Genomic DNA, 47,337 nt, shown 5'->3' with positions numbered 1-47,337 from the left:
CTTTGATCGATGTGGAGGTCTTGCAGGCCTCTTTGGCAACCTGCAGCTTGAAGCGCGCGTCATATCTGTTCATGTATCCCTCGGAGGTTGGATCTGGCGTCCAACTCCTGGGGGTCACTTCACCTTGGGGGCTTGGCCGCGCCTTGCTCGTGTGCGCCGTCCTGCGCACACGGCAAGACCGGGGTTGGGCGTCCTGCCCAACCCGCCCGCGGCATGCCTCGGGCCCATGCCGCTCACACCCCTGCCACCGGACCCACCCCGCCTTCGACAGTTTCCTGCGGTCTGTTGGAACGGCTCTTGGGGTCAGATCCGTTTTCCGCAGGAAAACGGATCTGACCCCGGATTCATTTCGATATCTGACAGAAAAATCGTGTCGACCAAGGTCGACACCTACCAACAGCCGCAGGAATCTGTCAGAGGTGGGGCGGTGTCGGATTGCGGGGTGTCAGCCGCATGGATGCGGCTGCCGAGCCCCCATGGACGGATTCACGGCGTCCCCGCAATCCGACACCGCCCCGCCCACTCACGGAATGCCCGCTTTTGACGTTGACGTTGCCCTGGCTTGAAGCAGGTGCAGGGCTGCAAACCCTGCCGAAACCCACCCAACCATGACTGCAGTCACTTGCCCGGTTGCGCCGCGCTGGCGAAAGTCAAGGAGTTGACGTGATCGGTCCGGCGCGTTGCCGACCGCACGCAAGCGAGAGAGAGAAACGCTGTGCAACGACGTGAGTTCCTGGCTTTTTCCGGCCTGGGCCTGGCCGGCCTGCTGCTGCCGCATTCCCGTGCCATCGCCGCCGAGCAGCTGCTGGCGCCGGTCGATACCGCCCAGCGCCGGCGCTTGGCCGAGGTCGCGCTGGCCACCGCACGCACGGCCAAGGCCAGCTACTGCGATGTGCGCATCGGCCGCTACCTCAACCAGTCGGTCATCACCCGCGAGCACCAGGTCGGCAATGTGACCAACCGAGAATCGTCCGGCGTGGGCGTGCGGGTGATCGTCAACGGTGCCTGGGGCTTTGCTGCAACCCATCAGCAGACCGAGGCCGCCGTGCGCGCAGCGGTCGAGCAGGCTGCGGCGATCGCCCGCGCCAACGCCAGCATCCAGACCCGCCCGGTGCAACTGGCACCCACGCCGCCCGTCGGTGAAGTGCGCTGGCAGACGCCCATCCGCAGGAACGCGATGGCGGTGCCGATCCAGGACAAGGTCGAGCTGCTGCTGGCCCTCAATGCCGCTGCGCTGGATGCGGGCGCCGACTACATCAACTCCACCCTGTTCCTGGTCAACGAGCAGAAGTACTTCGCCTCCAGCGACGGCTCGTTCATCGACCAGGACATCCACCGCATCTGGTTGCCGTTCACCGCCACCGCCATCGACAAGGCCAGCGGCAGGTTCCGCACCCGCGCCGGCCTGTCCTCGCCGATGGGCATGGGCTATGAGTTCCTCGATGGCGATGCGCGCGGCAAGGTGCAGCTGCCCGGTGGCATCACCGCCTACCGCGATTCCTACGACCCGGTCGAGGACGCCATTGCGGCCGCCCGCCACGCGCGCGAGAAACTGAAGGCGCCGTCGGTGAAGCCCGGCAAGTACGACCTGGTGCTGGACCCGTCCAACCTGTTCCTGACCATCCACGAGAACGTCGGCCACCCGCTGGAGCTGGACCGCGTGCTCGGCTACGAAGCCAACTACGCCGGAACCAGCTTCGCCACGCTGGACAAGCGCGATGCCGGTTTCCGCTGGGGCAGCGACATCGTCACCTTCTTCGCCGACAAGACCCAGCCGGGCAGCCTCGGTGCGGTCGGCTACGACGACGAGGGCGTCAAGACCCAGCGCTGGGACCTGGTGCGCGACGGCATCCTGGTCGACTACCAGGCCACCCGCGATGAAGCCCACATCCTCGGCCGCGATGCATCGCATGGCTGCAGCTATGCCGATTCCTGGTCCAGCGTGCAGTTCCAGCGCATGGCCAATGTCTCGCTGGCGCCGGGCAAGCAACCGCTCAGCGTCGCGGACATGATCAAGGACGTGGAGAACGGCATCTACATCCACGGCCGCGGTTCGTATTCGATCGACCAGCAGCGCTACAACGCGCAGTTCGGCGGCCAGCTGTACTACCAGATCAAGGACGGAAAGATCGCCGGCATGGTCGAGGATGCGGCCTACCAGATCCGCACGCCGGAATTCTGGAGTGCCTGCACCGCCATCTGCGATGAACGCGACTTCCGCCTGGGCGGCTCGTTCTTCGACGGCAAGGGCCAGCCGGGCCAGGTCTCGGCGGTCTCGCACGGTTCGTCCACCACCCGCTTCAACGGCATCAACATCATCAACACCGCGCGCAGTCTCGGCGCTTGAGCCACCCATCCTTCGACATGGAGAGCAGCCTTGCAAAGACGTGACTTCCTGGCCCTGACCGGGCTTACCGCGGGCGGGCTGATCGTGCCCTCCTTCTTCGGCAAGGTGATCGCCGCCGAGCAACTGCAGAGCACGCTGGACCTGGGGCTGAAGAAGCGCCTGGCCGATGCGGCGCTGGCCGCCGCCCGCCAGGCCGGTGCCACCTACTGCGACGTGCGCATCGGCCGCTACCTGCGGCAGTTCGTGATCACCCGCGAGGACAAGGTGCAGAACGTGGTGAACACCGAGTCCACCGGCGTCGGCATCCGCGTGATCGTCAACGGCGCCTGGGGCTTCGCCGCCACCAACGCACTGGGTACCGCCGACGTGGCCAGGGCCGCGCAGCAGGCGGCGGCGATCGCCAAGGCCAATGCCGGCGTGCAGACCGCACCGGTGCAGCTGGCCAAGGCACCGGGCGTGGGTGAGGTGAGCTGGCGCACGCCGATCCGCAAGAATGCGATGGAGGTGCCGATCAAGGACAAGGTCGGCCTGCTGCTGGACGTCAACGCCGCCGCAATGGGCGCCGGTGCCAGCTTCGTCAACTCGATGCTGTTCCTGGTCAACGAGCAGAAGTACTTCGCCTCCACCGATGGCTCCTACATCGACCAGGACGTGCACCGCATCTGGGCGCCGATGACGGTCACCGCCATCGACAAGAGCAGCGGCAAGTTCCGCACCCGATCGGGCCTGTCCTCGCCGATGGGCCTGGGTTACGAATACCTGGACGGCGCCGCCGCGGGCAAGGTGGTCAGCCCGAATGGCGTGGTCAACTACAGTTCTTCCTACGACATGAAGGAAGACGCCATCGCCGCCGCCCGGCAGGCGCAGGAAAAGCTGAAGGCACCGTCGGTGAAGCCGGGCAAGTACGACCTGGTGCTCGACCCGTCGCACACCTGGCTGACCATCCACGAGTCGATTGGCCACCCGCTGGAACTGGACCGCGTGCTCGGCTACGAAGCCAACTACGCCGGCACCAGCTTCGCCACCCTGGACAAGCGCGAACAGCGTTTCCAGTATGGCAGCGAGCTGGTCAACATCTTCGCCGACAAGACCCAGCCGGGCAGCCTCGGCGCAGTGGCATACGACGACGAAGGCGTGAAGTGCAAGCGCTGGGACCTGATCAGCAACGGCAAGCTGGTGGACTACCAGACCATCCGCGACCAGGCCCACATCCTCGGCAAGACCGAGTCCGACGGCTGCTGCTATGCCGACTCGTGGTCCAGCGTGCAGTTCCAGCGCATGGCCAACGTGTCGATGGCACCGGGCAAGAAGCCGCTGAGCGTGCAGGACCTGATCAAGGACGTGGAGAACGGCATCTACATCATCGGTGACGGTTCGTTCTCGATCGACCAGCAGCGCTACAACGCGCAGTTCGGCGGCCAGCTGTTCTACGAGATCAAGAACGGCCAGATCACCCGCATGCTGGAAGACGTGGCCTACCAGATCCGCACGCCGGAGTTCTGGAACGCCTGTACCGCCGTGGCCGACGAGCGTGACTACCGCCTGGGCGGTTCGTTCTTCGACGGCAAGGGCCAGCCGGGACAGGTCTCGGCGGTCTCGCACGGTTCGTCGACCGCGCGCTTCAACGGCATCAACGTCATCAACACCGCACGCAGCCTCGGCTGACCGGTCAGGAGCCCTTACACCATGAGTATCTTCACCGAAGCCCAGGCCAAGGCCATCCTCGACAAGGTCATCGCCCTGTCCAAGGCCGACGAGTGCACCGCCGTGCTGGCCGGCGCGATCAGCGGCAACATCCGTTTCGCGCTGAACAATGTCTCCACCAGTGGCATCGTCGACAACACCGAGCTGGCGGTCACCGTCGCCTTCGGCAAGCGCGTCGGCACTGCCTCGATCAACGAGTTCGACGACGCCGCGCTGGAACGCGTGGTACGCCGTGCCGAAGACCTGGCCCGCCTGGCCCCGGAGAACCCGGAGTTCATGCCGGCCATCGGCAAGCAGAGCTACCGCGCCAGCCCGACCTTCAGCGAATCCACCGCCGCGATCGATCCAGCCTTCCGTGCCAAGGTTGCTGCCGATTCGATCGCCCCGTGCCGCGGCCACGGCCTGGTCGCCGCCGGCTTCCTGGAGGACGGCCAGGGCTTCCAGGCCACCGCCAACAGCAACGGCAACTTCGCTTACCAGCGCACCACCAACTTCGATTACACCTGCACTGTGCGCACCGAAGATGGCCGCGGTTCGGGCTGGGTCGGCCGCAACCTGAAGGACGCGGCGGACTTCAAGGCTGACCAGGACATCCGCATCGCCATGCGCAAGGCCACCGAATCGGCCGAAGCCAAGGCACTGGAACCGGGCAAGTACACGGTCATCCTGGAGCCGGCCGCAGCGGCAGGCCTGATCAGCTTCATGATGAGTTTCTTCAGTGCACGCTCGGCCGATGAAGGCCGCAGCTTCCTGTCGAAGAAGGGCGGCGGCAACAAGCTGGGCGAGCAGGTCTACGATCCGCGCGTGACCATGATCGCCGACCCGTGGCATCCGGATGCACCGGTGCTGCCGTGGGACAACGAAGGGCTGCCGCGCGAACGCATGGCCATCATCGAGAACGGCAGGATCGCCAATCTGGACTACTCGCGCTTCTGGGCGCAGAAGCAGGGCAAGACCGCCAAGGCCTCGCCGGGCAACCTGCTGATGAGCGGTGGCGACAAGAGCACCGCCGAGCTGGTGCGCGGCACCCAGAAGGGCATCCTGGTCACGCGTACCTGGTACATCCGCATGGTCGATCCGCAGACCGTGCTGCTGACCGGCCTGACCCGCGACGGCACCTTCTACATCGAGAACGGCCAGATCAAGCATCCGGTGAAGAACTTCCGCTTCAACGAGTCGCCGGTGATCATGCTCAACAACATCGAAGAGCTGGGCAAGCCGGTGCGGGTGGCCGGTGATGAATCCAGCTACGTGATGATGATCCCGCCGATGAAGCTGCGCGATTTCACCTTCACCTCGCTGTCCGACGCGGTCTGATGGATCGCCGGGCCTGCCTGCGCTGGTTGGCCGCTGCCGCTTCGGCGGCGGCGCTGCCGGCCTGGGCACAGGCAGGCCCGCGCAGTTCGCGCTACGACTTCTGGTTCACCCGCCTGCAGTACGACTCCGGTGACTGGGACGTGGACGCGCGCATGCCATCCAACCTGATCACCTCGCTGATCGACTACACATCGCTGCGCGTGGACCCGCAGGAACACGTGGTGGCCCTGGCCGACCCGCGCATGCTGGAAGCGCCGTTCTGCTACCTGGCCGGGCACACGCTGGTGGAGTTCAACGCCGCCGAACGGCAGAACTTCGTGCGCTACGTGCGCAATGGCGGCTTCGTCTTTGTCGATGACTGCAACCATGACATCGACGGGCTGTTCGCCACCTCGTTCGAGGCACAGATGGGCCGCCTGTTCGGTCCGAAGGCATTGCAGAAACTGCCCAACAGCCACGCGCTGTACCGCAGTTTCTTTCGCTTCCCGGACGGTCCGCCTGCCACCAGCTTCGAACTCAACGGCTGGGGCGACGACCTGGTGCACGACTACCTGAAGGGCATCGAGGTCGATGGTCGGCTGGGCCTGCTCTACAGCAACAAGGACTATGGCTGCGAGTGGGACTACGACTGGCGCAACAAGCGCTTCCTGGCCGAAGACAACACCCGCTTTGGCGTCAACATCGTGATGTACGCGTTGAACAATTGACAGGACCTGCACGCCCATGAATTCCTCCGACCTCGATTCCCTGCTGCCGCGCCTGGATGAACTGCGCGTCGCGCTCGCACGCGCGGTAGTGGGCCAGCACACCGTGGTCGAGCAGCTGCTGATCGGCCTGCTGGCCGGCGGCCACTGCCTGCTGGAGGGTGCACCCGGGCTCGGCAAGACCCTGCTGGTACGCTCGCTCGGCCAGGCATTGGAACTGCAGTTCCGGCGCGTGCAGTTCACCCCCGACCTGATGCCCAGTGACATCCTCGGCACCGAGCTGCTGGAGGAAGACCATGGCACCGGCCATCGCCATTTCCGCTTCCAGCAGGGCCCGATCTTCACCCACCTGCTGCTGGCCGACGAACTCAACCGCACCCCGCCCAAGACCCAGGCCGCACTGCTGGAGGCAATGCAGGAACGCACCGTCAGCTACGCCGGAACCACCTACGCGCTGCCCGCGCCGTTCTTCGTGCTGGCCACGCAGAACCCGATCGAGCAGGCCGGCACGTACCCGCTGCCAGAAGCACAGCTGGACCGCTTCCTGCTGCACGTGCTGGTGGATTACCCCAGCGAAGACGAGGAGCGGCGGATCCTGGAACAGACCACCGGCGGTGCCACCGACGCGGTGCCGAAAGTGATGGATGCCGAGGCGGTGATCGCCCTGCAGGCGGCTGTGCGGCAGGTGCATGTCAGCCCCGACGTGCTGGCCTGGATCACCCGCCTGGTGCGCGCCAGCCGGCCAGGCGAAGGCGCCCCGGCGGCGATCAACCAATGGGTGAAGTGGGGCGCCGGTCCGCGCGCCGGCCAGTCGCTGGTGCTCGCGGCAAAAGCGCGCGCACTGCTGCAGGGCCGCTTCGCCGCCACCCGCGAGGACGTGCAGGCACTGGCCGCACCGGTGATGCGCCATCGCCTGCTGCTGTCGTTCGCCGCCGAGGCCGAGCAGAAGCGTGCCGACGACGTGGTCGCCGCCCTGCTGCAGGCCGTGCCGTTCCCGGGTTGAGCCACGCGTGAACGCCGGTACCCCGCTGACCTTGCCTCCGGAACTGCGTGCGCGCCTGCGCCTGCTGCGGCTGCGGCCGCGCCTGGCCAGCGGCGCCAGTGGCATCGGCCAGCACGCCAGCCGCAGCCGCGGTGCCGGCCTCGAGTTCGCCCAGTACCGGGCCTACGAACCGGGCGACGAGCTGCGCCAGATCGACTGGAAGCTGTACGCGCGTTCGGACCGCTTCTTCGTGCGCGAATCCGAACGCGAAAGCCCGATCACGGTCTGGCTGTTGCTCGATGCTACCGCCTCGGCCGGCCAGGCCGATCGCGCGGCACCGCAGCGCACGCGCCTGGATCACATGCGCGGCGTGGCCGCCTGCGTGGTGGAACTGGCGCTGCAGCAGGGCGACCGTTTCGGCCTGCTGGCGATCAATGGCGATGGACTGCAGTTGGTGCCCGCAGCGAACGGCGCACGCCAGCGTGACCGCGTGCATCTGCAACTGCATGCCCTGCATGCGCGCGGCGGCTGGCCCGTAGCCGATCGCCTGCGCCCGCTGTGGGAGCGTGTGCGTCCGGGCGACCTGCTGCTGGCGATGGGTGATGGCTTCGACGCGGCCTGCATCGTGCTGCTGGAGCAACTGGCCAGCGCACGCCGTGAAGTGGCACTGCTGCAGATCCTCACCGCCGACGAGCGCGATTTCCCGTTCGACGCCGGCCATCGCTTCCGCGATCCGGAAACGGGCGAGGAACTGCTGGGCGATGGCGCGGCGATCCGCGCCGATTACCTGCAGCGCTTCGCCGACGCACGCAACGCATTGCAGTCGCGCCTGCAGGCCAGCGGCATCGCCAGTGCCACTGGCTGGCTCGACCAGCCGCTGGATCATCCACTGCAGGTGCTGTTCGGTCGTGGGGGCGGTGCATGACCCTGCTGTTCCCGTTGGGCCTGGCCGCGCTCGCTGCGTGGTTGCTGCCGCTGCTGATCCATCTGGCCCGGCGCCATCCGTACACGCCGCTGGATTTCGCCGCGCTGCTCTGGCTGCGTGCACAGATCCGCCCGCGCCAGCGCATCCGTTTCGATGACTGGCCGTTGCTGCTGGTGCGCCTGTTGCTGCTGGCTGCATTGGCCATGCTGCTGGCGCGCCCTGCGTTGGTCGGCCCTGCCCCGGTCCCCACTGCCTGGACGGTAGTGGCTCCCGGACTGGACGCGACCGCACTGCGCGGCACCGCCGAAGCGGGCAACTGGCACTGGCTGGCGCCCGGCTTCCCCAGCATCGATCAGGCACCGCCGGCATCCAGCGCATCGCTGCCCAGCCTGTTGCGTGAGCTGGATGCACAGTTGCCCGCCGGCACCGCGTTGACCGTGCACGTTCCCGATCCCCTGCCCGGTCTGGATGGCGCCCGCCTGCAGCTGTCGCGCGAAGTGCAGTGGCGGCCGCGACCGATACCGGCCACTCCGCAACCGAGTGCCGCGACGATGCCGCGTCTGCGCGTGCACAGCGATGCGCCGGCCGCCGCCCAGCACTGGGTGAACGCACTGCAGCGCGCGTGGGGCATGCAGGCGCCGCCCGCTCCTCTGTCGGTTGATGCCCTGCCCGAACGCGGCGAGATCGGCGTATGGAGCCGCAGCGATGCACTGCCGGCGAGCTGGCAGGCGTGGCTGCGCGACGGCGGTCGTGCAGTGAGCGCCGGCAAGCCTGCTCGCGGCGCCGGCATCCTGCTGCGCAACGCCGACGGCACACCACTGCTGTGGCAGCAGCGCATCGGCCACGGCGTCCTGCTGTCACTACCCGGCGACTGGGATGCCTCAGGCAACGCTGCGCTGCGCGACCCGCAGTTGCCGCGTGCCCTGCTGCTGGCCCTGCAACCGCCAGCGTCACCGCGCCTCGGCGATGCACAGGACCAGGCACCACGCCGGGCCGCACTGCCCGCCATAGCGCCCCCAGCGCGTGAGCCAACCACGTGGTTGCTGCTGGTCATCGTGGTGCTGTTCGCGCTGGAGCGCTGGGTGGCCAGTAGTCGCCGGCGCAGGGGGGCCGCATGAACACCCTGCAGTACGCCTGGCAACGCGCACGCCGTCGCCGTGCACTCGTTACCCTGCTGCTGGGCCTGCCGTGGGCGCTGGCCGCGACGACGCTGGCGCTGCGCCTGGCGGGCTTCGATATCGCCTGCGTGGTCGGCACGGTCAGCGTGCTCGCCTGCGCAGCGCTCGCCACGGCACGTGCTCGCCAGCTGGACCCACAGTGGGTGCAGCGTCAGCTCGATGCCGACGGTGCCAGCGAGGACAGTGCCGACCTGCTGTTCGCCGATATGGCAACGCTCAATCCGCTGCAGCAGCGCCAGCGCGCGCATGTGCTGGCCACGCTGGAGCGCGCGACACCGGACCTGCGTCCGCGCTGGCCGCGCAGGGCGTTGGCCCTGAGCTGGGTCGCAGGCCTGGCGATCACTGCGCTGGCATTCGGCTGGCCACGTTCCGGCTCCGGCTCCGCGCCGGCCCGCACATCGGCGCCTGTCAGCACGGCTGCCGCCGGCCCGCTGCACCTTCAGTCCACCCGCCTGCGGATCGACGCACCGGCCTATACCGGCCAGGCCACGCGCACCCAGAACGCGTTGGATGCCAAGGTCGCCGCGGACAGCCGGCTGTCGTGGTCGTTGCGCTTCGATCGCGCGCCGGACAAGGCATGGCTGCAGTTCCACGACGGCCGCCGGCTGCCGCTGAGCGAGCAGGATGGGCAGTGGCTGGCGCAGGATGTGGCGCGCGTGCCTGTGCTGTACCGCGTGGTGAGCGAACCTGCACTGGCCCAAACCCACCTGCATCGCCTGGATGTGGTCGCTGATCGTGCGCCCAGCGTGCGCGTGCTGGAGCCCGCCGCGACCCTGGTGCTGGGCACGCCCGGGCAACGCCAGTGGTCGTTGCGCTTCGAAGCCAGCGATGACTACGCCGTGGCCACGCAGGCAACGCTGTCGATCACCATTACCCGGGGCAGCGGCGAGAACATCACCTTCGTTCGCCGCAGTGTCGGCCTCACCGGCAGCGGCAAAGCGACTGCACGGCGTTTCGCGTACACCCTCGACCTGGCTGCGCTGGGCGCGCAGCCCGGCAGCGATGTCATCGCCCAGCTGGAAGTACGCGACAACCACGCGCCAACACCGCAGGCCGGGCGCAGCAGCAGCGTGATCCTGCGCCTGCCCAGCGCCGAGGTTGCACTCGGTGCCGAACTGGAAGGCCGCATCAAGAAGACGCTGCCGGCCTACTTCCGCAGCCAGCGGCAGATCATCATCGATGCCGAAGCGCTGATCCGGCAGCGACGCAGCCTCGCTGCCGAGGACTTCGTGAAGCGCAGCGATGCGATCGGTGTCGACCAGCGCATCCTGCGCCTGCGCTACGGCCAGTTCCTGGGTGAGGAAAGCGAAGGCGCACCGAAGCCGCCGCCGACCAGCGACCTGCCCACCAGCGATGCGCCAGCTGCAGGCAGCCACGACGACGAGCACGAGCACGACCATGGCACCGAGGCCGGGGCACACGATGAGCATGGCCACGATCACGGCGGCAAGGTGTCCAATGCCGATTCGCCACCGGTGTTCGGCAGCGCCACCGATGTGCTCTCCGAATACGGCCACACCCATGACCATGCCGAGGCCGCGACCCTGCTCGACCCGCAGACCCGGGCCACGCTGAAGGCCGCGCTGGACCAGATGTGGTCGGCCGAAGGCGAGCTGCGCCAGGGCCGGCCAGAGCAGGCGTTGCCGTTTGCCTACAAGGCGCTGGGTTTCATCAAGCAGGTGCAGCAGGCCGAACGCATCTATCTGGCGCGGGTCGGGCCAGAGCTGCCACCGATCGATGAAGGCCGTCGCCTCGGCGGTGATCGCACCGGACTGGCCAGTCGTGAACTGCCGTTGGCCGCCCGAACCCCGCCCGACCGGGCCATCGTTGAAGCCTGGCAGCGCCTCGGTGATGACACCAGCGTGCCCGACCTCGATGCACTCGCTGCCTGGCAGCAGCGCAATGCCGCCTACCTGCCCGATGCGCTGGATCTGGCTGCCGCCATCGAGCAGCTGCGCATCGAGCCCGGTTGCCGCGACTGCCGCCAGCGCCTGCGCGCTCAGTTGTGGCGGGCGCTGCAGCGTCCACTGCCGCAGGCGATGCGGCGCGGCGCCGCCGATGCGATGGGCCAGCGCTACCTGGACGCGCTGGAGGCGCAGCCATGAACCCCTCCGGCCTGAACCTGTGGATCGCCCTGGCACTCGCTGTGATCGTGGCGATCGCCAGCGTTCGCCAGTCGCGCAACAACACCACGCACCGTGGCCGCCGCTGGGAGGTGATCGGGCTGCAGGTCATCGTCGCCACGCTGCTGTATTTCTGCCTGGTGCCGCCCACCCGCCAGCAACCCGCAGGCGGGCTGGTTGTGCTCGGAATCGATGCCAGCAGGGCCGGCGCGTTCCCGGCCAGCGAAGGTCCGCTGTGGCTGTTGCCAGAAGCTGCCGATGTGCCCGGCGCAAAGCGCGTACCCGACCTGGCCACCGCGCTGCGGCAGCATCCGGCCTCCACGCTGACGCTGGTTGGTGCCGGCCTGGTCGCGCGTGACCGCGACGCAGTACTGCCACGCGACGTACGTTGGCAGCCGACAGCGACGCCGCGCGGCTGGGTCGCCTTGCAGCCACCGGCCGACGCCGCGCCCGGCGCACGCTTCGAGGTACAGGCACAGGCGCGTGGCGTTGCCAGGGCAAAGGCGGAACTGCTCGACCCGGCCGGCAGCTTGGTCGATCGCGCGGATGTTGCCGAAGACGGCCACGTTCAGTTGAGTGGCATCACCCGCGCCGAAGGCCGCAGCGTATTCCAGCTGCGCCTGCTCGATGCCGACGGCCATGTGGTGGACAGCGCACCGGTGCCGCAGCAGACCCTGCCGGCGGCGCCGTTGCGCCTGCAGGTGCGTGCCAGCGCGCCGGGCCCCGAACTGAAGTACCTGCGCCGCTGGGCAGCCGATGCCGGCATCCGCGTGCAGGTGCAGGCCGATACCGGTGCCGGCCTGAGCGTTGGCGACGGGGCCTTGCCGCTGGACGCGGCGTCGCTGGCGCGCAGCGATCTGCTGCTGCTGGACGAGCGCAGCCTGGCGGCATTGAATGCCGCCCAGCTGGCCGCTGTGCGGCAGGCGCTGCGCGAAGGACTGGGCGTGCTGGTACGCAGTGCGGGCGCCCCTTCGGCCAGCGCGCGCCAACGCCTGCACGACCTGGGCCTGCCGCTGCGGGGTGATGGCAGCAGCCAGGTCCTCGAACTTCCCGGCGACGGCGAGAGCGCGGTCCTCGCCGCACGACGTGGCCCGCTCGCCGCGGGTACGCTGCCGACCGGCTACGGCGAAGAGGCAGACCGCAGTTCGCACGACGCCGCGCTGCCCACACTGGAAGCACTGGCGCTGCAGGTACCTGGCAGCACCGCGCTGCTGCACGATCGCACCGGCAAGGCTGTCGGTGGCTGGCGCGCTACCGGCAAAGGCCGCATCGGCCTGCTGCCCATCACCGACAGCTGGCGCTGGGTACTTGCCGGCCGCGATGACCGCCACGGCGAACTGTGGAGCGGCGTGGTTGCCACGCTGGCGCGGGCGCAGGGCAGCGCTGAGGCGTTGTGGTCGCCACAGCCGATCAGCTGGGCGGGCGAACGGCAGGCGCTATGCGGCGTGCAGGCGCCGCTGCAGGCCTTCAACGCACGCGGCGAAGGCACGCCGCTGATCGTCGATGGCGCGACGTCAGACCTGCACTGCGCGGGCTGGTGGCCGCGCGAGGCGGGCTGGCAGCGCCTGCAGCACGGCGACGCTGCCCTCTGGCGCTATGCATTCGACCCGAAGGACGCGCCCGCGCTGCATCAGCAGGCAATGATCGATGCAACCACGCAGGCGCTGGCGGGCAGCTCCCCGGCAACCGCGTCGCTGATGCAACCCGTGCCGGGATCGCGCTGGCCGTGGTGGCTGGCGTTCGTGCTGTGCGCATCGCTGCTGTGGTGGCTGGAGCGACGGCGCTGATCCTGGGGTCAGAACCCTTTCGCCAGCGAAAGGGTTCTGACCCCACCGATCGGATCGCGAACGGCATCCACGCATGGCGTGGATCTACCAGCCCCACCCTCATGCGTCCTTCAACGTTTCCCCGCGCGCCGATACACACCATTGAAGCGCACGTTCATGCCACCGCATTCGCTGTTGTCGGCCACGATCAGCACCTCACCCAGCGAGTGCACACGCACCCGGCACGTATCCTCGGCGAACTCGACATCGGCACCCTGCGGTGTGGCACGCGCTTCCACCTGGCCCAGGTTCGGCCCATACGGGCGCTGTTCCGGCGTGGGGTTGGCGGAGGGCCAGTAAGCGTCGCCATCCACGTGCAGTTGCCCACCCTGCACGGTGATGCGCAGGCCGTTGTCGCCATCTTTCCAGTGGCCCGTCCAGTCCTGCAGCGTGGGCACGGCCACCGGCAACGGCTGCAGCTTGCTGCGGTCGACCCAGCCGGCGCTGCCGCCCACCTTGTTGGGGAAGAACGCGCAGCGGTAACGGCCCAGGTCGCGACCGGTCACCACCGTATCGCCGTTGACCACATAGCTGCGCTGGCGGCAGGCCGGTTCGCCCTTGGCGGGGCAGCCCTCCATGTCGCCGAGCAGGTACAGACGCGGTGCATCGACCACCCGCGCCAGCGCGAACCGGCTCTGTTGGGAGGGGAACGCGCCATTGCGGCAGGCGCCGCCATCGGCGATATCGGACGCGAACACGGAGGCCGGCAGCAACGCGGCCAGCAGGCAGAATGAACGCAGAGACATGACAGCATTACCGGTGGGGGAGCCCGCAGGATATACCGGCCTACTTCACTGGCGCTGTGTCGCCGGCATCCTGCTCCTGTGAGAACCGCAGCGCGCGCTGCTGCTGTTCGGCACTGAGCTCTGGCGGTGGCCGCGCCACGGCCGCCTGGATCTGGTCGGGACCGCCGGTGAGTTTGTTGATGCCTTTGGCTGCCGCCAGCACACCCTTGACCACGCCCATCATGATGTAGCCACCGCCCATGCTGACCTGCTCCGGCGATGGCGGTTCGCTCCAGTCGCGGCTGAAACGGTTATCGCCGAACTTCACCGGGTTCTTGAAGCGGTACAGGTCCAGCGGCTCGTCATCGGGCTTGAGCGCACGCACTTCGCCGAGGGTGGTGACGTTGTCCTGCGGCAAGGTGGTGGAGATCGGTGCGGTGGGGGCAGGCGGCGCATCTTCAGGGGGAACGGGTGCAGGATCGGGCACCGCCACCGGCGCAGCCTGTTGCGCCTGTACGATGCCGGTCAGCAGCATGCCGGCCAGGAGTGCTCCCTGCGTTCCACGTCGTGCCACAGCCATCCACCCTTTGGTTGCGTCCAGCGCCCAAGCATACGGATGCCGGCTTCAGATTTCGTTGGCATCGGCGGGGGCATTCAGGCTGTGTCGCGCATCATCGTTGCGCGGCCCGGACACTGAAGTTTGCAATGAGCTTCATTCCCCCCGTGGGATGGGGACGGCATCCTGCGGGTTTCCCGTCAAGACCCACGCTGATGACAGCTCCCTCCACACGCCTGCCGCGCCGGCAGGTCGCCTGCTGATGTCGCGCGCAGCAGTACTGGTTGGTCTGGCGGTCGTGTGCCTGATGGTCATCGCGGGCGCAGTCGAATGGACGTCACGTGTCCGCGCCGGCATCGCCTCGCTGCGCCGGGGCAGCACGCTGCGGACGCTGGACGCGGACGAACACAGGGCACTGGCACCAGTGCGCGCGTTGACCGGCTGCGACCACGACGACCAGGTGAAGCGGCTGCATGGCGCCTTCGCCGGTGGGACGTGGCGGAACAGCTTCCCGATCGGTGACGGCTTTCTGGGTGGCATTCCCGTGCTGGTGCCAAGACAGGCATGGCCCTACGTCTCGGAAGACAATGAAGCTGAAGTCGTACTGGGTGAGAACGTGGCCATGGTGGTGCGTCTCAATGGCTTCACTATCGCTGCTGCACGGCCGGATGCGGCCACCAGCCGCGTCTGTGGCGAGCGCCTGGAGACCCCCGAAGAAGTTTCGATGCGACGGGGACCCGGCCTGCGCGTTTCCCCGCTGGTGATTGCCGCACTGGCGTTGTGGGCCGCCGCTGGCGCCCCAGGGCTGCTGGCCATGCCGTTGCTCGCCATCGCCGGGCTGGCGGCCTGGCTGGCACTCCCTCGCCGCAACAGCCCCGCGACAGCTCAGCGCGTGCTGCAGGTTCGCGGACGCCTGCGCGCCTACCAACGCACTGCCCAGACATCCCGGGTGTGGTTGCTCGGCAATGACCGGCGTGTGCAGCTTCCAGCGGAATGGGAGCACGCTGCGGCATTCTCCCGCGGGCGCTCAATGGTGCTGGAGGTGCGTGCCTGTGATGGATGGGTGTTGGGCGCAGGGACAGCATGGTGCCTCGCCAGCGACCGACGGCGCTATCCGCCCACAGGAGGGTCGTGGCATCTGGCCTGGCTGGGCCTGCTCCTGTGCGTGCTGGTGTTCGGCACTGGCGGAATGCCACCGCTCCGTCCGGATCCTGCATGGGCGGCTGCCTATGGCTGGGGGGTGCTCGCAGTGCTGGCATCGGGCTGGCACGCGGTGCAGATCGTGGTCTGCACCGTGCAGTTCCTGCTCCGCCGCCGCGCGCTTGACGCGGACATCGCGCAGCGTCCCGCCCCGTGGCACTGAACGGTTCACTCGTTCCCATGCTGGTGTCTCACATCCTGAGACACGGATGTGGTGCCATGTGACCCCTCGCAATCCGTCCCGGCTCCCTCCCTCTTCCATGGCCTACGAACTCGCCAAGCGCACCGCCGATGCCGAGCAGAAGCTCGCCACCCGCGATGGCCTGCCCGCCCGCGACGGCGCCCTGCTCAGCGCGCGCCTGCAGCGCCGCTACCAGGACCGCATCACCGGCAGCTTCGCCATTCCCGGCCGTGAAGGCCGCTACGCGCCCGTTCCCGACTCGGTACCACCGGCGCTGGCCGCTGCACTGAAGGCACGCGGCATCGAGCAGCTCTACAGCCACCAGGCCGAAGCCTGGGAGGCCAGCCAGCGCGGCGAGCACGTGGCCATCGTCACCCCCACCGCCAGCGGCAAGTCGCTGTGCTACACCCTGCCGGTGGTCAGCGCGGCCATGCAGGACAAGGCCAAGGCGCTGTACCTGTTCCCGACCAAGGCACTGGCCCAGGACCAGGTGGCCGAGCTGCTGGAACTCAATCGTGCCGGCGATCTCGGCGTCAAGGCCTTCACCTTCGACGGCGACACCCCCGGCGATGCGCGGCAGGCGATCCGCCTGCATGGCGACATCGTGGTGTCCAACCCGGACATGCTGCACCAGGCCATCCTGCCGCATCACACCAAGTGGGCACAGTTCTTCGAGAACCTGCGCTACATCGTCATCGACGAGGTGCACACCTATCGCGGCGTGTTCGGCAGCCACGTCACCAACGTGCTGCGCCGGCTCAAGCGCATCTGCGCGTTCTACGGCGTGCAACCGCAGTTCATCCTGTGCTCGGCCACCATCGGCAACCCGCAGGCGCATGCGGAAGCGCTGATCGAGGCCCCGGTGACTGCCATCACTGAATCCGGTGCGCCCACCGGGCCGAAGCAGGTGCTGCTGTGGAACCCGCCGGTGATCAACCCCGACCTGGGCCTGCGTGCCTCGGCGCGCTCGCAGAGCAACCGCATCGCCCGCATCGCGATCAAGTCCGGGCTGAAGACCCTGGTGTTCGCGCAGACCCGGTTGATGGTCGAGGTGCTGACCAAGTACCTGAAGGACATCTTCGACCACGACCCGCGCAAGCCGCCCCGCATCCGCGCCTACCGCGGCGGTTATCTGCCGACCGAACGCCGCGAGACCGAGCGTGCGATGCGCGCCGGCAACATCGATGGCATCGTCAGCACCTCGGCGCTAGAACTGGGCGTGGACATCGGCAGCCTGGACGTGGTCATCCTCAATGGCTACCCCGGCAGCGTGGCCGCCACCTGGCAGCGTTTCGGCCGTGCCGGTCGCCGCCAGCAACCCGCACTCGGTGTGATGGTGGCCAGTTCGCAGCCGCTGGACCAGTACGTGGTGCGGCACCCGGACTTCTTCGCCGAAGCCTCGCCCGAACATGCGCGCATTGCGCCAGACCAGCCGCTGATCCTGTTCGACCACATTCGCTGCGCGGCCTTTGAACTGCCGTTCCGGGTCGGCGATGGCTTCGGCCCGATCGACCCGGAAGTGTTCCTGGAAGCGCTGGCCGAAACCGAAGTCATCCACCGCGAAGGCGAGCGCTGGGAATGGATCGCCGACAGTTATCCGGCCAACGCGGTCAGCCTGCGTGCGGTGGCCGATGGCAACTTCGTGGTGGTCGACCGCAGCGACGGCCGCCAGCAGATCATCGCCGAGGTCGATTACTCCGCCGCTGCGCTCACGCTGTATGAAGGCGCCATCCACATGGTGCAGTCCACGCCCTACCAGGTGGAGACGCTCGACTGGGAGGGCCGCAAGGCCTACGTCACCCGCACGCATGTGGATTACTACACCGACAGCATCGACTTCACCAAGCTCAAGGTGCTGGACCGCTTCGATGGTGGCGTGGCCGGGCGCGGTGATTCGCACCATGGCGAAGTGCACGTGGTGCGGCGCGTGGCCGGCTACAAGAAGATCCGCTACTACACCCATGAAAACATCGGCTACGGTCCGGTGAACCTGCCCGACCAGGAACTGCACACCACCGCAGTGTGGTGGCAGCTGCCGCAGGCACTGCTGCTGCGCGCCTTCGCCAGCAGGCAGGATGCGCTCGATGGCTTCCTCGGTGCGGCGTATGCGCTGCACATCGTCGCCACCGTGGCGGTGATGGCCGATGCGCGCGACCTGCAGAAGTCGGTCGGCAACGGCGATGGTTCCTGGTTTGCGATCGCCGACCAGAGCGGCCGTGGCCAGTTGCGCGGCAGCGAGGGTGATCCTGGCGTGGTCGAACTGCTGCAGGAATTCGTGCCCACTGTGTATCTGTATGACAACTTCCCCGGTGGCGTTGGCCTCAGCGAGCCGTTGTGGCAGCGTCAGGCGGAGCTGGTGCAGCGCGCGCGTGAACTGGTGCAACGCTGCGACTGCAAGGCCGGCTGCCCGGCCTGCGTGGGCCCGGTGCTGGCTGCACAGGAAGAGGATGAAACCTCGCCACGCGCGCTGGCATTGCGCGTGCTCGACCTGTTCGACGCCGAGGCCTGCCGGCACGTGCCCGACGTGGTGGCGTCCGCACGCGACCCGATGGAGCTGCTGGCACCGTGAGCCTGAGCCTGGACAAGCTGCGCCTGCTGCGGAAGCAGGCCGGCGACCCTAAAGCGGCCACGCCGGCGGCGTCGGACGTTGCCCCTGCGCCACCGGCACCACCGGCCGCCAACGATGCGCAGCAACCACCGGCCGAGCGTTCGGTGTTCGCCTGGGTCGAGCAGGAGATACGCCACAAGCCCACAGGTGCTGCGGCTGCCACATCGGCACACACACCGGCCCAACTGCGGCGGCCGGAAGTGGGCAGCCTGCATCGCCTGCTCGGCATGCGCTCGCGGAGCGGCGCCACGCCGGCACGTGCCAGCGCACAGGATCGCCAGCTGCCGGGCGAGGAAATCGCGCCGGGTCTGTTCCTGATCGAATCGCTGCAACCTCAGCCGATCCCAACTGCCCCGCTGTCGCTGGCCTTCGCCAAGCGCGAAGACCAGCACGTGGCTGCACGCGATCTGCTGTTCTTCGACACCGAGACCACCGGCCTGGCCGGCGGCACCGGCACCCGTGCCTTCATGATCGGCGCGGCCGATTGGCATGTGTGCCCGCAGCGTGGCGAGGGCCTGCGCATCCGCCAGTTGCTGATGGCCACCATGGCCGCCGAGGACGCGATGCTGGCCACCTTTGCCCGCTGGCTGCAACCGTCCACCGTGTTCTGCAGCTACAACGGCCGCAGCTACGATGCGCCGCTGCTGAAGGCGCGCTACCGGCTGGCCCGGCAGCCGGACCCGATCACCGCACTGGACCATGTCGACCTGCTCTACCCCACGCGCCGTCGCTATCGCGGCAGCTGGGGGAACTGCAAGCTGTCCACCATCGAACGCCAGCTGCTGCGCGTGGTGCGCGAGGACGACCTGCCCGGCTCGGAAGCACCCGGTGCATGGCTGCGCTTCCTGCGCGGCGGCGATGCGGTGAACCTGCGCCGGGTGGCCGACCACAACCACCAGGACGTGGTGACCCTGGCCCTGCTGCTGCAGCGGCTGGTGCGCGAGGAACAGCGCGAGCGCGAGACACTGGCGCTGGTCGGGCGGTAATGACACACGGGGCCGCGTTGACATGCCCTGACGGTGGCAGCGGTGACACTGCCACCACCATCCACGCCTGGAGCCCGACGATGCGCCTCAATCCGCTTGCCCTGCTTGCCATTCTGCCACTGGCCGCCTGCAGTCACGCCGGCGGCAGCACCGCCCCCGATCCCACGCCGGCGCCCGTGGCCGACGCCGCGCACGAATGCAGGCCGGAGGCGCTCGAGGCCTTCACCGGCAAGACGGCTGACGAAGCCACCATCAAGAAGCTGGTGGCCGCCAGCGGCGCGCGCGGTGCACGGGTGGTCAAGCCGGGCATGGCGGTGACCATGGACTTCCGCCAGGACCGCGTGACGGTGCAGGTGGATGCGCAGAACCGGATCGAGCGCGCCAGCTGCGGTTGATCGCCCCAGGGTAGTGCCGGCCGCTGGCCGGCACTACCGATCAGAGTCGCTCGGCCTTGCCACTGGCCAGGGCGCGCGCGATCACCTGCTGCGCCTGTTGCGACGCCTGGGCATGCACGCGTGCCTGGCGCTCGCCCAACGCGGCCTGCTGGCTGCCCAGCGCTGCCTGGCGGCTGGCCAGTTCAGACTGCTGGCTGGCCAGGCGCTGCATCTCGCGGGTGTCGCTGGCGCGCGCGGTTTCGTTGTCCACGTCCTGCATCGCACGACGTGCCTGTGCGGCGGCCTCACGTGCCGCCTCGCGGGCAACGGCCACATCGTAGGTCGCGCCCCGCGCCGCCTTTGCCGCTTCCGCCGCTGCCTCGCGGTTGATGTCATGCGCGGCCATCGCACTGCGCGCGGCCTCGGCGGCGATCAGTGCGATGCGGCGCGATTGCTCGCCCTGCAGGCGGCCCATTTCACCCAGCTGCCTGCCGAGTTCGCCCTGCTGGCGACCCAGCACGCTTTGCTGGCGGCCCAGTTCGCTCTGCTGGCGGCCCAGCTCTACGGCACCGCTGTAGGCACGCTGCAGGCTCTGGATCAGCATCGGGTCACGCACCACGTAGCGCTTGTCACCCTGGCGGAACCACAACGCCGGGCCCTTGCCGAGCTGCCTGCGGGCCACCGTCACGTCGTCCATGCCGCCGTTGGCGAAGGTCGAATCACCATCAACCAGAACGAAGGCCTCCCGGGGCGACCTGCCCAGGTCCAGGCGACCGTAGGTGGTGATGGAGGTGGCGGCCGACGTCGTGCCTTCATCGTCTTCGGCCATGCCCGTGGCGTCGCCGACATCGGCCACATCGGCATCGTCGGGCCCGGTCGCGTCAGCGGGTTCGGCCGGCGCGGCCGGTGCTGCAGGCGCGGCCGGGGCCGCCGGCACGCCCGCGGCGGATGGCGGTGCGGCCGGAGCCTTGGGAGCCTTCGGCGGTGGTGGCGCCACGACCTTGGGTGCCGCCGGTGGCGCGGGCGGTGCCGGCGGTACCGGCGCAGCGACCAGCCGCATCGGCGCCACACCCACCAGTACCACGGCCGCCGTCAACGCCATCGCCAGGATGCGGGGGCAGGCACGGCGTGGCTGCAACGAGAGCAGGCGACGCTTGAGGCTGGTGGCATCCGGTGCGGCACTGGCCACGCCCAGGTGCGGCTGCGGTGCCACCCCCAGCTGCAGCAACAGACGGCCATAGGCCTGGCGGCTGGCAGCGTGCTGGCCCACCACCGCTGCGTCCACCGCTTCTTCGCGCGCTTGTGCATATTCACGCACCGACAGGCGCAACAGCGGATGGAAGAAGAACAGGTGCTGGGCCAGCGCAGGCAGCAGGCCCCACTGCAGGTCCCGCCGCTGCAGGTGCTGCAGTTCGTGGGTCAGGGCCAGGTCGAGCGCGTCGCCCTGCAGGGCGTTCTCGCCCGCCGGCAACAGCAGCACCGGGCGGAACGGACCGACCAGCTGCGGTGCGTCCACCTGCGTGCTCATCCACAACCGCGGCGCAGGCCGCACACCATGTGCATCGGAAGCCAACTGCAGGGCCTGCACCAACGCCTGGTCCTCGCAGGGATAGGCCGCTGCCAGCAGCGCGCGACAGCGACGCCACTCACCGAAGGTGCGCAGGGCCGTCAACAGCACGCCGGACATCCACAGGCCGGCCAGTGCGATGACCCACCACGCCACTGCTGGCGTGTCTGCTGCAGGCATCGGTATCGTCGCCAGCAGCTGCGCCGAGGCTTCCGGGGCCAGCGGATAGACCACGTCGGCAGCCGCATCGGTTGCGGTCATCGCCACCACCTGCGGTGCGGGCAGCCAGGCCAGCTGCAGCGGCTGGCTCCAGAACAGGCCAAGCACGGCCTGCAGCGATACCAGCCACCACAGGCGGCAGCGGGTCGCCGCCGACAGTGACGGCAGCGCGCGGCACACGCCATATACCAGGGCTACCAGCAGCACGGTCTGCAGGCTGGTCCAGCCCAGCCGTTCCAGCATCGGGATCAGCATCGTGGTGTCCATGGCTCAGCCCTCGTGGCGACGCGATTGGAGTTGGGCGACCAGCGCTTCCAGTTCGGCCAGTTCGTTGTCGCTGACCTTCTGCCGCTGCGACAGATAGGCCACGAACGGCGACACCGAGCCCTGCAGGGTGTTGTCGACAAACTGCGCCACCGCGCCCTGCAGCACGCTCTGCGGGCCGCGGGTGGCCTGGTAGCGGTAGATACCGTCCTGTTGCCGGCGCTGAAGATACCCCTTCGCCCGCAGGCGCTCCATCATCGTCAGCACAGTGGAGCGGGCCAGCCCGCGGGCCTCGCCGTAGCCACTGGCGACCTCGCCGACACTGGCCGGCGCATGTTCATCGATGTACTGCAGCAGGGCCAGTTCCTGGTCCCCGATGGTCTTGCCGCGCATGACACCACTCCCTTGACTACACGTGTCGCCACTGTCAGCTTGACGACAGCTGTAGTCAACCCCCCGGAAGTCACGGGCCGACGAACGGTAGGGCACCGAGCGTTTAAACCTTCGATGCGCTGTCGGCATCCGATTCGCAACGCCCGCTGGAATTCCGCATGTTCCGCCCAACGCTCCGAGTCGTGCTCATGCTCATCAGTGCCCTGCCCTTCGCCGCCGTCTCTGCCAGCCAGGACCAGGCCAACGACCAGACCCGCCGCCTGATCCGCCAGATCATGCTGGAGCAGCGCATCCCCGGGCTGCAGGTCGCGGTGGTCAAGGACGGGCAGATCGTGCTCTCCGAAGCCTACGGCCTGGCCAACGTCGAGAACGGCGTGCTTGCCTCGCGGGACACCCGCTTCCCGCTCAATTCGGCCACCAAGGCGTTTACCGGCGTGGCTGCCGCGCAGCTGGCTCAGCAAGGGCAGCTGGATCTGGACGCGCCGGCCTCGCGATATCTGGGTGATCTTCCGCCAGCGTGGAGAGACGTACGCGTACACCAGCTGCTGGCGCATACCTCCGGCCTTCCGGACATCCTTGATGCGAACGGGCTGCTGGGCGGAGGTTCCGAAGCACAGGCATGGGCGGCGGTGACAGCTCGACCGCTGGAAGCGGCGCCTGGGCAGCGCTTCGCCTACAACCAGACCAACTACGTATTGCTGGCGCGGATCATCGCGCAGCAATCCGGCATGCCCTACGAACGTTTCCTCGCCACCGGCCAGTTCAGCAGCGCGCGGATGGCCCGCACCACCTTCGGCGACAGCTACGACCTGATTCCGGATGCTGCGACGATGTACAGCCTGGCCCCGCGTGCCACCGACGATGTAGATGCGCCGTCCCGCCTGTCGCATTGGTTCTACGACATACCGCCTTCGCTGTGGGCGGGTGGCGGCATCCTCACCACCGCCGACGACACCGCGCGCTGGCTGGTCGCGCTGACCGAAGGCCGCCTGCTGCCGGAGACGGCCCTGCGGCGGATGTGGAGCGTAGAGCGCCTGGCGGATGGCCGTGCCGGCCCGTGGGCGGGTGGCTGGCCGGTGTTGCACGCATCGCCCGACCTTCAGGTGGCCGGTATCGGCGGTGCGCGCTCGGCCTTCGTGGTCTATCCCGAGCGCGGCGTGGCGGTGGTGGTACTGACCAATCTTGTCGGTGCCAATCCACAGCAGTTCATTCCACGCATTGCCGATTTCTATGCGCGCGATGCCTCAACGCCCGGTCACGAACGGGTCGCCCTGGCACGGCAATAGCGGGCTGTCATCGCAGGGCCATAACCCGGCCGGCACGGTCCTGGACACTTCAAAGTGATCCTGGTTCCAGCGCAGGAAACCGCCGTGCATGGCATTGCCATGGTCGAAGCTGCGTGCATCGGCGGTCAGTGGCTGTTCGGGGTCGGCTTCGGCCACCCAACGCAGCACGGGCACTTTGTCCAGCACGCCGATGAAGGCGAACAGATCGCCCGCGCCCTTGTCCTCGTAGGCCGTCATGGTCGCCGCATCGGGCAACCCGGCCTGCGCCAGGATGGATGCGGTGACATCCTGCAGCGGTGCGGCTCCCTGTGCGATGTAGGCGCGCATGCCCGTGGTGGTTGCCGGGCAGCCCTGCAGCTGCACCAGATAGCCGGTGATACCGCCACTGCCGGAGAACGACCGCATCCAATAGCGGAAACGCGGCCCGCTGCGATCAGTAACCATGAAATCCTGCTGGCCATCCTGCGCGGGAATGGAGAGCACCTGCACCTTGCTGGCGCTCTCCACGTTGCACTTCAACTGCGCCAGCACCTGCCTGGCAGGTTCGGGCAACGTAGCGTAGCGGCCGCCGGGATGGACGCTGCCGGAAGCCTTGGGCAATGCGGGCAGTCCGCGATCCGTGGGAAGGGTCTGCGCAGGCGGGGTCTCCGGTTTCGCGGCCGAGCTGGCAGTGGGCGCCACCGGCGCGACGCGCTCTCCAGCGGGCGCGCAGGCGCTGCAGGCCAGCAGCAGCATCAATGGAACGCTCGGCGTCAGCTGCGATCGGATCATCGATCAACGCCCTCCCATCGCCGGCGCTTCCTGCTGCTGTGCCGGCGCGGGCACAGGTGCAGCCTGTTCGCGCGATTGCTGCTGCAGCTGGCGCAGGCTGGATTCCACTGCGGTCTCGCGCACCTCGGCCGCATTGACCCCTGCGCGCAGCGCCGCAGGATCGCCCGGGCTGCCCTGCACCAGGAACAGTGTCTCGCCCGCCGCACGGCCGGCGCTGGGATTGCTGGCCACGATCTGGTCGACCCGGGTGATGCCCGCGGCCTTCGCTTCGCGCAGCATCACCAGGCTGTAGTCCTCGGCATGCTCGGCGTAGCGTCCGCCCAGGGCCTGCAGGCGCGTACTGATCTGCTGCTGCAGGGCATGATCGCGATGCTGCGGCTGACGGGGGTCCTCGTTGGCCGCGAGCGGCACGTCCTGCCCCAATTCGCGCGTCTGGCCGGGTGCAACCGAGGTCAGCACGTACTGCCAGCGGTTCTGCCCAGGCGTGCCGCGCACCGTCGACACGAAGTCGTCATACTCGCCGCCACCGATGGTCTGGCAACCGGCCGAATCGGTGTTGGACCGGCTGCCACGATGGATCTTGAAGGTGTCGTTGAGGTCCTGCACGCCCTGGGTATCACGCGCATCGAACCAGCCATCGCCATTGCTGTCGCGCTCCACCCGTCCGGCGCCCGCAGTGATCGCGTCCTGCGAAGGACGCAGCGCGAACTCATCGGGATGGCCATTGCGCGGATGGGTGGTCGCGCGCATCTCGGTGGTGCCCTCGCCCAGGCGCCCCAGATCCTTGACCCGGTCGCCGTTGACGTCCTCACCCTCGGTCTTGGTACGCGGCGCCACATTGCCAAAGCCCGGGCTGCGCGGCGCGGTCTTGGCATGGCCGTCGTACTGGGCGGTCGGCTCGGTCGTGGCCTGGTTGAACTCGCGCACATGGCCGCGGCCCTGCGCATCCTTCCACAGCACCACGATGCGGTCATCGTAGACCCCACGTCCGCGCGCCTCGGTCGTGCGGTTCTCATCGCGCAACCCCAGCACCACGCGGTCCTGGGTTGCCATTGCATCGTTCGCTGCGATGTTGCCGCGCTGGGCCACGATGCTGCCATAAACGTCGTACTGCTGGGCCTGGCTCAATCCCGCTGTCTCGGCAGCATCGGGCATCCGCGGCGGGCGCGTCGCCTCGCCCAAGCGATCCAGCATCGGATTCACCGTAGCTGCATCGGCTGCGGCCACGCCCCCGTTCCGGCGCAGGCCCTCAAGCTCGGCGGCCGCACGCGCCGAGATATAGCGATCCAGCGATTCCTGCACCACTGCGCTCTGGCCGTCGTGCAGGGCCTGGAGGCGGGTGGCGGCAGCACGCGCATCGTTCCGCCGCAGCAGGGCGACGACCTCGTTGGCTGCGGCATTGATATCCATTTCGGGCATGGTCGGTCCTTGAACATGGTCGGTACAGGATCAGCCTACCCCAATCGCACGGTGGGGCCTTTGACAGGTCGCACACCTTCGCTGCCCCGCCGGATTCAGGCGGGAACCATCACAACTCAGCCGCGTGGCCCACCCATCACCGGCAGGATCGCCCCGCTGATGTAGCTTGCACAGACCGGCGAAGCCAGGAACACATACGCCGGTGACAGCTCTTCAGGCTGTGCCGGCCGGCCCATGTCGCTGTCCTTGCCGAACTCCGCCACGTCTTCGGCCTGCTTGTCGGCGGGGTTCAGCGGCGTCCATACCGGCCCCGGCGCCACGCAGTTCACGCGGATGCCGCGCGGCAGCAGCTGGCTGGCCAGCGCCTTGGTGAACGCATGGATCGCGCCCTTGGTGGCGGAATAGTCGATCAGCGCCTTGCTGCCGAAGATCCCCGTTTCCGAGCCGGTGTTGATGATGTTCGCGCCTTCGCCCAGATGCGGCAGTACCGCACGCGCCATCTGGATGTAACCGCCGATGTTGGTCTGCAGGGTCTCCTGAAGGTGCGCATCCTCCAGATCTTCCAGGCGCTCGCAGTGCAGTTGGAACGCGGCGTTGTTGACCAGAATGTCGATGCCGCCGAACGCCTTGGCCACCTGCTTGACGGCCTTGTTGCAGAAACGCGGATCGCGCACATCGCCGGCGATCACCACGCAGCGGCCGCCTTCGCGTTCCACGTGCTGGCGGGTGATGTCCGCGTCTTCGGCCTCGTCCAGGTGCAGTACCGCCACATCCGCACCTTCGCGCGCGAACAACACTGCCACCGCACGGCCAATGCCGGAGTCGCCACCGGTGACGATCGCACGCATGCCCTGCAGCTTGCCGCTGCCCGTGTAGTCGGGCGCAAGGAAACGGGGCGCCAGCTCCAGTTCGTGCTCGTGGCCGGGCTTGGCCAGCTGCTGTGCCGGCATCGCCTCCGGCTGCCGGCGTGCGCCGGCCTGGGTGGCGGTCTTCTTCGTTGCCTTCTTGGCCGCGCGCGCGTCCTTGGCCTTCTCCTGGTCCTGCAGGCGCCGCTGCCGTGCAGCGACGCGTGCCGCCCGTGGATCACTGGCGGCTGCCTTGCGGGTTGCGGTCTTCACCACGCGCGGGCGATCAGGGTCGGCGACCGTCTTGGTCGGGGTGCTGCCTTTGCGCACTTTCGGCGATGCCTTACGGCGGGCGGGGGTCTTGCTGGTGGTGGCCATGCAGGTCTCCTCGGGAGGGAAAGGGGCTGCCGGCCAGCGGCCGGCACTACCGGAGGGCGGCCCATGCCGCTCCTGCAGTGTCTCCACCCACGCTGTTGGCGGCGGTGAGCGCGCCGTGTCCACGATGTGCACGGCATTCATTCCGCCACCACGTCTGACGTCGCACCCTGCACGCAATCACACCAGGAGCGCCGCCATGAAACTTGCCATCGCCACCGCCGCCGCCTGCTTTGCCCTTGCCGCCTGCAGCAGCACGCCGATGGCCCAGGTGCAGCCGATCGACGGCGTGATCTCCGGCCAGTGCCACAGCGACAGGGTGCGCGGCGCGGTGGGCCTGGCCGCCTCGGACGCCACCGTGGCCCGCGCACGCGTGGACAGCGACAGCCTGCACGTACGGGTACTGCGCCATGACGGGCCGCGGGTGCCGCCGGCCAGCGAAGGCGGCGACCGCCTGACCATCGAGAAGGGCCGGACCAACAACATCGTTGCGATCTACTGCGGCTGACGACTGCGACTGAGCCGCCGCGCCCGGCGCAGCACTTTCAGCGTGGCCTGCTCCCACTGCCGCGGGCCTCGCAGGCCGGCCAGCGAGGCCAGCTCACCGCGCTCCCAGCCGGCAAACACGCACGGGTCGATGTAGGCCTTGCGGCACACGGCCGGCGTGTTGCCCAGCCGTGCCGCCACTTGGCAGACCACTTCACGCTGCGCCTTGGCCAGCGCGCGCTGGCTGGCCGGTTCCGGCAGTTCGGTGGCGGCCAATGCCTGTACCGCCGCCAGCGTGCCGCCCCAGGTGCGGAAGTCCTTGGCGGTGAAGTCTTCGCCCATCACCTCGCGCAGGTAGTCGTTCACCGCGCCGGAATCCACCGGCTGCAGCGCGCCTTCGTCGTCGCGGTACTGGAACAGCGCCTGCCCGGGCAGCTGCTGGATGCCGCGTACCAGCGTGCCCAGCCGCCGATCGCCCACCACCACCTCGTGCAACTGCCCGGATTTGCCCCGGAAGCGCATGCGCACGCGGCCACCGCGCAGCAGGTCCAGGTGGCGGTTGCGCAGCGTTGTCAGCCCGTAGGATTTGTTTTCCTGTGCATAGCTTTCGTTACCCACCCGCACCAGGGTGTCGGCCAGCAGGGCCACCACCACCGCAAGCACCTTGTCGCGCGGGAAGCCGGGCTGCTTCAGATCGCGCGACAGCCGCCGCCGCAGCGTGGGCAACGCCTCGCCAAAGGCGATGATGCGGTCGAACTTGCCGGCATCGCGCTCCTTCGCCCAATCGGCATGGTAGCGATACTGCTTGCGTCCACGCGCATCGCGGCCGGTGGCCTGCAGGTGGCCATTGGCGTGGGCGCAGATCCACACGGCGGTATACGCAGGTGGAATCGCCAGCGCACGGATGCGCTGCAGGGTGGCGGCATCGCGAACCGCGTGGCCATCGGCATCGCGGTAACTGAAGCCCTTGCCGGCGCGACGCCGGCTGATGCCTGGCTGGGTGTCATCGACATAGCGCAGGCCGGCCGCGCGCGCGGCCTGTCGTTCGGGGGTAGAGGAGGTTGGCATGACCGCAGTGTCGCCGTCGCGATGCCGCGAACCTGTCGATAACAGAAGACAAACACGTGAGGGTCGGTTCGCCGCTATGCTCGGGCTTTCACAATCCCTTCCGGAGTCATGATGTCGTTCCCGATTCGCGCCCGTTCGCTCTCCGCCCTGCTGCTGCCGGCCGTGCTGGCCCTGACCGCCTGCCAGGCTCCGGCGCTGGATGAACAGGATTCGGCCACTGCCCATGCCCAGCAGGCGGCCGAAGCCGCCAAGGCGCCGGCCGACGAAACCGGCAAGGCCACCGAGGCACCGCCGGTCGGCACCTGCGATGCCAGCCAGGTGCAGAGCCTGGTCGGCCAGGCCTACGCAGACGCGCTGGGCAAGCAGGCGCAGGAAGATGCCGGTGCCCACCAGCTGCGCGTCATGAAGCCCAATGACGTCGCCACCATGGAGTTCCTCGGCGACCGCCTGAACATCGAAGTGGACGACAAGGGCCTGGTCAGCGGCGTGCGCTGCGGCTGAGCCCGACCGCGCGCCGGCACGGGATGCCGGCGCGTTCTGTTGCACCTGCAACCGTGTATTGCGGCGCTGCAGCAACCTGTGATCTAGTCGAGGCATCCGGTGGCCTCACGATGCGCTCCAGGGAATGAGCGGGGACGAGTGTCGCCGCCAACCCTATACGCATCGAGGTAGAGATGGCCCCCCGCAACCGCCAAGGGCTTTACGACCCGCGCTCCGAGCGCGATGCCTGTGGATTTGGCATGGTCGCCCAGCTCGACGATCAACCTTCGCGCCTGTTGGTTGATACCGCCATCGCCGCGCTTTCGCGCATGACCCACCGTGGCGGCGTCGCCGCTGATGGCCTGACCGGCGATGGCTGCGGCCTGCTGCTGCGCCGCCCCGATGCGTTCCTGAAACTGCTGGCCAGTGAAGCCGGCATCGCCGTCGCCGCACGCTTCGCTGCCGGCCTGGTGTTCCTGCCGCACGATGCCGAGGCTGCACACGCCTGCCGCACGCAGCTGCAGGCGCAGGTCGAAGCGGTCGGCTGCAAGGTCGCCGGCTGGCGCGAGGTACCCACCGACGACAGCGTCTGCGGCCAGCTGGCGCGCGACACCCTGCCACGCATCGAGCAGGTGTTCGTCGATGCCGGCGTCGGCCAGGATGATGCCGGCTTCGCGCTGGCGCTGTTCCTGGCCCGTCGCCGCAGCGAACAGCAGCTGCGCGACCATGCCGACTTCTACGTCACCACCCTCACCCCGGATGCGATCAGCTACAAGGGCATGGTGCTGCCGGACAAGCTCAGCCGCTTCTTCCCCGACCTGCAACGCCGCGAACTGGCCTCCAGCGCGATCGTGTTCCACCAGCGCTTCTCCACCAACACGCTGCCGCGCTGGCCGCTGGCGCACCCGTTCCGGATGCTCGCCCACAACGGCGAGATCAACACCATCGAAGGCAACCGTCGCTGGGCGCAGGCGCGCAGCAAGGTGTGGAAGACGCCGCGCTTCGACATCGCCGAATTCGATCCGGTGATCTCCATGCACGGTTCGGATTCGCAGAGCCTGGACAACATGCTGGAGCTGATGGTTGCCGGTGGCATGGAGCTGATCCAGGCGCTGCGCATCCTGGTGCCGCCGGCCACCCAGTCGCTGGAGTTCAAGGACCCCGACCTGGCCGCCTTCTACGAATTCCACGGCCTCAACAGCGAGCCGTGGGACGGCCCGGCCGGCATCGTCGCCTGCGACAGCCGCTATGCGGTGTGTACATTGGACCGCAACGGCCTGCGCCCGGCGCGCTGGATGCTCACCGCTGACCGCCACTTCCTGGTCGCCTCCGAAGCCGGCGTGTGGGAAGTGCCGACCGAGCGCGTGGTGCGCAAGGGCAAGCTCGGCCCCGGCGAAATGGTGGCCATCGACCTCAAGCGCGGCGACCTGCTCGATTCGGACGCGGTGGACCGCATCAACCGCGGTCGCGCGCCGTACAAGCAGTGGCTGCAGCAGGGCGTGACCTACCTGCAGACCGAACTGATCGACCCGTCGCTGGTGGAAGAACCGTTCGACGAAGCCACCCTGCGCAGCTATCACAAGCTCTACCAGCTCAGCAGCGAGGAAGTGGAACAGGTGCTGCGGCCACTGGCCGAGACCGAGCAGGAAGCCACCGGCTCGATGGGCGACGACACACCGATGGCGGTGCTGAGCCAGCGCAGCCGTCCGCTGTACGACTATTTCCGCCAGGCCTTCGCGCAGGTCACCAACCCGCCGATCGATCCGCTGCGCGAAGACTGCGCGATGTCCCTGTCCACCCAGCTCGGCAAGGAGACCAACATCTTCCATGCCGGCCCGGAGACGGTGAACCACGTCATCCTCAACTCGCCGGTGCTGAGCCAGCGCAAGCTGCGTCAGCTGCTGAAGATGGACCAGTACGTGCAGGCCAACCGCCTGCTTGATCTGTCCTACAGCGAAGACGAGGGCCTGCGTGCCGGCATCGAGCGCATCTGTAGCGAGGCCGAGCAGGCCGCGCGCCAGGGCATGGTGATGCTGCTGCTGTCCGACCGCTACCCGGTGGCCGGTCGGCCGATGGTGCATGCCCTGCTCGCCACCAGCGCCATCCACCACCACCTCTCGCGGCTGGGGCTGCGCTGCGACGTCAATCTGATCGTCGAAACCGGCACCGCGCGCGACCCGCACCACATGGCCTGCCTGCTCGGCTTCGGTGCCACCGCGGTGTATCCGTACCTGGCCTACCAGACCCTGTTCGACCTGGGCCGTCGCGGCATCCTCAAGCTCAGCAAGGGCGGCGAGCAGTCGCAGATCGGCCGCCGCTACCGCAAGGGCATCTACAAGGGCCTGTCGAAGATCATCTCGAAGATGGGCATCTGTACCGTGGCCAGTTACCGCGGTGCCCAGCTGTTCGAGATCATCGGCCTGGAACCCGAGGTTGTGGACATGTGCTTCCCGGACACCGCCTCGCGCATCGGCGGCGCCGGCTTCGCACGCCTGGATGCCGACGCGCGCGAGCTGTGCGCGCAGGCGTGGGACGCGCAGCAGGACGTGGATGTCGGCGGCCTGCTGAAGTACGTGCACGGCGGCGAGTACCACATGTACAACCCCGACGTGGTCACCACCCTGCAGCGCGCGGCGCGCAGCGGCGATCCGCGTGCCTGGCAGCAGTACTGCGATGCGGTGCATGCGCGTCCGCCGTCGGCGCTGCGCGACCTGCTGGAGCTGGTGCCGGCCGCAATGCCGGTGCCGCTGGACGAGGTCGCCCCGGCCAGCGAACTGTTCCCGCGCTTCGATACCGCAGCGATCAGCCTCGGCGCCCTGTCGCCGGAAGCGCACGAGGCGCTGGCGATTGCGATGAACCGCCTGGGCGGCCGCAGCAATTCCGGCGAAGGCGGCGAAGATCCCGCACGCTATGGCACCGCCAAGCGCAGCAAGATCAAGCAGGTGGCCTCGGGCCGCTTCGGCGTCACCGCCGAATACCTGGTCAATGCCGAAGTGCTGCAGATCAAGGTCGCGCAGGGCGCCAAGCCCGGCGAGGGCGGCCAGCTTCCGGGGCACAAGGTCAACGAGCTGATCGCACGCCTGCGCTATGCGCGTCCGGGCATCGGCCTGATTTCGCCGCCACCGCACCACGACATCTATTCGATCGAAGACCTGGCGCAGCTGATCTACGACCTCAAGCAGGTCAACCCGACCGCGCTGGTGTCGGTGAAGCTGGTCAGCCATGCCGGCGTCGGGACGATCGCGGCGGGCGTGGTCAAGGCCGGTGCGGACCTGATCACCATCTCCGGCCATGACGGCGGCACCGGTGCGTCGCCGGTCAGCTCGATCCGCTATGCCGGCGTGCCGTGGGAACTGGGCGTGGCCGAAGCGCATCAGGCGCTGCTGGCCAACGACCTGCGCGGGCGCACCCTGCTGCAGACCGATGGCGGCCTGAAGACCGGCCTGGATGTGGTGAAGGCCGCGCTGCTGGGGGCGGACAGTTTCGGCTTCGGCACCGCGCCGATGATCGTGCTGGGCTGCAAGTACCTGCGCATCTGCCACCTCAACAACTGCGCCACCGGCGTGGCCACCCAGGACGAGCGCCTGCGCGAGAACCACTTCACCGGCCAGCCCGAACGCGTGGAGAACTTCTTCCGGCTGCTGGCCGAGGAAGTGCGCGGCTGGCTGTCGTACCTGGGCGCGCGTTCGCTGGAAGAGATCGTCGGCCGCACCGATCTGCTGCGGCAGATCGAGGCCGCGCCCCGCGATGGCGTGCGCGTGGACCTGTCGCGCCTGCTGGCCGATGCCCGCTACGAAGGCAGCCACTGCGCCGCCCAGCGCCTGTACGAATCGCCGGACAGCCTGGCCACGCAGATGGATGGGCTGCTGGCCCCGGCCATCGAGCACAAGCGCGGTGGCGAGCACCGCTTCCTGATCCACAACACCGACCGCAGCATCGGCACCCGCCTGGCCGGCGCGGTGGCGCGCGCGCACGGCAACCAGGGCATGGCCGAAGCACCGCTTGAACTGCGCTTCCGCGGCAGCGCCGGGCAGAGCTTCGGTGCCTTCAACGTCGGGGGCCTGCACCTGGAAGTGGAAGGCGAGGCCAACGACTACGTCGGCAAGGGCATGGCCGGAGGCCGGCTGGTGGTGCGTCCGCCGCGTGGCGCCCGCTTCGAGGCACGCAGCACCGCCATCGTCGGCAACACCTGCCTGTATGGCGCTACCGGTGGCGAGCTGTTCGCCGCGGGGCGCGCCGGCGAGCGTTTCGCGGTGCGCAATTCGGGCGCGCTGGCAGTGGTGGAAGGTGCCGGTGACCACTGCTGCGAGTACATGACCGACGGCGTGGTGCTGGTGCTGGGCAAGGTCGGGCTGAACTTCGGCGCCGGCTTCACCGGTGGCCTGGCTTACGTGCTGGACGTGGACCGCGATTTCGTCGACCGCTACAACCACGAGCTGATCGACATCCATCGCGTGTCCGCCGAAGGCTTCGAGAACTACCGCCAGCACCTGCACCGCCTGATCGGCCGCCACCGCGAGCTGACCGGCAGCATCTGGGCACAGCAGATCCTGGACGAGTTCCGCGACTACATCGGCAAGTTCTGGCTGGTCAAACCGAAGGCCGCCAGCATCGAGTCGCTGACCGAAACCCTGCGACGCGCCGCATAACGGTAGTGCCGGCCGCTGGCCGGCAACCCAGGATCACGTAGTGCCGGCCGCTGGCCGGCATCCGTAAAACACCACAGAGTCCGCCATGAGCCGCAAGCACGCCTTCCAGTTCCTCGACCTGCCCCGCACCATGCCGCAGCGCATCCCGGTGGAACTGCGCACGTCCGGCGACTGGGGCGAGCTGTACGGCAAGTTCGGCAAGGAAGACGCCCAGTACCAGGCGGGCCGCTGCCTGGACTGCGGCAACCCGTACTGCAGCTGGAAGTGCCCGGTGCACAACGCCATTCCGCAGTGGCTGCAGCTGGTGCAGGAAAACCGCATCCACGAGGCCGCCACGCTGTGCCACAGCACCAATCCGCTGCCGGAAGTGTGCGGCCGGGTCTGCCCGCAGGATCGGCTGTGCGAAGGCAGCTGCACGCTGGAGGAATTCGGCGCGGTCACCATCGGCGCGGTGGAGAAGTACATCGTCGATACCGCACTGGCCAGTGGCTGGCGCCCGGACCTGGGCGCGGTGCAGCCGACCGGCCACAGTGTGGCGGTGATTGGTGCCGGCCCGGCCGGGCTGGCCTGTGCCGACCGCCTGGCACGCGCCGGCATTGCCGCCGTGGTCTACGACCGCTACGAGCAGATCGGTGGCCTGCTGCAGTTCGGCATTCCCAGCTTCAAGCTGGACAAGGATGTGATCCATCGCCGCCGTGACGTACTGGAAGGCATGGGCGTGCAGTTCCGCCTCGGCGTGGAGATCGGCCGTGATGTCAGCGTGCAGCAGTTGCTGGACAGTCACGATGCGGTGTTCATCGGCACCGGCGCCTACCGCTATACCGATGGTGGCCTGGTCGGCCAGGACCTGAAGGGCGTGCTGCCGGCGCTGCCGTTCCTGGTGCAGAACAGCCGCATCGTCGGCGGCGATGATCCGAAGGGCCGGCCGATCGCCGGCTGGGAAGACACCATCGCCCTGCCCGACCTCAACGGCAAGCGCGTGGTGGTTCTGGGCGGTGGCGATACCGGCATGGACTGCGTGCGCAGTGCGGTGCGGCTGGGCGCGGCCAAGGTCACCTGCGCCTATCGCCGCGACGAAGCCAACATGCCCGGCAGCGCGCGCGAAGTCGCCAATGCACGCGAGGAAGGGGTGCGCTTCCTGTTCAACCGGCAGCCGCTGTCGATCGAAGCCGGCGCCGACGACGAGGTGATCGGCGTGACCGTGATCGAGACCCGGCTGGGCGAGCCCGATGCCAATGGCCGCCAGAACGCGGTGCCGATCGAAGGCAGTGAGTCGCTGTTGGAGGCAGACGTGGTGATCATCGCCTTCGGCTTCTCGCCGAGCGTGCCGGCGTGGCTGGCGGAACTGGGGGTGGAAGCCCAGCCCAATGGCCGCATCCTCGCCGGTGGCAAGGACCGCCTGCCGTTCCAGACCGCGCATCCACGCCTGTTCGCCGGTGGCGACGCGGTGCGTGGTGCCGATCTCGTGGTAACCGCGGTGGCCGAAGGCCGCGACGCCGCTGCCAGCATCGTCCGCCTACTGGCGCACTGAGTCCGGCAACAGCAGCAGTTGCAGCAGCGCGCGCAGTTCGTGCGCCTCCAGCGGCTTGGCCAGGAAATGGTCGATGCCCGCCTCACGGCAGGCCTCGCGCGTGCGTTCCAGCACGCTGGCGGTCAACGCAATGATCGGCACCGGAGCATGGGCAGCGCGGGTATCGCTACGGATCGCCCGGGCCAGCGCGAAGCCATCCATGTGCGGCATATGGCAGTCGGTGATGACCAGGTCGAACGGTTGCGCCTGCCAGGCCTCCCATGCCTGCAGGCCGTCGCTGTAGGCGTGCACCTGCAGTCCCAGCTCGCACAGGCGTTGTGCCAGCAACTGCAGGTTGGTCGGATGATCCTCGGCCACCAGCACCCGCGCCGGCGGCAACGGTCGTTGCGCGGGCCGTGCCATCGCCGGTCCCGCAGCGGGGGCCGCACAGGCCGCCAGGTCCAGCTCCAGCCACACAGTGGTGCCCTTGCCGGGCACGCTGCGCAGGTGCAGACGCCCGCCCATCGACGTCGCCAGCTCGCGGCAGATCGACAGCCCCAGGCCACTGCCGCCGAAACGGCGCGTGGTCGACGCCTCGGCCTGCTCGTAGGCGGCAAACACCGCCTGTTGCCGTTCCACGCTGATGCCCACGCCGGTGTCGGTCACCTGCAGGCGCAGACGCTGGCCGCCGTCGCGCTGCTGCAGCACGTGGACCTGCAACACCACGCTTCCCTGCAGGGTGAACTTGAGCGCGTTGCCGGCCAGGTTGAACAGGACCTGCCGCAGGCGCAGCCCGTCAGCCAGCGACCAGGGCTGCAACGTCGGGTCGATCTCGCTGCACAGGTGCAGCCCGCGGCTGGCCGCGACGGGCATCAACAGCTGCTGCACCGCGCCCACCAGCGCCGCCAGATCGGTCGGACGCAGCTGCAGGGGCGCCGGTTGCAGGCGCTGGCTGTGCAGCACATCGTCGAGGATCTGCCGCAGCATCTGCGCAGCGTCACCGACGGTGGTCAGCACCTGCCGCTGGCCCGCATCCAGGTCCGTGCCGGCCAGCCGCTCCAGCATGCCCAGCAGGGTGCTCATCGGCGTGCGGATCTCGTGGCTCATGGTCGCCAGGAAATGGCCCTTGGCCAGCGCCGCCTGCTCGGCCGCGCGGCGCGCCTCGGCCAACGCCGTTGCACGCGCCTGGGCTTCGCTGACGTCCATCCAGTAGCCGCTCCACTCCACGCTGCTGTCATCGCACGGCAACGGTCGTCCCTGTGATCGGACCCAGCGCCAGCCCTGTGCCGACCGGGTGCGGAAGGTAACGTCGATCGGACCGCGCACGAGCGCGGCCGCTTCGATGCTCGCCATCACCCGGCTGCGGTCACCGGCATGCACGGCCGCCAGCAGCTGCAGATGGTCGATCCGCTCAGTCTCCACGGCTACGCCGAACAGCGCCTGCACGTCGCCGGCGATCTGCGCCAGGCTGTAGTGGCCGGTTGCCGAACGGCGCGCCTGGTAGACCACCGCCGGCAGGTTCGCGGTGACTTCGTGCAAGCGCTGCTCCAGCACCCGGCGACGCACGCTCTCGCGATGCACGCGCCAGTAGCCGAAGGCATGCAGCAGTATGAGCGCGAGCAGGATCAGCGACACCGGCACCAGCCAGCGCAGTGCCGAACCGGCCGGACGCGCACGTGGCAGTTCCGGCAGCCAGGCACTGCGAACCGATGCCCGACGCGCATCGCCCTCCCGCTGCAGCTCCCGGTCGAAGGCAGCGACCACCGCGGCACAGGCCGGTACGGCGGCCAGCACCAGTGCATCGCCGAAGCCAGCGGGTGCTGCGATCACCAGAGGGTCACCCGGCACGGCGCGAAGCGCGGCTTCGACTTCGGCGAGATTGGCCACCACGGCATCGACCAGCCCGGCGCGCAGCAGTGACAGCGCGTGGTCCAGCGGCGCCGGTGCCAGCAGCTGCGCACCCGGGGCCTGTTCGGCCAGCAATGCGTCCAGCGGCAGCCGGTCCGGGCTGGCCACGCTGCGGCCACGCAGTCCCTCCAACCCCAGCACTGCCGCTGCACCCTCGCGCCGCACGATCACCTGTGGCACTTCCAGGTAGGGGCTGCTGGCCACCCAGCCGGTCGGCAGCTGTGCGCGCGGCCAGCCCAGCAGCACCTGGGTGCCAGCCGGCAGCGGGTCATCAGTGAGCACCGCTGCGGGCAACGGCCGCGCATGCTGCACCGCCTGCGGGCCCAGCAGCGGCAGGTAATCCGCAGCCAACCCCGCAAGGTCGCCCTGCGCGCTGTATGACAGCGGCGGCCGATCGGAACGCCATGCCACCTGCAGTGGACTCGCACAGCCGGACGCAGCAGCGATGCCGGGCAGCAACAGCGATGCCATGACAGCGGCGACGGCGCGGCGGCCGGCGACATTCACGGTAGACATCCTCATTTCGCGGGCAGGAACCACGGCCGCGCAGCGGTACCGCTGCCAGCCACGCTAGCGAGGCGCGCTTCCGCGACAATGAGAAAAATTCGAAAAACATCCCTATCGGCGAATGCCGACATACACTGCCGCTTCTACCCGTCCCTACGGAGCGCTCGATGCGTATCGGCCTGGCCGCCAACCGTCTCCATCACCACGATGCGCGCGCCGCGCTGTTCCGCTGGCTGCGTGCCAGCGAGGCCGGGCTGCGTGAACTGGGCGTATCGCTGCACGCGGTCGGGCGCACCCACGATGCGATCGAACGGCAGGGCTTCCTGGCCGGCTACGGCGGCCTGCACCGCTACCCCTACGGGCGCGAGGGTGGCCTGATGAAACTGGTGGCCGAAGTGGTTGGCATGGGGCCGGATCGCACCCTGGACGGTGCGATCTACCTGATCGACCCGGTCGATCCTTCCTCGGTGTTTCCGGAGGCAACCGCGCTCAAGCGGCAGTGCGTGATCCACGGCAAGCCGTTCATTTCAACGGTGGCCACTGCGCGCGACTGGATCGAGGTGGAACGCATCCACGCCGGGCTGGCTGCCGATACCGGTGCCGACGATCTGCATGCCTTCCAGCACCAGACGCTGGCGCTGATCGCGCACGACGCGATGAAGCCGGCGATGCTGGCCTTCGCCGACGAGCACTTCGATGTGCTGGCACGGTTCGGCGAGCGCGTGGCGACCGGCACCACCGGCCAGCGCTTGAACGAACTGGCCTGGAGCCGCGGCTGGCCCAGCGATACGCCGTGGGTGACGCGCTACCAGAGTGGCCCGATGGGCGGCGATGCGCAGATTGCCGACCGTGTGCTGGAGGGGCGCTGCCAGCGCGCGATCTTCTTCGAGGACCCGCATGTGGCACGCCAGCACGAGGCCGATATCCAGCTGCTGGAGCGCGCGGTGACGACAGTGACCGACCAGGCGGTGTGCCTCACCGCGCCGCGGGTGGCGGCACGCTGGGCGGCCGCGGCGGCATTGCGGGCGGGGTGAAGGTTTCGGCCAACGGCTGCGCCCCTCGTGGTGGGCCGTTCAAATCAGAAGCCGTGCTCGGCCGGGCGGGGTGGATTGCGCAGGGGTCGCTGCAAGTACGTCCTTGTAAGCTCGGTCGCCGCATCCATGCGGCTCACGCCCCTGCGCAACCCACCCCGCCCGGCCACGGACAGTTTCCTGTGTGCCCATCACGGAAGAAAGAAGGAAGAGCAGGAGCGGGTCGCTCGCTGCGCGCGCTCTTCTGTAGAGCCGAGCCATGCTCGGCTGCTCTTCAACGTGATGACTGGAACCCCGCGCTGCACGCGTCAGCCGAGCATCGGCTCGGCTCTACAACAGCTGGCGAAGCATCGCCTTCAGTCGCCGACCTTCCAGCTGGAAGTAGTCGCGCTGCTCGCGCCAGGCAGGGAAACGTTGTTCGACTTCATGCCAGAACGCGGGCGAATGATTCGGTTGGATCAGGTGGCAGAGTTCGTGCACCAGCACGTACTCGAACGCTTCCGGACGACCGAGCACCAGGGCCAGGTCCAGGGCCATGCTGCCATCGGGGGCCAGCGAGCCCCACTGCGAGGACATCACCTTCAGGCGCAGGCGGCTGGGAGCGCGCGGCAGGGTGGGCAGGTACTTCGGCAGCCAGCGGCCGACGTCGGCGCGGGTCTGCGCTTCATAGAACTCGCGCAGCAGGCGGCGCAGGGTGGCGTCGCCACCACGGGTCGGCCACTGCACGCAGGCACCGTGCGCGTCGATCTCCAGCCGCGCGTAGCGGCCTTCCTGCCAGCGCAGCGGCAACAGTTCACCGCGCAATGGCAGCACGCCGTCTTCGCCGGGCTGCAGCGGTGCCGGCAGGCCCTGCCCCTGGTACTGCCGCAGCTGCAGCGCCAGCCAGTCGCGGTGCTGTTCCAGGAAGCGCTCGCCCATTACCAGGCTTGCGCGCGGTGGCAACGTCAACCGCGCGCCACGCTCGTCCACGCTCAGCTTGATGCGGCGCGCGCGCGGATCGCGCACGCGCAGCACCTCGATCTCGGCATCCTCCAGGCGCAGGCGAACGGTGTCGCGCTGTACGGTGGCGGGCGGGGTCGGCGTGATCAGGCGGCGCAGCAGACGGCTCATGCGCCCAGCATAGCGCTGCTTCGGGCCGCCGGATGACCGGCGACCGTCGAGCTGCCTGTTCAGTCAGCCTTGCTGAGCTTGAACGCTTCTTCCAGCAACAGGAACAGGCGGCGGATCTCGGCGCTCTGCAGGGCGAAGCGGGCATCGAACTCGGCACGGCGGCCGTCTTCGTCGGCATGCTCCAGCTGGTCCAGGGCGCCGTCGAGGAACTTCAGCTTGCGCACGATCAGGTCGTCGCCGATCACGAAGGACAGGTTGTCCTCGAAGATCAGCGCCAGCTTGGTCACCTGCTTGCCGGCGTCCAGGTGCTTGTCGATCTCGTCGCAGCGCAGTTCCTGGTGCTGGCACTTGACCACCGCGCCGCCTTCGACCGGATCCTTCATCTCGCACTCTTCGCCCAGGCTCAGCCCGGTCGGCAGCGGCTCTCCGGCGATCCAGCCGGTCAGGATCGAGCGCGGCGCGACTTCGGCGTTCAGCGGCATCGCCGGGAAGCTGCCGAGCAACCCGCGGATGTCGGACATGAAGTATTCGCCGGTCTTGCGGCTGGAGGTATCCACCGCCACGTAGCCGTGCTGCAGGTCGATGAAGGCGTCGTTGCGCGAGGACTTCACGAAGGCGCGCGGCAGCAGTTCATGCAGCAGGTCGTCCTTCATGCGCTTGCGCTCGCGGCCACCCGGGCGCCGCCCTTCCTTCTCCTCGATCTCTTCCAGCTTGCGCTCGAGCAGGTCGTTGACCACCGCCGCCGGCAGGATCTTGTCCTCGCCGCCCACGGTCAGCCACAGGTGTTCGGCGATGCGGTGGGACAGCAGTTCCTTCTCCTCGCGGCCGAACGGCGAAATGAAGCCGCGCGAATTCATTTCCAGCGCGCCAACAGGCTTGAGCACGGCGTGCGGCAGCAGGGTATCGACTTCGGAAAAATCGGTGGTGGTCGGGAAACGGAAGAACGTCAGGTTGCGAAAGAACATGGAATTCCGGATGGCGAAGAGGAAGGGCGACCGACCTTAAACGGTGGGCGTCTCGGGATCTGCGTCGGCATCGGCCGGGGAGCCGGCCAGCCAGGCATGGGCGTCGGGCAGCGGCGTGTCGTCGCGACGGCCCAGCGCCATGAAGTCGAACAGGGTGGTGTCGGCCAGCTGCGAGGGCCGGACTTCACCCATGGCGCGCGCGATCTGCTCGATGCGGCCCGGATGGTCCTTTTCCCACTGCTTGAGCATCAGGCCGACCTGGCGGCGCTGCAGGTTCTCCTGGCTGCCGCACAGGTTGCAGGGAATGATCGGGAACTGGCGTGCCTGCGCGTAGTCGACGATGTCGCTCTCGCGCACGTAGGCCAGCGGCCGGATCACCACGTGCCTGCCGTCGTCGCTGCGCAGCTTCGGCGGCATGCCCGCCAGCTTGGCGTGGTGGAACAGGTTCATGAAGAACGTGGCCACCATGTCGTCGCGGTGATGGCCCAGCGCGATCTTGGTGAACCCGTGAGTCTCGGCGTAGTTGTACAGCGCGCCACGACGCAGGCGTGAGCACAGCGAACACATCGTCTTGCCCTCCGGGATGACCCGGCTGACCACCGAATAGGTGTCCTGCTCGATGATGTGGTACGGCACGCCCAGCCCTGCCAGGTACTCCGGCAGGATGTGCTCGGGGAAGCCCGGCTGCTTCTGGTCCAGGTTCACCGCCACCAGCTCGAACGGCACCGGCGCCTTCTTCTGCAGCTGCAGCAGTACGTCCAGCAGGGTGTAGCTGTCCTTGCCGCCGGACAGGCAGACCATGACCTTGTCGCCGGCCTCGATCATGCCGAAGTCGGCAATCGCCTCGCCGACCTGGCGGCGCAGGCGCTTGGCCAGCTTGTGCTGCTCGCGCTCGGCCACGCGTGGATCGCGGGCGGCGCGCGGCTGGGGATCGGGAAGGGAAATCACGGCACTCATGGGTTCCATTCTAACGGCTCGGAGCCGCCCCGGCCGGGGATCGGGTTTCCCCTCTCCCGGCAGTCATCAACGCTGTGTATGCTCGGAGGCTGTGGATACCTACAGCCCCGCCGAGATCGTCGAGCACCTCGCCGCCCTGCGCGCCGAGCACCGCCTGCTGGATGAACAGATCACCCGCATGGCGGCCAACGGCGAGGACGAACTGGAAGCCAAGCGCCTGAAGCGGCGCAAGCTGCAGCTGAAGGACTGCATCGCCAGGCTGGAAAGCCTGCAGATTCCCGACGAGCCGGCCTGAGCCGGGTCCGGGTGGGTGCCAACCTTGGTTGGCCTCCCTCTCCGGTAGGTGCCAACCTTGGTTGGCTCGGGTGGAAGTGTGCGGACCAAGGTCCGCACCCACCGCATTGTCCGGCGCGACCTTCAATCCTGCGGCGCAGGCTCGTCCGGGCGCGCTGCTTCCGGGCTGACCCGCTCGATGGTGTGGCGCAGCTCGCGCCCCAGGATGAACTTGGCGTCCTTGGCCCAGGCATCCAGGCGTTCGTCGAACAGCAGCTTGCTGTTCTCGTCCGGCCACACCAGGCGCAGTTCGCGCAGCTTCTGGATGAAGCCGCGGAACAGGGCCTTGTCGAAGAACTCGGGAGCGGCCGGCGCATAGAGCAGGCTCAGGCGCTGCGCGGCCTGCTGGCACAGGCTTTCCAGCTCGGCCGCACCGAGCACGCCCGGGCCGTTCTTCACCAGCACCGAAATGGCGATGTAGTAGCGCTCGAACGCCTGCTGCAGCGAATGGCCGATCGCCCGCAGGCGGAACACCTCGTCGGTCTGCCCGGTGTTGCGCGCGAGGATGCCGCCGTCGTCATCGTTGACGTTCTGCAGCAGGCCTTCGCGCACGAACACATCGATGGTGCGGTCAATGCGCTGCGCGAACTCGTCCTCGCTCCACGGCAGGAACAGCTCGGCCTGCAGGAACGGGTACACCGTGCGGCCCAGCTGGACCAGGCCGGTACGGCTCATGCGGCGGTTGTTCTGGAAGCAGCAGGCCACCCACGACGAGGCGGTGAACAGGTGCACCACGTTGTTGCGGAAGTAGCTGAGCAGCACCGCGGTGTCGCCGCTGACGCTGAGCACATCGCCGAGCGGGTGCTTGATGCGGGTGAGGACGTTGATCTCCTCGGCATGGGCGATGATCCGCTCCGGCGAGTGCGGGGTCACCGTCACCCGGTCCGAGTACGGCATCTCGACCAGCAGCGTCTTGCACAGCTCGATCTGCGCGATCAGGTCGGCCTCGCCCATCGCGTGCTTCGGCGTGGACAGCAGGGCCAGCGCCAGCAGGTTGATGGGGTTGACGTCGGCAGCGCCGTTGATGCGCACCTGGATGCGTTCGGCCAGCGTATCCACCGTGGTCGACAGCCAGGCCGGCTTCTCGTCCTCGGGCACCGCCTCGCCCTTCCACTCCGGGGCCTTCTCGGCCAGCACATCGTTCAGCGCGATCGGCTCGCCGAAGTTCACCACCACCTGGCCGTAGTTCTGCTTGAGCACCTTGGGGATGCCCCACAGCAGCGACCAGATCGACTCCTTTTCCTTCGGCCGGCCGGACAGTTCGTCCAGGTAGCTGCCGCCCTCCATCAGCTTCTCGTAGCCGATGTAGATGGGCTGGAACAGGACCGGCTTGCGCGGCTGGCGCAGGAATGCACGCAGCGTCATCGAGATCATGCCGCCCTTGGGCTGCAGCAGGCGCCCGGTACGCGAGCGGCCGCCTTCGACGAAGTACTCCAGCGAATAGCCACCGGCCACCAGCTGCGCGACGTACTCACTGAGCACCGCAGAGTACAGCGCATTGCCACGGATCGAACGGCGGATGAAGAACGCACCGCCCTTGCGCAGCAGGGTGCCGACCACCGGCAGGTTCAGGTTGATGCCGGCCACGATGTGCGGCGGCACGATGCCACGGTCGTACAGCAGGTAGGACAGCAGCAGGTAGTCCATGTGGCTGCGGTGGCTGGGCACGTAGACCACTTCGTGGCCCGGCGCGGCGGCCTTGAACTTGTCCAGGTGGTGCACCAGCACGCCCGCATAGATGCGGTTCCACACGTGGCTGAGCATGAAGCTGGCCGAGCGCACCACCGGGCTGGAATAGTCCGCAGCGATTTCCCAGGCGTAGGCGTGCGCCTTCTTCCAGGCATCGGCCGGCTTCGAGTTGTCGCGCTTGGCCTGTGCGGCGATCGCTTCGCGGACCGGCTCGGCGGCCAGCACCTGGTCCACCAGCAGGCGCCGGGTCGACAGGTCCGGGCCGATCACCGATTCACGGATGCGGCGGAAATGGGTGCGCAGCACGCGCTGCAGCTTGCGCACCGTGCGCTCCGGCTCCAGGCCTTCGTCGACGGTGCTGCGCAGCGAGATCGGCGGAGCGAAGCGCACGATGGTATTGCGCCCGTTCAGCAGCAGCCCCAGCAGGCGGCGGAAGCGGCCCACCAGCGCCCAGTTTTCCGAGAACAGCACCGCGAACCAGCCGCTCTGCTTGTCCGGCGCGCGGCCGACGAAGATCGACACCGGCACCAGGTGCACATCCAGGTCGTCGCGCACGCGGTGCGCCTGCAGGACCTTGGCCAGCGAATCGGAGTGGGTCTTGGCGCCGCGCTGCTCGGGAATCAGCGAGTTGCTGGAGCTGCGCCGCGACAGCGCCAGATAGGCGCGCTTGCGGCCGGTCGGATCACCGGCCAGCGGCACCAGCGGCGACGGCAGGCCGGCCTGGCGGCAGGCCTTGTCCAGGATCAGCGCGTTGGACAGGCCGTAGTCTTCCAGCACGTACATGACCGGGCGGCCATCGTTGTACTGGCCCGGGTCTTCCGGTTCGATCTTCAGCGACAGCCACGGCTCGACCAGGCGACCGAGCAGGCGGGCCCACAGTGGACGGCGTCCGGCCGGACGCGCGTGCGCGGGCGGCGGTACCGGGTTCGGGCCGGTACCGGTCGAGGGAGACGCCGGCACCGTATCGGCGGGCGTCGACTGGGATTCTTCGCCGGGGAACGGCAGCGGGTTCTGTTTCGACATCGGCGCCATTATGGCTTAGGCGGTGGCATTGCCGCTTCCCCACCCTCGGCGGGGGCTTCAGCCGGTGCTGGCGACGCAGCCGCGCGGGCCGCATCGGCCTTGCGCAGCAGCGCGTCGGTGTCGGCCAAGGTGCGGGTCAAGTACCAGTGGCCCTCGCGCCGGCTCAGTGGCAGCTGCAGGGTCATCTCGCGACCGGCCAGGTCGTAGTGCAGGCGCACCAGCGCATTGTCGCCCTGCACCGACAGCAGTTCGCCGCGCACGCTGCGCAGCGCATCGTCCACGCCGAGTCCGTAGCTGCCCAGCACCGCCTTGAGGGTGTGGATGAACGGCGCCAGCTGCTGCAGGCTGCCTTCCATGCCGGCCGCCTGCAGGCCGGCTTCATCATCGAAGCCGACCTTGCTGGCGGCGCCGACCAGCGCGGCGATGGTGCTGCGGGCACGTGCGCGGTCGCTGATCGGGGCAGCCTGCGCCCACCCCGCCAGGGTCTCGACCAGGGCGATGTAGTGGGCCTGCTGGCTGGGCGTGTAGCCCTTCTGGTGGCGCAGGTACTGCACGCCGAAGTTGCCCATCGACTGTGCGGCCTGGCGCACGGCGCCGGCCTGGCCAGCCAGCTGGCGATCGAAGCTGCGCTGCAGTTCGGTGCTGGCATCGGGCTTGCGCAGCGCGGCCAGCATCGGCAGCAGCTGGTCACCCAGCGGCAGTTCGGTCAGCGGCCACTGGCTGTGGCCCTCCGCCCAGGCCTGCTGCAGGCGTTGGTACTGGCCCGGCGGCACCGACAGCTTTGCGTAGCCGACCAGATCATCCTCGGCCAGGCGCAACGCCATCGCCTGTACCGCAGCCACCGGCTCGGCCGCCGGCCTGGCCGGATCGTTGGCAGACTCGCGGCACCCCGCCACGGCCAGCAGCAGCACGGCCGCCAGCCCCCATCCACGCGCAGACTTTCCTCGCACCGCCACGCTCATGCACTCGGACTCCCCGGACCGGCCCGCATCTTGCGGCCTGCGACGTGACAGCGGCAAGCCGGGACGTCACGGTTTCCAGCCAAGGGGGGCGCAGATCTCCTCTGCTGCGGCAGAAGGGATCTGACCCCAGCGCCGCCATCGGGATAAAAAAAGAGCCCGGATCACGGGGATCACAGGCTCTTCAAGCCGGCGCGGGGCCGGAGGACAGTGTTGTGGCACATGTCCGGCCCGAGGACCGGATGGCGGCGATCCTACGCTGCCGTTCAAGTTAAGGCAACACTTCACGTAATGCTATGTATGTATTTGATTTTATTGTGTCAATCGCGTTGCCAAACCGCTTCGATGAAATCTACGGCGTGTTTTTCGGCGATTCGGGCATAAATCCCCGGATAGCCGGCCAGCGCACAGCCCTCGCCCCAACTGACGACACCGAACTGGGTCCAGCCTTCACGCAGGCGCAGCAGCAGGGGGCCTCCGGAATCCCCCTGGCAGCTGTCGATGCCCTCGCGGCCGGCGCAGATCACCTTGCCACGTGATAGTTCACCGCCGTACGCCTGCTGGCATTCATCGAATGACACGAACGGCACCTGTGCGGTCTGCAGCTGAGTCGGATAGACCCGGCCATCGCCGATGTCGGTGTCTCCCCAGCCGATCACCGTGAATTCACGGCCCGGCTTGAGATAGCTGGCGTCGGGCCGCAGCCGCAGTGCTACCGGCTGTGCGCCGACCAGCGGTGCGCTGAGCTGGATCAGGGCGACGTCGTGCTCCAGCGAATTGCCGCTGTTGAATGCCGGATGGACGTGGATCGCCTTGACGTTGGAGGGTCGTGGTCCGGCGTCAGTGGACAGGGCCGTGACCTTGCCGACAACGGCGATGCCACCAGGCGCTTCGCCCTGCATGCAGTGCGCGGCCGTCAGCACCCACGAGGGTGAGATGAGGGTGCCCCCGCAGAAGTGGCGATCATGGTCCGAATCGCCGTCGAAGATGCCCTGGATGCTGACCATGAACGGGTACTCGTCGGCCGGCGCCGCTTCGCCGCCGATGATGCGCGGCGCATCGCGCAGCTGCGGCGCAGCGATGGCGGGTACGGCAGACGCGGCCAACAGCAGGCCGATGAACAAAGAGGTGCTGCGATACATTTCCCTGTACTCCTCTGTCGATGGTTGGAACCGGCGCGGCCGCGGTCCGTACCGGTGCATCGATTGGGGAGCAGTGGAGAGGCCCACAGCGCGAACCTGCGCACAGTTCTCATGGCTGGCGCCGCCTGCGACAGCTGCAGACCCACAAATGCGAACGCCATCCCGCATGGATCGGGATGGCGTTCGTGGTGCCGGCGTGACCGGCGTCGGCTGTGGGCTCAGCGTGCAGCCAGAGCCGACGCGATTTCCTGCTGGATCGCCCGCGCTGCGGCCTGCGGATCGGCGGCCAGGCGGATCGGGCGACCGACCACGATGGCATCGGCGCCATCGGCAAAGGCCTGCGCTACGCCAACGGTACGCTTCTGGTCATCGCCGACCGGGCCACCGGGGCGGATGCCCGGGCAGACGATCGAGAATCCGCTGCCGGTGGCAGCGCGGATCGGGCCGGCCTCCTGGCCCGAAGCGATCACGCCATCGATGCCGGCGGCCTGGGCGGCCAGCGCGCGCTCGACCACCACGTCCACCGGTTCGCGGTCGATGCCCATCTGTGCGAGGTCGGGGCGACCCATCGAGGTCAGCACGGTCACTGCCAGCAGGCGCATGTCGCCGCTGTTGGCGGCGGCGCACGCCTCCATCATGGCCGGG

36 protein-coding genes (1 of these 36 running past the window's edge) are annotated in these 47,337 nt (G+C 68.4%); 20 read left to right on the top strand and 16 right to left on the bottom strand.

Annotated elements, in window-relative coordinates; genetic code table 11:
* Nucleotides 1-715: 715 nt before the first annotated feature.
* From AC5P7X_RS16295 to AC5P7X_RS16255, 9 genes are read left to right on the top strand one after another with little or no spacing between them, the layout of a single operon-like run.
* Entirely contained in the window at nt 716-2,347 is a 1,632-nt protein-coding gene (locus AC5P7X_RS16295) for a TldD/PmbA family protein (RefSeq protein ID WP_329842704.1), read from the top strand.
* Nucleotides 2,348-2,377: 30 nt separating this feature from the next.
* On the top strand, nt 2,378-4,012 hold the full coding sequence (locus AC5P7X_RS16290) for a TldD/PmbA family protein (RefSeq protein WP_329842705.1): 1,635 nt from the start codon (nt 2,378-2,380) through the stop codon (nt 4,010-4,012).
* Between the two features lie 21 nt (nt 4,013-4,033).
* Nucleotides 4,034-5,368, top strand: a complete 1,335-nt coding sequence (locus AC5P7X_RS16285; RefSeq protein WP_329842706.1) for a TldD/PmbA family protein — start codon at nt 4,034-4,036, stop codon at nt 5,366-5,368.
* Nucleotides 5,368-6,075 (top strand): DUF4159 domain-containing protein, encoded by a 708-nt coding sequence (locus AC5P7X_RS16280; RefSeq protein WP_005421001.1) that lies wholly within the window; start codon nt 5,368-5,370, stop codon nt 6,073-6,075. The genes AC5P7X_RS16285 and AC5P7X_RS16280 overlap by 1 nt, the downstream gene beginning before the upstream one ends.
* Nucleotides 6,076-6,091: 16 nt before the next feature.
* Nucleotides 6,092-7,075, top strand: a complete 984-nt coding sequence (locus tag AC5P7X_RS16275) for an AAA family ATPase (RefSeq protein WP_053497969.1) — start codon at nt 6,092-6,094, stop codon at nt 7,073-7,075.
* A gap of 7 nt (nt 7,076-7,082) precedes the next feature.
* A complete protein-coding gene (locus AC5P7X_RS16270) occupies nt 7,083-7,979 on the top strand; it encodes a DUF58 domain-containing protein (protein ID WP_372484991.1) in 897 nt (298 codons plus the stop codon).
* Nucleotides 7,976-9,097 carry a BatA domain-containing protein gene (locus AC5P7X_RS16265; RefSeq protein WP_495215152.1) on the top strand — a complete coding sequence of 374 codons (1,122 nt, stop codon included), beginning with the start codon at nt 7,976-7,978 and terminating at the stop codon, nt 9,095-9,097. The genes AC5P7X_RS16270 and AC5P7X_RS16265 overlap by 4 nt, the downstream gene beginning before the upstream one ends.
* Complete coding sequence (locus AC5P7X_RS16260; protein WP_495215150.1) at nt 9,094-11,262, top strand: hypothetical protein; 2,169 nt, start codon at nt 9,094-9,096, stop codon at nt 11,260-11,262. The genes AC5P7X_RS16265 and AC5P7X_RS16260 overlap by 4 nt, the downstream gene beginning before the upstream one ends.
* Nucleotides 11,259-13,067, top strand: coding sequence for an amino acid adenylation domain-containing protein (locus AC5P7X_RS16255; protein WP_329842717.1), 1,809 nt, complete (start codon nt 11,259-11,261; stop codon nt 13,065-13,067). The genes AC5P7X_RS16260 and AC5P7X_RS16255 overlap by 4 nt, the downstream gene beginning before the upstream one ends.
* A gap of 110 nt (nt 13,068-13,177) precedes the next feature.
* Here AC5P7X_RS16255 and AC5P7X_RS16250 read toward each other — a convergent pair whose 3' ends face one another.
* Together AC5P7X_RS16250 and AC5P7X_RS16245 are read right to left on the bottom strand one after the other, a co-directional pair.
* Nucleotides 13,178-13,852 (bottom strand): hypothetical protein, encoded by a 675-nt coding sequence (locus AC5P7X_RS16250; protein ID WP_329842718.1) that lies wholly within the window; start codon nt 13,850-13,852, stop codon nt 13,178-13,180.
* A gap of 40 nt (nt 13,853-13,892) precedes the next feature.
* Nucleotides 13,893-14,411, bottom strand: a complete 519-nt coding sequence (locus AC5P7X_RS16245; protein ID WP_061479909.1) for a hypothetical protein — start codon at nt 14,409-14,411, stop codon at nt 13,893-13,895.
* A 97-nt stretch (nt 14,412-14,508) separates the two neighbouring features.
* Here AC5P7X_RS16245 and AC5P7X_RS16240 point away from each other — a divergent pair, with 97 nt between their 5' ends.
* From AC5P7X_RS16240 to AC5P7X_RS16225, 4 genes are all read left to right on the top strand, one after another.
* Nucleotides 14,509-15,750 carry a hypothetical protein gene (locus AC5P7X_RS16240; RefSeq protein ID WP_495215148.1) on the top strand — a complete coding sequence of 414 codons (1,242 nt, stop codon included), beginning with the start codon at nt 14,509-14,511 and terminating at the stop codon, nt 15,748-15,750.
* A gap of 97 nt (nt 15,751-15,847) precedes the next feature.
* Nucleotides 15,848-18,337 (top strand): DEAD/DEAH box helicase, encoded by a 2,490-nt coding sequence (locus AC5P7X_RS16235; protein WP_188239590.1) that lies wholly within the window; start codon nt 15,848-15,850, stop codon nt 18,335-18,337.
* Nucleotides 18,334-19,362 carry a ribonuclease H-like domain-containing protein gene (locus AC5P7X_RS16230; protein WP_329842721.1) on the top strand — a complete coding sequence of 343 codons (1,029 nt, stop codon included), beginning with the start codon at nt 18,334-18,336 and terminating at the stop codon, nt 19,360-19,362. Before AC5P7X_RS16235 ends, AC5P7X_RS16230 begins: the two co-directional genes overlap by 4 nt.
* 80 nt (nt 19,363-19,442) lie before the next feature.
* On the top strand, nt 19,443-19,757 hold the full coding sequence (locus AC5P7X_RS16225; RefSeq protein ID WP_171958004.1) for an I78 family peptidase inhibitor: 315 nt from the start codon (nt 19,443-19,445) through the stop codon (nt 19,755-19,757).
* 40 nt (nt 19,758-19,797) lie between these two features.
* Here the strand turns inward: AC5P7X_RS16225 and AC5P7X_RS16220 are convergent, their stop codons facing one another.
* On the bottom strand, nt 19,798-21,789 hold the full coding sequence (locus tag AC5P7X_RS16220; protein WP_329842722.1) for a M56 family metallopeptidase: 1,992 nt from the start codon (nt 21,787-21,789) through the stop codon (nt 19,798-19,800).
* Between the two features lie 3 nt (nt 21,790-21,792).
* On the bottom strand, nt 21,793-22,179 hold the full coding sequence (locus AC5P7X_RS16215; protein ID WP_005421039.1) for a BlaI/MecI/CopY family transcriptional regulator: 387 nt from the start codon (nt 22,177-22,179) through the stop codon (nt 21,793-21,795).
* Between the two features lie 188 nt (nt 22,180-22,367).
* Between AC5P7X_RS16215 and AC5P7X_RS16210 the strand changes: the two genes are divergently transcribed.
* Nucleotides 22,368-23,465: a serine hydrolase domain-containing protein gene (locus tag AC5P7X_RS16210; RefSeq protein ID WP_005421041.1), complete on the top strand. Its 1,098-nt coding sequence runs from the start codon at nt 22,368-22,370 to the stop codon at nt 23,463-23,465.
* Here AC5P7X_RS16210 and AC5P7X_RS16205 read toward each other — a convergent pair.
* The 3 genes from AC5P7X_RS16205 to AC5P7X_RS16195 all read right to left on the bottom strand — a co-directional run bounded on the left by AC5P7X_RS16205 (nt 23,424) and on the right by AC5P7X_RS16195 (nt 26,878).
* Entirely contained in the window at nt 23,424-24,236 is an 813-nt protein-coding gene (locus AC5P7X_RS16205; protein ID WP_053497991.1) for a hypothetical protein, read from the bottom strand. The two genes, AC5P7X_RS16210 and AC5P7X_RS16205, sit on opposite strands and share 42 nt — an antisense overlap.
* A 3-nt stretch (nt 24,237-24,239) precedes the next feature.
* The gene (locus tag AC5P7X_RS16200) at nt 24,240-25,655 is read right to left on the bottom strand and encodes an XVIPCD domain-containing protein (RefSeq protein WP_206619820.1); all 1,416 of its coding nucleotides are present in this window, start codon (nt 25,653-25,655) and stop codon (nt 24,240-24,242) included.
* A 116-nt stretch (nt 25,656-25,771) separates the two neighbouring features.
* Nucleotides 25,772-26,878: an SDR family oxidoreductase gene (locus AC5P7X_RS16195; protein ID WP_495215146.1), complete on the bottom strand. Its 1,107-nt coding sequence runs from the start codon at nt 26,876-26,878 to the stop codon at nt 25,772-25,774.
* Between the two features lie 196 nt (nt 26,879-27,074).
* Here AC5P7X_RS16195 and AC5P7X_RS16190 point away from each other — a divergent pair, with 196 nt between their 5' ends.
* Nucleotides 27,075-27,383: a hypothetical protein gene (locus tag AC5P7X_RS16190; protein ID WP_049438731.1), complete on the top strand. Its 309-nt coding sequence runs from the start codon at nt 27,075-27,077 to the stop codon at nt 27,381-27,383.
* Here the strand turns inward: AC5P7X_RS16190 and AC5P7X_RS16185 are convergent.
* The gene (locus tag AC5P7X_RS16185) at nt 27,371-28,429 is read right to left on the bottom strand and encodes a DNA topoisomerase IB (RefSeq protein ID WP_053497997.1); all 1,059 of its coding nucleotides are present in this window, start codon (nt 28,427-28,429) and stop codon (nt 27,371-27,373) included. The two genes, AC5P7X_RS16190 and AC5P7X_RS16185, sit on opposite strands and share 13 nt — an antisense overlap.
* A gap of 111 nt (nt 28,430-28,540) precedes the next feature.
* Here AC5P7X_RS16185 and AC5P7X_RS16180 point away from each other — a divergent pair, with 111 nt between their 5' ends.
* The 3 genes from AC5P7X_RS16180 to AC5P7X_RS16170 all read left to right on the top strand — a co-directional run bounded on the left by AC5P7X_RS16180 (nt 28,541) and on the right by AC5P7X_RS16170 (nt 35,089).
* Nucleotides 28,541-28,930 (top strand): I78 family peptidase inhibitor, encoded by a 390-nt coding sequence (locus AC5P7X_RS16180; RefSeq protein WP_032954733.1) that lies wholly within the window; start codon nt 28,541-28,543, stop codon nt 28,928-28,930.
* A gap of 173 nt (nt 28,931-29,103) precedes the next feature.
* On the top strand, nt 29,104-33,558 hold the full coding sequence (gltB, locus tag AC5P7X_RS16175) for a glutamate synthase large subunit (protein WP_495215145.1): 4,455 nt from the start codon (nt 29,104-29,106) through the stop codon (nt 33,556-33,558).
* Between the two features lie 85 nt (nt 33,559-33,643).
* Complete coding sequence (locus AC5P7X_RS16170; RefSeq protein WP_495215144.1) at nt 33,644-35,089, top strand: FAD-dependent oxidoreductase; 1,446 nt, start codon at nt 33,644-33,646, stop codon at nt 35,087-35,089.
* Here the strand turns inward: AC5P7X_RS16170 and AC5P7X_RS16165 are convergent.
* Nucleotides 35,075-37,483 carry an ATP-binding protein gene (locus AC5P7X_RS16165; RefSeq protein WP_495215153.1) on the bottom strand — a complete coding sequence of 803 codons (2,409 nt, stop codon included), beginning with the start codon at nt 37,481-37,483 and terminating at the stop codon, nt 35,075-35,077. The genes AC5P7X_RS16170 and AC5P7X_RS16165 overlap by 15 nt on opposite strands.
* A gap of 167 nt (nt 37,484-37,650) precedes the next feature.
* Here AC5P7X_RS16165 and AC5P7X_RS16160 point away from each other — a divergent pair, with 167 nt between their 5' ends.
* Nucleotides 37,651-38,517 (top strand): methylglyoxal synthase, encoded by an 867-nt coding sequence (locus tag AC5P7X_RS16160; protein WP_206619816.1) that lies wholly within the window; start codon nt 37,651-37,653, stop codon nt 38,515-38,517.
* A gap of 327 nt (nt 38,518-38,844) precedes the next feature.
* Here the strand turns inward: AC5P7X_RS16160 and AC5P7X_RS16155 are convergent, their stop codons facing one another.
* Genes AC5P7X_RS16155 through ttcA form a run of 3 tightly spaced genes read right to left on the bottom strand, consistent with a single transcriptional unit; the run spans nt 38,845 to nt 41,546 of the window.
* A complete protein-coding gene (locus tag AC5P7X_RS16155) occupies nt 38,845-39,624 on the bottom strand; it encodes a M48 family metallopeptidase (protein WP_061479922.1) in 780 nt (259 codons plus the stop codon).
* 59 nt (nt 39,625-39,683) lie between these two features.
* A complete protein-coding gene (locus tag AC5P7X_RS16150) occupies nt 39,684-40,589 on the bottom strand; it encodes a recombination-associated protein RdgC (protein WP_005421064.1) in 906 nt (301 codons plus the stop codon).
* 36 nt (nt 40,590-40,625) lie between these two features.
* Nucleotides 40,626-41,546 carry a tRNA 2-thiocytidine(32) synthetase TtcA gene (gene ttcA, locus AC5P7X_RS16145; RefSeq protein WP_170944947.1) on the bottom strand — a complete coding sequence of 307 codons (921 nt, stop codon included), beginning with the start codon at nt 41,544-41,546 and terminating at the stop codon, nt 40,626-40,628.
* 91 nt (nt 41,547-41,637) lie between these two features.
* Between ttcA and AC5P7X_RS16140 the strand changes: the two genes are divergently transcribed.
* Nucleotides 41,638-41,841, top strand: a complete 204-nt coding sequence (locus AC5P7X_RS16140; protein ID WP_005421068.1) for a YdcH family protein — start codon at nt 41,638-41,640, stop codon at nt 41,839-41,841.
* A gap of 122 nt (nt 41,842-41,963) precedes the next feature.
* On the opposite strand, the gene plsB is transcribed toward AC5P7X_RS16140, so the two are convergent.
* The 4 genes from plsB to pyrF form a co-directional block, all read right to left on the bottom strand.
* Nucleotides 41,964-44,600, bottom strand: coding sequence for a glycerol-3-phosphate 1-O-acyltransferase PlsB (gene plsB / locus AC5P7X_RS16135; RefSeq protein WP_053498012.1), 2,637 nt, complete (start codon nt 44,598-44,600; stop codon nt 41,964-41,966).
* Nucleotides 44,600-45,553 carry a hypothetical protein gene (locus AC5P7X_RS16130; RefSeq protein WP_329842729.1) on the bottom strand — a complete coding sequence of 318 codons (954 nt, stop codon included), beginning with the start codon at nt 45,551-45,553 and terminating at the stop codon, nt 44,600-44,602. The genes plsB and AC5P7X_RS16130 overlap by 1 nt, the downstream gene beginning before the upstream one ends.
* Nucleotides 45,554-45,870: 317 nt before the next feature.
* Nucleotides 45,871-46,692, bottom strand: coding sequence for a S1 family peptidase (locus tag AC5P7X_RS16125; RefSeq protein ID WP_053498015.1), 822 nt, complete (start codon nt 46,690-46,692; stop codon nt 45,871-45,873).
* A gap of 218 nt (nt 46,693-46,910) precedes the next feature.
* Nucleotides 46,911-47,337: the 3' portion of an orotidine-5'-phosphate decarboxylase gene (gene pyrF, locus AC5P7X_RS16120; RefSeq protein WP_005421084.1), read on the bottom strand. The gene runs 299 nt beyond the window's last position; only the last 427 of its 726 coding nucleotides appear in the window; its start codon lies off the right edge, out of view; it ends in the stop codon at nt 46,911-46,913.

The organism is Stenotrophomonas sp. YJH_SMC_53, from assembly GCF_059369995.1.
Note: the sequence above shows the minus strand (reverse complement) of the source record. Positions and strands in the feature narration are given on the sequence as shown.

Bases quoted from the DNA above. Each gene is read 5' to 3' on its own strand.
- AC5P7X_RS16285 (WP_329842706.1), top strand. From the start codon at position 4,034: ATGAGTATCTTCACCGAAGCCCAGGCCAAGGCCATCCTCGACAAGGTC.
- AC5P7X_RS16280 (WP_005421001.1), top strand. From the start codon at position 5,368: ATGGATCGCCGGGCCTGCCTGCGCTGGTTGGCCGCTGCCGCTTCGGCG.
- AC5P7X_RS16275 (WP_053497969.1), top strand. From the start codon at position 6,092: ATGAATTCCTCCGACCTCGATTCCCTGCTGCCGCGCCTGGATGAACTG.
- AC5P7X_RS16265 (WP_495215152.1), top strand. From the start codon at position 7,976: ATGACCCTGCTGTTCCCGTTGGGCCTGGCCGCGCTCGCTGCGTGGTTG.
- AC5P7X_RS16260 (WP_495215150.1), top strand. From the start codon at position 9,094: ATGAACACCCTGCAGTACGCCTGGCAACGCGCACGCCGTCGCCGTGCA.
- AC5P7X_RS16255 (WP_329842717.1), top strand. From the start codon at position 11,259: ATGAACCCCTCCGGCCTGAACCTGTGGATCGCCCTGGCACTCGCTGTG.
- AC5P7X_RS16250 (WP_329842718.1), bottom strand. From the start codon at position 13,852: ATGTCTCTGCGTTCATTCTGCCTGCTGGCCGCGTTGCTGCCGGCCTCC.
- AC5P7X_RS16245 (WP_061479909.1), bottom strand. From the start codon at position 14,411: ATGGCTGTGGCACGACGTGGAACGCAGGGAGCACTCCTGGCCGGCATG.
- AC5P7X_RS16235 (WP_188239590.1), top strand. From the start codon at position 15,848: ATGGCCTACGAACTCGCCAAGCGCACCGCCGATGCCGAGCAGAAGCTC.
- AC5P7X_RS16225 (WP_171958004.1), top strand. From the start codon at position 19,443: ATGCGCCTCAATCCGCTTGCCCTGCTTGCCATTCTGCCACTGGCCGCC.
- AC5P7X_RS16220 (WP_329842722.1), bottom strand. From the start codon at position 21,789: ATGGACACCACGATGCTGATCCCGATGCTGGAACGGCTGGGCTGGACC.
- AC5P7X_RS16215 (WP_005421039.1), bottom strand. From the start codon at position 22,179: ATGCGCGGCAAGACCATCGGGGACCAGGAACTGGCCCTGCTGCAGTAC.
- AC5P7X_RS16210 (WP_005421041.1), top strand. From the start codon at position 22,368: ATGCTCATCAGTGCCCTGCCCTTCGCCGCCGTCTCTGCCAGCCAGGAC.
- AC5P7X_RS16205 (WP_053497991.1), bottom strand. From the start codon at position 24,236: ATGATCCGATCGCAGCTGACGCCGAGCGTTCCATTGATGCTGCTGCTG.
- AC5P7X_RS16200 (WP_206619820.1), bottom strand. From the start codon at position 25,655: ATGCCCGAAATGGATATCAATGCCGCAGCCAACGAGGTCGTCGCCCTG.
- AC5P7X_RS16195 (WP_495215146.1), bottom strand. From the start codon at position 26,878: ATGGCCACCACCAGCAAGACCCCCGCCCGCCGTAAGGCATCGCCGAAA.
- AC5P7X_RS16190 (WP_049438731.1), top strand. From the start codon at position 27,075: ATGAAACTTGCCATCGCCACCGCCGCCGCCTGCTTTGCCCTTGCCGCC.
- AC5P7X_RS16185 (WP_053497997.1), bottom strand. From the start codon at position 28,429: ATGCCAACCTCCTCTACCCCCGAACGACAGGCCGCGCGCGCGGCCGGC.
- AC5P7X_RS16180 (WP_032954733.1), top strand. From the start codon at position 28,541: ATGTCGTTCCCGATTCGCGCCCGTTCGCTCTCCGCCCTGCTGCTGCCG.
- gltB (WP_495215145.1), top strand. From the start codon at position 29,104: ATGGCCCCCCGCAACCGCCAAGGGCTTTACGACCCGCGCTCCGAGCGC.
- AC5P7X_RS16170 (WP_495215144.1), top strand. From the start codon at position 33,644: ATGAGCCGCAAGCACGCCTTCCAGTTCCTCGACCTGCCCCGCACCATG.
- AC5P7X_RS16160 (WP_206619816.1), top strand. From the start codon at position 37,651: ATGCGTATCGGCCTGGCCGCCAACCGTCTCCATCACCACGATGCGCGC.
- AC5P7X_RS16155 (WP_061479922.1), bottom strand. From the start codon at position 39,624: ATGAGCCGTCTGCTGCGCCGCCTGATCACGCCGACCCCGCCCGCCACC.
- AC5P7X_RS16150 (WP_005421064.1), bottom strand. From the start codon at position 40,589: ATGTTCTTTCGCAACCTGACGTTCTTCCGTTTCCCGACCACCACCGAT.
- ttcA (WP_170944947.1), bottom strand. From the start codon at position 41,546: ATGAGTGCCGTGATTTCCCTTCCCGATCCCCAGCCGCGCGCCGCCCGC.
- plsB (WP_053498012.1), bottom strand. From the start codon at position 44,600: ATGGCGCCGATGTCGAAACAGAACCCGCTGCCGTTCCCCGGCGAAGAA.
- AC5P7X_RS16130 (WP_329842729.1), bottom strand. From the start codon at position 45,553: ATGAGCGTGGCGGTGCGAGGAAAGTCTGCGCGTGGATGGGGGCTGGCG.
- AC5P7X_RS16125 (WP_053498015.1), bottom strand. From the start codon at position 46,692: ATGTATCGCAGCACCTCTTTGTTCATCGGCCTGCTGTTGGCCGCGTCT.